Source organism: Winogradskyella echinorum (genome assembly GCF_014297365.1).
GTDB lineage: Bacteria > Bacteroidota > Bacteroidia > Flavobacteriales > Flavobacteriaceae > Winogradskyella > Winogradskyella echinorum.
In genome coordinates this window covers 173015-230685 of sequence record NZ_JACOQD010000004.1, presented here as the reverse complement: position 1 = coordinate 230685, position 57671 = coordinate 173015, and the positions used below count along the sequence as shown (strand labels likewise).

Below are 57671 nucleotides of genomic sequence, written 5' to 3'. Positions count from 1 at the left end.
CAATCTTGATTTGTTCAACTTTACTTGAGCATCAATATTACTTAGCAAAAAAAATAAAATTATAAATACTATATATTTAGAATGCAACATATATAATTACTAAACTTTTTTTAATTGAATTTTGTTTATCTATCAAAAATAGGTGCCTTTATCCTCCATTGAACTAAAGTTAACAAAATATTAAACATAGAATATTTTTAAATAATTAGAGCGAGAATTTAAAAATACATCTCGCTCTAAATAAAAATTTAATCTAATAATGGTTTTACCTAAATCTATTTTATAGTGTAAAACTATTTATTTGTATAATGTTAGTCTACAATAATTTTATGATTAACAACATTAGTCCCTTCTTTAATGGATAGAATATAAGTTCCTTTCGAATAATCACTTACATTTATTAATTCCTTAATCTCTGGACTTTCACCTTTTATAGTTTTTGCATATACAATTCTACCTTGTAAATCACTTAGTGTTAACGATACATCTTGATTACTTATTGTTTTGTAGTCTACATTCAGAATATTGTTCGATGGATTAGGCCAAATTTTCACATTAGACAAATCAAATTCTTTCGAGCTTAAAACCAAATTATTGCCAGTAATAATTAAAGAAAAATCCTGACTTTGTGGATCAAATGGTAAACCCTCATTACCTTCTAACGTTTCTTTGTGGGTAACAGTAAGAGTGTAATTTCCAGTTTCTGGTGTATCAATGTCAATAATTTCAATATTATCAACCATATTATCCCCTTTAGAATTTGAAAATCCAGTTGAAGGTGAATAATCTAATCTCCATGGCATATACGTTGTTCCATCCTTGGTTATTCTTAGATCTAAATCATTAACTAATCGTGGAGTTGGGTCATTTAATGTTCCATCGGATACGTCACCTGGCATATCAGTCCAACAAATAGTTGCTCGTAATTTATCGCCCGCTTGCGCAGAAAATGTATATGTGTAAGTCTGACCATTATCTAAAGTTAATTCACTTATAATAGAATCACTATTAATATCTTCTGCAATGGTTTCTGCTGAAGCTTTAGCATCTAAAAATCCCCAACCAAATATTGGATCTGGTCCTATAGTAGTTATATCATCTAATGAAGTATGACATACTAATCCTTTTAAAGTAGATGCATTCATATATTCCCCATTTAACTGATTGTAATATTGTTGTAATAAAACTAAAGTACCAGCTGTATTAGGCGCAGCCATCGATGTTCCTGTTGATGTCCCATAACCACTACCAGGTACTGTAGAATATAAATTAGTGCCATCGGCAGCTATATCTGGTTTTACTCTTAAATCATCAGTTGGCCCTTGGCTACTACTATTGTTTATAAACATACTAGTAATCTCATAATTACCACTGAAAATTGGCTGTTCCACTACAGATGGATTAGCGTTAGCGACAACCAAACTGTTTTTTGCATTTTTATCTGTAGTTAATTTATCGTAATTAGCGAACATTCCATTTGGATATGATGTATTTCCAGCATTTCCAGCGGAAGCAACAACTAAATATTTTGGATTACTTCTTATAATATTATCAATATCACGAGCATCTTGTGTATATGCGCCCATAATCCATGAAGCTATTGGGCCTGTTCCATCATTTGGATCTACCGGAATACCATAAGAATGATTTGATATAAAAATAGGGTTTGTAGCATCTGCAGCTGCAGCAACCATTTCTGCCTCATCATTACTCCAATTATACGACTTTACAGTAACATTAGGCGCCATACCAATAGCAGACGGATCTACACCTTTTGCCGCTATTGTACCTGTAACATGCGTTCCATGCGAAGCCGGATCTGAATTACCATCTGCATCTGTTGCATCAACCATAATAATCCTACTAGCAGAACCACCATTATCAGTGAACTCCGGATGCGTTGCTTGGGCTATTCCTCTATCCCACACACCAATAGTCATTCCAGAACCGTCTAAATTTAATCCTAAACTTCCACCTGCTTGCAGATGATTTGTTTTTGTTCCTCTACCAGCATTTCGGTTATCTGTTGATCTGTATAGAGGCTTTCCATCAATTATATCGTATAACTGAATCCATTCATTTTTATTATTCCTTTTTGAATGAACTAAACTCGGATTATTTTTTAAAAACACTTCAACACGACTCTTTCTTTCACTTTCTTGTTTCTCAAATTTTATTAATAAATCGTTATTAGCTTCAGAAAGATTCTTTGTTAAGTTCTGAGAATTTAAAAAATTACATAAACCAAAAATTGTTAAAGTCAGTAAACAAAATCTTGTACTTCTTTTCATATAAAATTTTTTTATTGCAATATAATGATATCTGAGAATATCAATATGCTTGGATAAAGTAAATTTAAAAAAAAAGCCATCTTGAATATCAAGATGGCTTAAAATATAACTTATGTAATATTTAGTTAACAGTAAAGGTATCTGAAGCAAAAGATGATTCATTTCCTGGACTTGCTGAAGGACCAACTACAGCAGCAGCAACTTCAACACCGTTAATAGTAACACTAAAACCAATATAAGCTGTTTCTGCTTCATTGATTACACCATCACCATAAGAATCATACATTACTACACCATAATCACCAGCTGATAAACAAAATTCATTAATAATTGATGAAAAATCATCATCTGGATTAATGTAAGGTCCACCAGATGCAATTAAAGTTGAACCACCTGTTAAACTATATAGTTCCCAAGTTGTTTCATCCGGCCAATTATCTGTATTCACAGTCAACCTTGCAACTGTCTCTGTACATAATTCTGCAATGTCTAATACTAAGTTGTCACCAAAATTAATTCCAGATTCATTTTGTAAATCTAAAACTAACGTTTTAGCTGAAAACGAAAGATCATCATTATCAGTTAACGTTAAAGGTATAGTTCCAACATTTGAGTTTGCAGGTATTGTTACAGTAGTTGCTCCTAAAACGTAATTATCTGCAGATAAAGTTGAACTAGGATCTACCATTACAGTAAATGTTCTAGCTGAACCTGTTCTATTACCTGTATAAACAACGATTTCTTCATTTACTGTAGCATTATTTTCTATTCTAATACTACGATCTGCTTCCAGGGTTACATAATTTGTACTTCCACTAGGAAGATCTTCTTCACAATTGTAAGCAAATGTCACCAAAACACCTACAAATATATAATTTAAAATTTTCTTCATGAGATAAGTCTTGTTTTAATTATTATTGATTTTGCTCGTTGATAAAGATATTATCTTGTATCTCTTGCTCTGGGATCTCAAATGTTAAACGCTCATCATCATAAGACATTGGTACACCTTGAAAAGATAAGTGATTTGACCCTCTATTTACTGTACCTTGATTTCTCTTAAGTGCTAAGTAAGATTTACCTTCTGCCCATAATTCAATACGAGTTTGTAAATAGATTTCATCTTGTAGAGCTGTACCAGAAAGACCATCTAAGTAAGATGTATCAGGAACACGCTGAGACATTAAAGTTCTTAACATTTCACGTGCAGGACCATCTTGTCCAGATTTAGCTAATGCTTCAGCATTTAATAAAATCATTTCTGCTTGACGCATATATACATAATCATTTACCATTGGTCCACTACCAGCTGGTTGTCTAGCAGGATCGTAAAATTTATCTAATGGCATTAAGTATAATGAACCAGCAGTTGTATAAAACTGAGCTTTACGCGCATCGTCTGCAGGAATAGCATTATATAAACCTTCATCAATAGATTTAGAATCACCAAAAGCTGGGTAACTGTAAGAGAAATAATCCATCTGTCCCCACCAAGAAACTAGACCTAAACCAATATCAAGAGTAATATCAACACCCCAAAACCATCCTGGTGTTGCTACATTATTAAAACCACCTGTAATTTCCTCAGCACTCATTAAAGTTGCACCATTTGTAGCCATTACTTCAGCTGTAAGTGCAGCTACTTCAGGCCATGCATTTCGCTTAGATGCTAATACATAAGCTAAAATCGCTTGCGCCACTGGCTTATTAACCTGTGTTTTAGTTGGTCTATTATAACCATCTAACAGATCAATTGCAATGTTTAAATCATTCTCAATAAATGCATATACCTCTGCAGTTGTAGACTTTGGTTGTCCAGTTGCAGTTGTCTCATCATAGATTGGTAAGATTTCTGCATCTGGGTAATAGTCTCTAGACATATATTGAGTTAAGTAAAACATAGAATGAGCTCTCATTGCTAATGCTTGACCTAAGATATATCTACTTTCTTCTACCACTGGTTGAGCATTAGTACCACCTAAAGTACCAATTACAATATTAGCATTTTTTACAACTCTGTAATAATGTCTCCATACTTGGTAGTTATCTGTATAAGTAAAATCTTGGGTACATTGTAGTTCAGTAATACTAGCTCTATACCATCCATAAGTACTTAAAGATAGTGCTAAATCACCAGATAACATATCTGCAAAGATATCATATCCTTTATGACCGAAGTCATCGTGACCAGTTGTACCTCCTGTACCTGTTGTAAAAGTAGTTGTATAAACTCCATCCATTGTACCTGCAACAATCTCAGGATTAACTGATGCTGCATCTGCAAGCTGATCTAATGTAATTAGACCACCCTGAGGTTCTGTGTTTATAAAATCTTTCTCACAGCTAAATGTCAGTGACATCACAGCTGATAACATTAAAAATTTAAATACATTTTTTTTCATATCGCTTTTTTTTATTAAAATTTCAATTTAACTCCCATAGTGAAAGTCGTTAATGGAGCGTAAGTTGCTCTACCACTACTACCCGACTCACTAAGTGAGGCATTAAATCCTGTTCTAGCTGTTTTTACAAATAAATTGTCACCAGATATATATAAGTTAACTAGATCTAAACCTGTTTTATCTAAAAACTTAGAAGATAAAGTATAACCTAATAAAATATTATTTAACGCTAAATAGTCCTTTTTAATTAAGAATCTTGTTGATTGAGCTCTAACGTTAGGTATTACTCTATCTGCAATTCTAGGAACACTAGTAATATCTCCAGGCTCTCTCCATCTATCTCTAATATCTACGTGTCTGTTTGTACCTGAAATACCACTGTTATTATCATGAATTAACTCAGCATATTGAGCATCATACGCATATCCACCTAAAGAATAAGTAAATTGAGTTGATAAATTCCAATTTTTGTAACGTGCAGATAAACGGAAGGCACCAGCTAAATCAGGAATACCAGATTTACCATCATTAAACCTTTCTGTAGCATCTGCATAAGTTTTAGTTACCGTCTTTTCTACATTAGCATCAGGGTTAGCATCTAAATAATCAGTCATACTCTGAATAGCTGTATCACCAGAATCAAAAATACCATCACCATTAACATCATCATAATATTGGTTCCACATTGGGTATCCATCAGCAGGATCTACACCAGCATACTCACGAATATAGAAGTCATATATTGACCCTCCTTGCGTATAAGCATAGTTTCCTTGTCTATCTATGATTTTTGGTTCACCTGTTGCAGGTTCGATAGGCATTGTTCTAATTTCATTATCATACATAGAACCATTAATACTAAGGTCTAAAGTAAAATCATCTTTTCTAATAATATGACCTGTTAAATCAAATTCTAAACCAAAGTTTCTTAAAACACCATCGTTAACTGTAATTACAGCTACACCAGTTGAAGGTGGGTTTCTACGTGGAAAAATTAAGTTTTCAGTATCCTTAATAAAATAATCAACAGAACCGTCTAACCAATTTCCTAAACCAAATTCAACACCTACTTGATATTGTACTGCCTCTTCCCAAGTTAATTCTGGGTTTTCAAAAGTATTAGGCGCAATTGCTATACTTCCACCTAAGTTAGATGCTGTAAAAGTATCAATACCAGTATAGAATCCTACACCGTTTTCATCACCTGTAATACCATAAGAACCTTTAAGCTTTAAATAAGTAAATAAGTTACTATCTGATAAAAAGTCTTCATTTGAAATAACCCAAGCAGCACCTATAGAACCAAATGTTCCGTATTTATCGTTAGCAAATCTAGAAGATCCATCACGACGGATTGAACCAGTTAAAAAGTACTTATCGTCAAAATCATAATTAACTTGAGCAAAATAAGACTCTAAAGTTCTTCCTTGACTGAAACCAGTAGATGGATTTGCATCAACAATATAGTTGTTTAATTCATAAATACCTGGTACAACCGCTTTACTTTTACTTCCTGTTACTTGCGACTGATCAAAATCATTACTTTCATGAGCTGCTAAAACCTCTAAAGAATGTCTTCCAAAATCATTTCTATAACGTAATAATTGTAAAAAATTCATTGTCAATGTCTCTGTATTTCTCTGGAAGAAAGTACCACCACTTGGCGCAGCACCACCATAAAATTGGTTAGATGCACTTTTAAAAATATTATTTGAGTACTGAGCACCAAATGTAGTTTCAAAAGTTAAGTTCTTAGCAACATTTACTGTTGCATTAAAACTAGCGTTAACCTCATGTCTATCTGTACCAACAAAATCATATAATGCAGATGCAATTGGGTTAAGACCATCAGAAGCTGCTCTAGCTCTAGGAGCAAAACCATTATTAATAGCAGATATAGAACCATAATCATATTGGAAACCACCAAAAATTGGATCTTCTACTAATTCTTGATTATCATCTCTTAAGAAAACACCATATATAGGTGGCATTTTATCCGCAAATTCAAAAAGGTTTTCTGCACCATTTGTTTGTCCATTTGCTAAAGTCTCAGAATAAGTATAACCTAAGTTAGTACCAAGCTTTAACCAAGGCTTAACCTTAGCATTTAAATTTAATCTTGTTGTATATCTCTTGTAACCAGAGTTGATAATATAACCTGAATCATCTAAGAAACCTAAAGAAACAAAATATTTTACATCTTCGTTACCACCACCCATTCTAAGGTTAGCTTCTGTTCTGTAAGCTGGGTTAAACGATTCTTCTTGATAATTCTTCGGTGTATACTTTCTAGTAACTCCAGGTCTTACTTGTCCAGTTGCTGGATCAATTAATTCAGCTCCATTGGCAACATTCCACATGTTGTACACTGGATTGATGAGAGTTGTAAATAATGTATTATTCACAGTCCCAATAGGATCAGCATTACCAGTTAATATCTCACGATTGACATTAGCTTCCCATACGTATCCAATAAATTCTTCTGGATTAGTAATTACATCATATCTATCTATTAACTGTGTGTTAATACCAGTTCTTACATCTACTTCAATATAAGATTCTGTTGCAGAACCACCTTTAGTTGTTATTAAGATAACACCATTAGCACCTCTAGAACCATAAATAGCGGTTGCAGTTGCATCCTTAAGAATTGTTGTAGATTTAATATCTGAAGGGTTGATAGCATTTAAACTACCAGAGTAAGGAACACCATCTACAACGTATAAAGGAGCTCTGTTACCATTAACAGATCCAAAACCTCTAATTCTAATAGTAGAAGTAGAACCTGGTTGACCAGATGTATTAATTACTGTTACACCAGCAGCCTCACCTGCAAGTGACTGAGAAACGTTTGAGAAGTTTTTCGTTTCAATATTCTCAGATTTTACTACCGTAGCTGTACCAGCATAGGATTTTTTAGTTGTGGTACCGTAACCTACAATTACCACTTCATCAAGAGTACTATCGTCTTTTAAAGCGACGTCGTAAGTATTAGCTGCTCCTACAGTAACTTCTGTCGTTTGCATACCTACATAAGATATCACTAAAACATCTCCTTGATTGACTTGAATAGTATACTTACCATCAAAATCTGTTTGTTGACCTTTATTGGTCCCCTTTACAAGTACGCTAGCACCAGGAAGGGGTAAACCATCTGAAGCTGTTGTAACTGTACCTGTGACAGTTTTCTCTTGTGCAAAAGAAAATTGCATCACGAACGCCATAAAAAGCGTTAATAACCATGTTAACTTTAATTTCATAAAACAATTATTTGAGTTAGTCTAGTTGCAAACATCTTAATTAAATATTAAATAAGCAAGTGTTTTTGCCAAAAAAATGTTAATGGTTTTGCGAATCTGTCAACAATAACATTAAATCATTTTTTCAATGTTTTAAACATATAACTCAATACTTAGATGTAAAAACTGTAAAAGGGTTGCGTTAAAATTTTAACTTTGTTCAAATTTTAACATTTTGACTCTTAAAACTAAGTTTTCTTCTTTTGAATTGGAATGCGGTACAGATGAGGCTGGTAGAGGCTGTTTGGCTGGCCCAGTTACTGCTGCAGCTGTAATACTCCCGTTATCTTTTAATAATGATTTATTGAATGACTCAAAACAACTATCAGAAAAAAATAGAAATATTTTAAAACCTATAATCGAAACTGAATCCCTTACGTTTGCAGTTCATCATATTCTAGAACTAGAAATTGATTCTATCAATATTTTAAATGCTTCAATAAAGGCCATGCACCATTCTATTGAAAAGCTCCATATTTCACCAGAATATATTATTGTTGACGGAAATAAGTTTAAACCATTTCAGGAGATTCCCTATAAAACCATAGTTAAAGGAGATAGTAAATACCTAAGTATTGCTGCCGCCTCAATTTTAGCAAAAACATATAGAGATGAGTATATGGAAAAAATTCATAAAGAATTTCCAATGTACAACTGGAAACAAAATAAAGGGTATCCAACAAAAGAACACAGAGCTGCAATTGAAAAATATGGTATTACGAAGTATCATAGAAAATCATTTAGATTATTACCAGAGCAATACCGATTAGATATATAACTTTATATATTTGTAGTATAAATATATTTTAATGAAGAAATTCGGATTTTTAATAGTGCTACTGTTTTTTCTACTAGCCTGTCAAAAAGATTATAACAAAACCAAATACGCTTATCAATATACACCTAATGATGCATCTGCTATTATTAAGATAAATGAACTTAACGACTTTATCAATAGTATAGACAACCACAATATACTTTCTAACATATATAATAAAGAATTACAAAAAGCTTCAGAGGTCTTAAAACTCCTCAATACAACGAAACAGGTATATGTGAGTTTTACGGATAATAAGTCCGATTATATAATTCTCACCGAAAATGATTCTACTCTATTTGTAATTGATTCTATCCCTAACCGAATATCTGAAACTTTAGTAGATTTTAAAATTGAAAAAACACAAATTGATACGACAACAGTTTACCACAAAATAATTGGAAATGTTTTCGCAGGATCAAATAATTTAGAACTTTTAAAATCCTTAAATTCTAAAAATGAAAATGCTGAATTAAAAAACCTTATAGAAACTACAGACGATAAGTCGGTTGCTTCTGTTGTTTTTAAATCTGATGCAAAAAACTACTCACAACTGTTATTTACTAATATTAATAAGCAAGACAGCACCGCTAATTATACTGTTTTAGATTTTAGATATACTGAAAATAGTCTTCATTATAATGGTATTCTTAAATCGCAAGATTCCATTTCTAATAACCTTGATAACTTTAAGCATACCATTCCTCAAAAAACACATTCGCCTGAGCTGGCACCATATAACACATCTTCACTATTGAGTATATCTTATGATGATTTTTTAACTTTTAATAATAACTTAAATCAAATTAACCAACAAGCCACTGATAGTATTCAAACTTTTCTCAATTTCACGAATGAAATAGCTCTGATTGATGAAGCTGTAATATTACATTCATTAGACACAAATCTTATTTTAGAATCTATTGAAGCTAAGTCTAGCGCAGAAACATTTAGAGAAATTGAAATTTATGAATTCGGCGATGTTGATTTTTTTAAATCTCGTCTTAAACCATTTATATCCTTTAGTGAAACTAAATATTTTTCGATCTATGAGAATTTCATTGTGTTTTCTAATTCTATTGATAGAATTAAAACAATACTAACTAATGCCTTAAATAATAACACCTTAGCTAATTCCGAAGCCTTTACTAGTATTAGTGAAAATCTTAGCGATGAAGCTTCGATGTTTATTTTTAAAAATTCTGAAGGTTTATCAGAAGTTTTAAATAAAGAAATTAAAGGATATAATGCTAATGCGGTTCAGTATATATATGAAGATAGTTACGCTCATGTCAATGGCATTATTCAAAAGTTCAAAAAAAGAGCGGCTTCAAATAGCATAACTGAAGCTTTCAACACAAACGTTGAATCAGAGATTATCTCAGCACCTCAAACCCTTAAAAACCATATAACCAATGCTCATGATATAGCGGTACAAGATGTAAACAATGTACTTTATCTCATTTCTAATTCTGGCTCTGTTTTATGGAAAAAACAGTTGAAAGGAAAAATTCTAGGGAAAATTGAACAAATGGATATGTATAAAAATGGTAGATTACAACTGGTTTTTGCTACTTCAAATCATATTTATGTTTTAGATCGTAATGGTAACGATGTCTCCCCTTTTCCTAAAAATTTTAAAGACGACATAACACAACCACTCTCTGTTTTTGATTACGACAAACGAAAAGACTACAGGCTATTAGTTACGCAAGGTAAGAATCTTATAATGTATAATGCAAAAGGAGAATTAGTAACAGGTTTTAATTATAAAAATAATAGTTCAACTATTGACACACAACCAAAGCATTTTAGAATTGGGAGTAAAGATTATTTAACTTTTGCCACTGGTGAAAATTTACAAATTCTAAACCGACAAGGAAACATTAGAGTCAATGTAAAAGGCAAGATTCAATTCTCTGAAAACGACATCTATTTATACCAAAACAAGTTTACAACAACCAACATACTGGGTCAACTTATACAGGTTGATACAAAAGGGAATTTGAGTACAAAAAACTTAATGCTAACAGACAAACATCGTTTAGAAACAACAAGTAAAACTTTAGTTTCTATGACAGAAAATAAATTAAATATAAAATCTAGAACCATAGATTTAGATTATGGTGAATACACCGCACCAAGTGTATTTTATTTAAACGATAAAATCTATGTTACTACAACAGATCTCCAATCTAAAAAAGTGTATCTTTTTGACAGCCAAGCTAAGAGTATTCCAAATTTCCCAATTTTTGGAACTTCTGCGGCAGAATTACAAAAATTAGATACAGAAAAAGGTTTAGAGCTCATTACACAAAGTGATAGTAAAAATATTGTAGTTTATAAACTACATTAAATCTTAAAACTAATCTAAATTCATTTTTTAATATCGATAGTTATTATTAATTTTAGACCGCTATTAATCAATTATTTAAAATGAGATCATCATCTATTATAAAGCAACTTTTTACAACAACTTTCCTATTTCTGTTCTTAGCTTCTAATTTAAATGCTCAAACTAAAAAAATAAAACGTCCTAAGAGCAGTGTAGGCATATCTAGTGTTGATAGTTTTGTAAAAGAATCTTTTGATTTATATGACAAAGTCTACAAATATGATGGCTATGCTGCAGCTGGTACTCCTTTAGAAGATGAAGATTTAGATGTACTAGAAGAAGCCTTAGCAGAAGTATCAGCGCTAAGTGAAAGTGCGCCAGATATATTAAACGATTTAGATGGTGCAGGTGTTTTTAAACAAAGTAAAGCAACGCTTCAAATTAATCGTGCAAAAAAAGCATTATCTTACAGTATTAAAACGGCTAAAAAATTACTACTAGGATCTAAAGTAGAAGGAGAAGATAAAGACGATGAAGACAACTCCAATTCTGATAGTAATGAAGATTCTAAACCCGTCTCAAATAAAGATGATAATGACAGTTCAGATGACCATAAAGACATTCAAAATGAAACCAGTAAAGACAAACCTTCAAATATTTCTGATGGTTTAGAAGTATATAGCAAATACGATTTTGTACCTGGTGATAAACTGATCTTTTTTGATGATTTTTCTAATGACTTTATTGGTGATTTTCCGGCCAAATGGAATACAAATGGCTCAGGAGAAGTCGTTACTCTAAACAAATTACCAGGACGCTGGTTTGAGCTAAAACAAGGTTACAGCACTTACGTAATTCCAAACTTGCCAAGAGAGCTTCCAGAGAACTACACAATTGAATTTGACCTAGTGGCATTAGGTATTAATGAGAACACATCTAGTTCTGCTTTCTTAGAAGTTAGATTAGACGACAATAATGAGTTTAGTACTGGTCTCGATTTTGCTAAAGTAGAAATTCCCTTTGTTCAGTTTGTAGTTTCTACATTTCGTGTTAGAAATAGAATCGATGGAAATAATACCATTACTAACAATGTAAAAGCAGATGTAAGAAAATCAGTACTTAACAAACCACATATTTCTATAGCTGTTAATAAAGAACGGTTTAGGGTATGGGTCAATGAAAAGAAATGTGTTGATATTCCTAAAATGATTGGTGCAGATTCCCCTTTAAAGGCAATAAAATTTCATCTTAATGGTTTTAAAGAAGAAGGTATAGAACGTTTATTTATGTCTAACTTAAAAGTTTCTGAAGGTGGTGAAGATTTAAGACGAAAACTAATGAACGAAGGCAAGATATCTACCAATGGTATTTTGTTCGATTCTGGTTCAGCAAACATACAACCACAATCATTGGGTGTTATTCGTCAAATCTCGCAAGTTTTAATGCAAGATGAAACGATTAAATTAAACATTATAGGACATACTGATGCCGATGGAACTGATGATGCAAATTTAAAATTATCTAAAGCCAGAGCAGAAGCTGTAAAAGAGGTTTTAATCTCAATTTACAAAGTTTCTAAAGACAGATTAACCACAGACGGAAAAGGTGAAAGTCAACCCGTTGGAGACAATAAAACAACAGACGGAAAAGCACAAAACAGACGTGTAGAATTCGTAAAAATATAACGATAACCAAATCTAAGTCCTCAAGTCAAGAAACGCCAAAGTAAATTTGGCGTTTCTTTAGTTTTAAGCCTATGATTTTGTAGTATTGTAAACTCAAAATTTTGATATTTTTAGAAGTATGATAAAACGACAAAAAGCCTCAATAAAAAGCTGTATAATACATAAAGTTGGTAACAAATTTAACGGCACAAAAAATGCCTTTTCTGATGCTGCCGTTCATTTTGACGAGGCCACTTACAACCTTATGCTACCTTATTTATTAAAACCGTTTGTTAGTGTGGCTGAAAGTTACCGTTTTCATCATCATAGCGATATAGGCCTTAATGAAATTAACACTTATAGCGAACAGATATTTAAAGATGAAGCAGACTTTGTAGAAGTCTCAAAACATATAGTTACACACCTATTTGAACAAAGTAATTCTGCGCAAATAAAAACAGGAGATGTACTAATTTGTCATTTTGAAAATGTACAATACGAAGACTATTTTACTGATGCTTTTGGTATCTACAAGATTGAAAATAAGACAGAATTTTTTCAGACGTATTTAGAGTCTGGAAATTATGATATTTTAGTACAAAAAGGTATTCAAGCCAAAAAAGTAGATAAAGGCTGTTTAATCCTTAATACCTCTGATTTGGAAGGTAAAATTGTATTTAGCGTGGATAATAATACCTACGATACACAATATTGGATTAAGAGCTTCCTAAACATTAGATATCCAGACGATAGTAACCAACATACTAAGAACTGTATTGAGTTATGTAGAGAATTCTCCAAAGAGGTCTTACAACCTAATTTTGGAGGTCAAGCTCAAAGTAATTTCTTAGCAAATACTGTTGACTTTTTTAAAGAAAATGAAATTGTAAATATTGAAACATTTAAAGAAGAAGTCTTCGATGAAGAAGACCATATTCAATTGTTTGAAGATTACAAAAAAAGCTACGAAACTGAAAACAAAGTACTGATCCGCAATCAGTTTGATGTCTCCGAAATTGCTCTAAAAAAGCAGAAGCAAAAAATTAAAACCGAAATAAAACTAGATACCAACATACAGATAAAACTCGATGTGGATGCACCAGATGCTTCCGCAGAATATCTAGAACGCGGTTACGATGAGGAGAAAAAAATGCACTTTTACAAAGTGTTTTTTAACGATGAGAGCTAATCTCAATTTTCGAAATTTTTCAACAAAATTCATCTATTATCTTACAACTATTTTCAATTTAATTTATCAGTAAAAAACACTTCAAACAGGTTCGCTTATTCTTAAAATAACATAAATTATATAGAATATTATAATTTACTTAACTTAGCTATATACCATACATCATATATATTAGCACATATATAATAGTTAGACTACTAATCATTTAACTTTCTTTATACAACAAAGAATGAATCAAACTATATTAGACTTTGTAATGATTGCCAGTGTAATTATAGGGTACTTTGTCAGTATCTCACTAATTACAACGTCTTTTTATAAGAGTCGTGCTAATAACTATCTGGCACTATCATTATTCTCAATGGCTAGTTTAACCTTAATAGAATGGCTTAGCATTAACGTGTCTAGTGTTATTGTAGAAATTTTGCTCCTTTTTAGGTTAGACTTTTTATTTGCTGCAGCTTTATTTACCTATTTTATAATTCAAATTAAGCATCCACTTCTAAAAAATAAGTGGTACAAATGGATATACCTTCCATTTATTGGCTCTGTTATTCTTGAGTTTTCATTGTATTTGCTGGACTTGTATGGTACAATCTATGATGTTTTGGTCTTTTACCTAAAAGATATTGCATCTATTAGCTTCAATATATTTTTGATTTTTTGGAGTAGAAAACTATTACGAAATTCAACTTCAATATCAGAGAACAAAAGACATTGGTTGTTACGATTAAACTTATTTGTTATATGCCTTATCATAATCTTGATACTCAATAGAGTAGAACTTCACTTGTTAGATTCATTATATTCAGCATATGTACTATGGATATTTATGTCTTTATTCTTATGGTGGATATTATATTATGGCGTATTTAGGTTGCAAGTCATAGACCAAAAAGAAGAAATACATAACTATTTAGTTTCAAAAAAGTCAGCTGATACTCCGATAAAAAAGAAAATAAGGAGCTCTACTACGTCTAAAATTATTACTCAACTCTATAAGTTAATGGAAGACGAAGAATTATATAAGGACCCGCTTTTAAGTAGATTAGATTTAGCAACACGATTAGATACAAGTGAAGGCTATTTATCTCAAATTATAAATCAGGAAATAAATAAGAGCATTATTCAATTTGTAAATGAATATCGTATTGAAGAAGCTAAAAATCTATTGCAAGATCCTGTGTTTAATAAATATTCTATTGAAGCTATTGGCATGGAAGCTGGGTTTAAATCTAAGAGTGCTTTTTATAATACTTTTAATATGAGTTTAAATATGTCACCAGGAGCTTATAGAAAACTTCAAAAAACGTCCTGATTCGTCTGATTCCACTGTTTTAGCACATCTACAATAAAAATTGTACTCTTTTATCTTTTTGGTAACTATACTTTTGCCCGGTATAAATCAAAAAACGAAAATCAATGAAAAGAGTATCACAAAAGATGATAAGTATTAATTATTATCGTCCAATTTTAAAACTAGTTTTAATAGTATTTTTCACAATCTCAGCATTCTCATGCTCTGATGATGGAGATCCACCTATAACCTTTAACGAAATTCCGCAAGAAATTAAGGACTTAATTTATTTTAATGGAGATGAAAAAGCTTCTAACGTGGTGATAACTGTACCAGGTGGTCCTAGTACAGAACTCGCCTCGGAATTAGTGGATTACTTTTCCGCAAATTTTAATACTACAGATATCTTAAATATAACTGTACACCAAGCTCAGACATTAGACCCTAACATAATAGAAGGCAATGAAATTACGTTGGACCAAGCTGTTAATTTTAATGCTGAAAGCATAGAAACACTACATCACGTTGTTAAGTATTTTAAAGATGAAGGAAGAACGGTTTACATTGCAGCGTTTTCATTTGGTTCATTTGTAACACAAGAGTTAATTGCAAAAAAAGGAATAGATGTGGCTGATGAATACCTAATTATATCAGGTAGACTAGACATTAACGATGTTATGTGGCAAGGTCTAGCAGATGGCAAAAATGCATATTTTGAAAACGGTGTTACTCCAATAGTAGAAGCAGAACAATTTGAGCAAATTTTTCGGAGAAATGAAGCTAGACTATTTGCTGGGTTAGGAATGAATAGATATACAGAGCAATTTAACACTATAGAAAGCTTATCTAACCTAACATACATTTATGGTGAAACAGATGAGGCAGTCGGTAGTCTTACAAACGAAGAGGTTACATTTTTACAATCTAAAAATGCTAATATACTTTCTGGAGCTGGCGGACATGACGAACCTTTTGAGGGCTTTATGGAACAAGGTTTTAGTGAAGCTTTTGGTATAGAATAATTATAATTAAAACTTAAATAAATGACAAAGATCATATTAGCATTAATGGCAGTATTTATAGTATTTGTAACAAATACTTTTGCGCAAGAAAACATAAAACAAAAAGAAACATTAAAACCAGAATTTGAAGTAAAAGTGATTACAAGCGTAGAATCTATTATATCAGATGGCTTAGGTAGATCGCGTTTAATTTCAGCAAATGATAAAAGAGATTATAAAAAATTTACGTCCACTCAAACTGAAGATGATAACTCAAGAAATAAATCTAAAAGAAAAGATATTAGAGTAAAGGATTTTGAAGAAACAAAATTATTAAACTTTTATAATGTTGCTGGCATACGTTTCCAAAATATAGCAGCAAATGATGCCGTAATTTCCTCAAAATTAACGACGATGATTTGTGAAGGTTGGGATTTAATATTTGTAACAAGTGCTGTAGAAAGTGATTCAGGTGAAAAAGACGGAAATGGTATTTTTATTACACGCTATATATTTAAAAGAAAATTGATTTAAAAACCCTTAATATTAACTTTAGATAATAGGTAGCGGTTTTATTGCTAAAAATAGAGATAATTATTCGTGATAATCTTTATAAATAGTAATAAAGCCGCTACTTTTTTATTCAAAAAGGTGAATGTATTAATCAAAAAAAGGGTACCCACAATTATTTATTAAAATTAGGATCTATGAAGAAAATCGAACCAAAGTATTTCTTGCTTTTAGTTCTGTTATTATTAAAAATAGAACTTATTAATGCACAGGATACATATATAGAAGCAGGTGTAGGAATTGGAAATGTTTTCGGAAATAAAAATGCTCGTGGAAAAGGCGAATTACATTTTAACATTATAAAATTTTATCAATTTGGACAAATAGGGTTAGACATCTCTACGGGCGGAAATTTTATCCCAGGCATAACAAGTATAGAAGATGAAAATATTGAAACTCTATCGTCAAATGACTTTAAATTTACCACTATTACAGCGCTATACAGATTACCTATAAAAAAACACCTGTTTGTTGAATCAAGGCTTGGATATTCGTCATTATTTTCCTTTGTGCATACGGATGATACAACCAAAATAAGTCAACCAAATTTCACCGCTGGAATTGGTATTGGTAGACACATCAATAATTTCACCTTATCCTTAAGATATCAATACCTCGGAGTTACTCCCAATTACGAAGGCTCCAGAAATATGACTATAGTCAAATCAAATTCCGAGTCTTTTGGATTGTTATTGTTCAGAATATCGTATCGATTCGATCTTAAAAATTTATTTTAAATGGAATGCATATAAAAGGAGTTAATAAAAGTCCTGATTCGTGTAATTCTGATGTATCAGTACGTCTTCAATAATGAAATTAACTTTTCGTTTTGTTTTGAAAATTACGTTTGCACTCTTAAATCAAAAAACACAAATTATGAAAAAATTATTTTTAGTAACTGTTATTGCAGTTTTAGGATTATCTAACATCAACGCTCAAGACATTAAATTTGGAGTCAAAGCAGGTTTAAACTTTGCTTCTATTACTGGTGACAATGCCAAAGATCTGGACCCTATAACAAGTTTTAATTTCGGAGTTATGTCAGAAATTAAGCTATCAGACAAATTCTCTTTACAACCCGAATTAATATATTCTGGGCAAGGAGCTGATACAAACGTTGCATCTGAGGGTAGCATTAATCTAAACTATTTAAATCTTCCATTAATTGGAAAGTACTATGTTACAGAAAGATTTAGTCTAGAAGCTGGCCCACAAATCGGTTATTTACTATCCACAAAAGGAGGCACTTTAGATTATAAAGAGTTATTAAAACAAATAGATTATGGTCTGAATTTTGGAGTTGGCTACAAACTCGATAATGGCCTCAATTTTACAGCACGTTATAATCTAGGTCTCTCTGATATTAATGATGTAGATGGTTTTACAGACAAAAATAGTAATGGAGTCTTTCAATTATCTGTTGGCTTCTTTTTCTAAAATTCAAGAATATAAAAACCCGAGCTAATCAGCTTGGGTTTTTATTTTTTACTTAAACATTAATAGCAATCAAAAAACATAAAATCATGAAAAAAACAAATAAAATCTTATTACTTCTAACAATGTCATTATCATTAATAAATCTTAGTTGTTCTACTAGTGATGATGCGGTAAAAATTGATGATTTTTTTGACCTTGATACAGAACTTATAGCAAGAGACTTTTCGGGTGTTGTTTTAGTCGCTCAAAATGACAATATCCTATTTAATAAAGCATATGGAAGAAAAAACAATCAAGAAAATGGATTTAATGATATCAATACTGTTTTTGATATGGGCTCTATTACAAAACAATTTACTGCAGCTGGAATTTTAAAATTAGAGATGCAAAATGAGCTTACAGTTAATGATAGTTTATCAAAATACTTTGACGCTGTTCCTAACGACAAAAAAAATATAACCATTCATCAATTACTCACACATTCTTCTGGTTTAGTAGTTGGAATTGGTGGAGATTATGAAACTATTACTGAGGAAGCGTTTTTAGATCAAGTTTTTGATAGCGAATTAATTAGCCCAGTTGGAGAAAGATTTAATTATTCTAATATAGGCTATAGCTTACTTGGTTTAATCATAGAAAAAGTAAGTGGAATGGATTATGAGAGCTTTTTAAATTTAGAGATTTTCGAACCTTCAAACATGCACCATACTGGTTATATAATTCCAGATTGGGAAACTAATGAAGTTGCCAACGGTTATTTAAATGGAGTTGAAAATAATAAACCAAATGAAGAAAATTGGAGTGACAATGGTCCATATCTCAACCTTAAAGGAAATGGAGGTATTCTAACACGAGCGAACGATTTATTACTCTGGAGCCAATCCATAATGAATAATACGGTACTAGATGAAGCAACTACATCTAAATATCTCTATCCTCATTTTGAACCTACAAATATATATGATAGCTATGGATATGGCTGGGGAATTGAAAATAATGATTCAGAGAATAAATTAGTGTTACATGGAGGCACTACTGATTTTTTTGCATCAGATATGTGGATCTACCCAAACAAGGGAATTACAATAATCGTACTCAGTAATGAATTTAAAGAATCTGTTTACACAATTGCAGGAGCGATATCAAACTTTTTACTCGCAAAGTAAAAGTATTACCAACAACAATATTTACACATAGTAATAAAATTAAAAAATTTTAAAATAAAAATGAAAAAAGCAAACGCAATGGTATTACTGCTAATACTATCATTACTATTAGTAAGCTTTAGTCATACAAATAGTAACGAACACGACTCAATGATAACTCGACACGACAAAGATGAAGCCGAGTTTATCAAACTTGCAGAGCAATTCGAAAAATACATGTGCCATCTAAATTTACCAGATTGTGAGGCGACTATAATAGCCGATCAATGGGTAATAACAGCAGCGCATTGTGCAGTATTAATTAAGGATAAATTTGAAGCTGGACGAAAACATTTCGTCATCATTAATGATACTGAAATAGAAGTTGACAAGGTGATCATGTATAAGCAATGGGAAAATATCGAAGAATACACTTCCATGGAACCATTAAATGATATCGCATTAGTACATCTAAAGACAAAACCTAAAGATGCAATGCAAGCAAAATTGTATATGGAAAACGATGAAGTAGATAAACTTATCTATATGGTTGGTAGAGGAGATAAAGGTGATGGATTAATTGGAGTAAACGGCAACGACGGCAAGCAAAGAGGTGCTACTAATAGGATAGAAACAGCTACCGAAAGATGGTTAACATGGACCTTTAATCATCCAGATACGAAAACAAAATATCTTACAGAGTATGAAGGCATTAGTGGTCCTGGTGATAGCGGAGGACCCGCTTTTATTGTTAAGGATGACATTGTTTATATAGCAGGTATTAGCTCGTGGCAAGACACAAAAGATGGACCAGAAGGCTTATATGGTGTTGTAGAAAATTACACCAGAGTATCACAATTCATTAAATGGATTAATGATGAAATGTCAGGAACTAGTGATACCAGAGAAGACATATTAAGGATTGAAGTAAAACCCGATGCTACCATCTATAAACCAAAAGCCATAGCTATAAATGCAAGTACTTTAAAACAATATGTTGGTGAATATGATATGCAAGGAAGAACCATAAAAATTTATACAAAAGAGAATGATACAAACCTCTTTTTTTTCTTGGATGGATTTCCAGAATTCACATTTATTCCAACTAAAGAGCATCATTTTTCCTCAAAAACAATAGAAGGTTTTTTATTAGATTTTAAGAATCAAGAAAATGGTGTTTTTAAACAATTATTTATTACACAACCTGAACCAGACGGAATCTTAAAAGCGATTCGTAAATAAAAAAATATAACACAATTACATTAATTGAAAATAGAAATGAAAACAACAAACACAATCTTAATACTTCTAATGATATCATTTTCATCTTTGGCCTTTAGTTACACAAATAGCAGTAAAAAAGCAACTATTGATAATAATACTCAAGATTCTTTAAAACAATATACAGGTGAATATGTGCTTGAAGCAGTAGGAATGATCATAGAGGTTTACACAAAAGAAAATGATACTAAATTATTTTTATTTGTAGACGGACAACCAGAATATGAACTTATTCAAACTGGAGAACATAAATTTTCTTTTAAAGTATCTGACGAGTATAAAATTGAATTTAAAAACCCTGAAAATGGTGTTTTTAAAGAATTAGTTGCTACACAACCAGACGGAACATATACAGCAATTCGTAATGGTGAGGTGAAAATTGATGATTTACCTACCATTGATAAAAAACTTACAGAAAGAGGTTTTTCGGGAGTAATTTTAGTTGCTCAAAATGACAGCATTATATTTAATAAAGCCTATGGGAAAAAGAATAATCAAGAAAATGGGCTTAATGACATAAATACTGTTTTTGATATTTGTTCTATTACAAAGCAATTTACCGCTGCTGGTATACTAAAATTATCAATGCAAAATAAAGTATGTGTAGATGATAACATATCAAAATACTTTGAAGATGTTCCTAGCGATAAAAGGAATATAACTATTCATCAGTTGCTTACACATTCTTCTGGTTTAACAGAAGGAATAGGTGATGATTATGATGCCATTACGGAAGAAAAATTCCTAAAGAAAGTATTTAGAAGCAAGCTAATAAGTTCGGTTGGTGAAAAGTTTAATTATTCTAATATGGGATATAGCTTACTTGGATTAATCATCGAGAAAGCTAGCGGAATGGATTATGAAACCTTTTTAAATACAACTTTTTTTAAACCTTCAAAAATGTACCATACTGGCTATGTAATTCCAGATTGGGAAACTAACGAAGTAGCTAATGGTTTTTTAGATGGAAAAGAAGCTAAAAAACCAAATGAGGAGAATTGGAGTGACAATGGTCCTTATCTTAATCTTAAAGGAAATGGAGGTATACTAACTCGAGCAAGCGACTTATTGTTATGGAGTAAAGCGATACAAAACAATACAGTACTAGATAAAGCAACAACCTCTAAATATCTCTATCCTCATTTTGAAATCAATGATATATATACACACTATGGCTATGGTTGGGGAATAGAAAATAATGATTCAAATAATAAGTTAGTAGTCCATGGTGGTGCTAGCAATCTGTTTGCTTCAGACTTCTGGATTTATCCTAAAAAAGGAATTACAATAATTGTACTTAGTAATACACAAGAGGAATATGTCTATTCAATTGCGAGAAAAATATCAAAATTTTTACTAAAAAAATAAATAAGACAATTTATCATTTCGATGTTTCAGAAATTGTTCTAAAAAAACAAAAACAATAGAGTAAAACAGAAATAAAACTAGATATTGATGCACCTGATACTTTTGCAGAATATCTACAAAGTTATGATGACAAGAAAAAAATGCATTTTTATAAGGTGTTTTTTAATGATGAGAGCTAACTTGACTTTGTGAAAATTTTCAACTAACTTCGTCTAACGACTTATTTAAGGCATTAAAACGGCCTCATATCACTATAGTTGTACACAATTTAACTACTATATGAAAAAGACTTTTACAATACTAATTTTGATTACTTTTTTTAGTTGTGAAAAAGATGATGGATTTAAATCAATTGAAATTGATAATAGTCCATTAACTCACGCTGAATTGGGGTTTGAATTAGATGAGCCAGACATTATTTTAAACGAATTAAGTAAAGGGAAGTTGGATAAACAAATTAATTCTATTTTGTTAGTAATGTATGAAAATACATACCGAAAATGGGAATTTGAATATATTGATAATTCAGACATCCTATCAAAAATGATATTTTACTTACCACATTATCAAGGGTGTGAACAAAATATTTACGAATTTTCATATAATGAAAATAACTTAATTGATAAAGTAATTTCAACCCGAGAAAATGTTTGTAATGAATATGAAGTTATTAAAACGTACACTTTTAATTATAACGATAATGGTTTATTAAAAAGTGTTTTTATGGATAATGAGTCTTTCGTGGAAGAAAATTACTTTGGATATTATCCGAACGGAAAAATTAAGGAGATTTATAGTGACCACAGAGGTAGAGGTGTTGAACCAAGTTTTGGTGTACAAAAGTTTACTTATAATGATTCATTTACAAACGTAATTGAAGTAGAATCTATTGGTGCAAGTACACATTATACATATAAATATTTTTATGATAATAATACGAATCCCTATAAAGATTTTTTTATTGCATCGTCAGTTTTTATGCCTTTCATTGGACCAGCATATTTATCAGAAAACAATGTTATAGAGATGATTGAAAAAAATGAAAATAATATTCATAATCAAGAATTTAGCACCGAATTTATATTTAATTACTCAAATAGTAATTCTTTAATTAACTATTCGTATTTAGATAACGAAAGAGTCTTTAATATAAATCAATAAAAACTGTGTACAACAATGGCTATAAGTAATTGCTTGTTCTCGCCTACTTTGGAAATTCCTGCGGAATTTCCAACTTGGTGTGTACTTGTGAAGTTTAGTGCTAAATCACGCAACTACTCATAGCCGATACCGTTAGACGAAACGAGCCTCAAAAAGCTCCCCAAAATGCTTCAAAAGCTTTTGCTTAACCTCATCTTCATCAACCTTTGCAACACCTAATTCATTATTTAATGTCGTTACCGCTTTACCTCTAATTCCGCAAGGAATAATATTATCAAAATAACCCAAATCCGCATTAACATTTAGCGCAAAACCATGCATGGTTACCCAACGGCTGGCTCTCACTCCCATAGCACAGATTTTACGTGCAAATGGCGTACCTACATCTAACCACACACCTGTTTCACCAGGACTTCGCTCTGCTTTTAGATTATATTCTGCCAACGTAAGAATAATCATTTCCTCTAAAAAACGGAGGTATTTATGTATGTCGGTAAAGAAATTATCTAAGTCTAAAATAGGGTAACCTACAATTTGCCCAGGACCATGATACGTAATATCTCCACCTCTATTAATTTTGTAAAACGTGGCACCTTTTTCGGTTAATTGTGCTTCAGAAAGCAACAAATTAGACAAGTCACCACTTTTACCTAAGGTATAGACATGAGGATGCTCTACAAATAGAAAATGGTTGTCGGTTTCTAAACCTGCGTCTTCTCTTCTATTCTTTATTTTGGTATCTAAAATGGCCTTAAAGAGTGTTTCTTGGTAATCCCAAGTGGCCTTAAAATCTTTTAACCCTAGATCTTGGAGCTTAACCGTTTTATTCATCTACAAACTTTACATTAGCATCTAGTACTAACGGATTTTTAAGATATTCTATCCAATTAATTCTATAAGTAACTGTCTTTCTATCTTTAGAAAATTCAGCACCTTCAACATCAATGGATTTTACAGGTTTTGGGAAAGTAAGTTTAACGTTATAAAAAGCATTTTCAAAATAGTCCATAAATTGCTGATTACTTTCATCCTCTTCATTAAACAATTCTTCCATTGCATCTTCAGCTGCACCTTCTGGGATATCAATCTGTGTTACTCTAGCAAAGCTATTTTCTGTTAAAATATAACCTGTTTTACTGTTTTCACTACCAAAAAAATTACCAAGAGGTGAGTTCTCTTTCATAGAACCAACTTGGTCTCCTTGAGAGTTTAAACTTTGCGCTTTTCTTATTTTTTCATTAATATCTTTTAGATCATCTATAGAGTTAAAATTTAGACCAATTCCAAAATTCATCACTCCTTCATCTTCGTTCATCTTCATATTCATAAACATGTCTTTTACAGCCTCCATTGCTAAACGCTTTTCTTCTGGTAACGCAGCAACACTATCTTTGTAAGTTTCCATGATATCTGCAAAAACCATCGTAGTATCCATAGTTTCACCACCTTCTTCCTTTTCTGAATCCGACTTACCTCCACCCATCGACTGTTCAAAGACTTTCATCGCTTCACCCATCTCATAAGTGATTAGAAACTGACCCGAGCCATTTTCGTTAAAAACAATAGATTCTGTAACATTACAGCTCGTTAAAAAACAAACCATAGCAAATAATAAGATAAATTTTTTCATGTGTACTTTATTGATTAAGTAAAGTACAAAGATAAGGATTTATCGCTCAGGATTATTGACAATAACTAATGCTGCAATTACGCCAGGAACCCAACCACAGAGCCATAATAAAAAAGTAATAAGAATAGACCCACAACCTTTATCTAAAACTGCTAAAGGTGGGCAAATAATGGACAGTATAACACGCCAGATACTCATAATTTATTTTTTGATTTGATGTATAGATAGGACGCAGATTTGTTAAAGTTGTTACACTTTTAAAACCTAACTATTTTAAAGTCAATGAAAATTATGTAGTTTCGTTCTATGCGAATAAAAATTCTTTTTGTCTTTTTAGTAGCTTCGTTGGTTTGCCAAGCTCAATATTCCTTTTCTGGTTTTATAAATCCAGATCAATGGGAAAATTCAGTCTACCTTTCTATTGTAGAAGATTACCGCAAAATGTCTGGTGTCTACGCCGAGCAAATCATAGCAAAAACTACAGCAGATGAAACTGGCTATTTTGAATTTAAGGGCAACATGCTCGATAATGAGAATAGAATTTATCGCATACATGTCGATAAATGCTCAGATATACAGCAAGATTTTAATCATTTTAATGGTCATTGTAGCGATAGTGAAGAACTCTTGTTTATTGCTAAAAATACCGATACTTTAAAATTGCCTTTTTCATTCGGCAATCAAGTATTTTGCGCTATAGAATCTAATAACCCAAAGGCCAATGCATTTGTGAAAATTGATTCTCTAAAAAACGATATGCGATTTGCTTATGGCGAATTTAGAAGTGAAGCCAACCGAAAATTGAATAATAAGAAATGGTTTAAAGCACTTCAGTCTTACGGAGAAGCTTTAAACGAACCCATTGCAGAATTATACATTTATTCTTACTTGTCTGATCGAAGTAGTGATTTACACAATTACTATGTCGAAGATTTAAAGAACAACTCCTATTACGACGGTCTTAAAACTCGTTTAAAAACCTCCTACCCTAAAGCTTCTTATACCAAACAATATACTAACGAACTCGAAGCGGATCGTTATATGTTAACCGCTTCTGCAGGAAAAACAGGTTTACACTGGAGTATTTATTTGTATGCCATTTTAGCAATCTCATTTATTTTGAATGCTATTTTGCTTTATCAAATGTGGAAACGAAAACAGTCTAAAACTAGAGATTTAAAAAATAAATTATCAAAGCAAGAGCAAATCGTTTTAGAATATTTACTCGACGACAAAACCAATAAAGACATTGCCGAAGCACTTTTTTTGAGTGTTAGCACTGTGAAAACACATACTAATAACATCTATAAAAAATTAAACGTACAATCTCGAAGCGACGCTAAGTCTCTTTTTATTAAGTAGTTAAAAAATTCAACCTAGGTACTAGTACCGATTTCCAACCCTGTTTTTTCAAAATTCACATCTATAATCTAGATGTTTGTTTCAGTATTAATTTTAAAATCATTTAATCATGAAACGAACATTTAACATCGCCATTCTTTTAGTTTTAGCAATTAGCTTTTTTAGTGCTGCACCAACAGAGTTTGATAAACACGACGCTAAAGTCGCTGTTATTAAATTTAAAACTGAAGTCATAGATTATGGTAAAGTAGAACAAAATTCTAGCGGTTTAAGAACCTTCAATTTTACTAATACAGGTGATGCTCCTTTACTAATCACAAAAGTTAAAACAAGCTGTGGATGCACAGTACCAAGTTACTCTAAAGCGCCAATACTTCCTGGTGAATCTGGAGCGTTAGAAATTAAGTATAATACGAGACGTTTAGGTGCTTTCACTAAAACCGTAACTGTAATTTCTAATGCAGAAGGAGGTAACAAAATCCTTAAAATTAAAGGGAATATTGTTGCTTCTAAATAAATCTACACGATTTTCAAAAGCTAGTTAGTTGTCATTATGAACTAGTTTCAGAATGACAACTATTTACATTTCAATATCAATTCTAAAATCATCACTATGAGAACTATTATTTTATCTATAATAACTGCATTATTTTTCTCTATTCACACAAATGCCCAAACCTTAAATAACGAAATATCTAAAGAAGGTCAAACTCCTTATTTACTTGGTAAAATTGATAAAAGCGGCTTAGAGGGTGAAAACTACGCATCTTGGTTTACAAAAAATCATAAAGACTATCAACCAAATACATCAATTACTAGTACAATTGCTTCAGAATTAAAATCGTATTCCATAACACTGTTTATGGGAACTTGGTGTGGAGACAGCAAAAAAGAAGTGCCAAGATTATACAAAGTTTTAGAAGCCTCTAACTTTCCTATGGATCAATTAACAGTTGTTGCTTTAAGCAGTCAACCAGGCATGTATAAACAAAGCCCTCAGCACGAAGAAGCAGGATTAAACATTCACAGAGTACCAACCGTTATTTTTTATAAAGATGGTAAAGAAGTCAACCGAATTGTAGAACATCCTGTTAAGACATTTGAAGAAGATATTCAGAACATTATTACTGTAAATGATTATAAATCTAATTATCAAATTGTTACAGCTGTTGATAAGCTTTTAAAGAAAAAAGGTGCTAAAGGACTAAAAAAGAAAAGTGATAAACTCTTAAAAACTTTTGAAGGCAAAGTTACTAGTATGTATGAGCTCAACACTTATGGAAGAATCTTATACAGCACAAACCGAACTAACGAAGCTATTGAGGTATTTACTTTAAACACAAAGTTGTTTCCAAATGAGCCAAGAGCCTATATGAGTTTAGCCAATACTCTTGGTGTTAGTAACAAAAAAGAAGAAGCTATTAAAGTACTTGAAGAGGCTATAAAAATTCTTCCAGATAATGAAGACTTAAAGAAAAATCTAGAGACTATAAAATCAAATTAAAAAGGAGTTTTCTAATGTTTTGAAATAATGTAATTTTGCACCTGCCTACTGAATAAGGTAGGGTTCAAAAAATAACAAGAATGCAACTTTCAGAACAAGAATTAGTACGACGCGAAAAGTTAAAAAAATTACGTGCTTTAGGGATTAATCCTTATCCAGCAGATTTATTTCCAGTAAATCATACTTCTAAACAGATAAAATCTGATTATAAAGAAGGTAAAAAGGTGATTATTGCTGGTCGTCTAATGGCAATTAATGTGCAAGGAAAAGCATCTTTTGCGCAATTACAAGATAGCGAAGGCCGTATTCAGGTATATTTTAATAGAGATGAAATTTGTACAGGTGAAGACAAATCGTTGTACAATGATGTGTTTAAAAAATTATTAGATTTAGGTGATTTTGTTGGGATTGAAGGTGAACTTTTTACCACTAAAGTTGGTGAAAAAACCGTAATGGTTAAAGATTTTAAATTGCTAAGTAAAGCATTAAAACCGTTACCTATACCAAAACAAAAAGATGGAGTTACTTACGATGCTTTTACAGATCCTGAGCAACGCTACAGACAACGATATGCAGACTTAGCAGTAAATCCGCATGTAAAAGAGGTTTTTGTAAAGCGCACCAAACTTTTCAATGCTATGCGTCAGTTTTTTAATGATGCTGGTTATTTTGAAGTTGAGACACCAATCTTACAACCAATTCCAGGTGGTGCAGCTGCGAGGCCATTTATAACGCATCACAATAGTTTAGATATACCATTGTATATGCGAATTGCCAACGAGTTATACCTAAAACGTTTAATCGTTGGTGGTTTTGATGGCGTCTATGAGTTTTCTAAAAACTTCCGAAACGAAGGTATGGACAGAACTCACAACCCTGAGTTTACAGCCATGGAAATATACGTCTCTTACAAAGATTACAATTGGATGATGGATTTCTGTGAGCAATTATTAGAGCATTGTGCTATTGCTGTTAACGGAACACCTGAAGCTACTTTTGGCGAGCATAAAATAAACTTTAAAGCTCCATATAAGCGTATTACAATGCGCGACTCTATTTTAGAATTTACAGGTTTTGATATTTACAATAAGTCTGAAGATGAAATAAGAGCTGCTGCAAAAAGTATGTATATCGAAGTCGATGAGACTATGGGTAAAGGAAAGTTAATCGATGAAATATTTGGAGAAAAATGCGAAGGCAATTATATACAACCAACCTTCATTACGGACTATCCTAAAGAAATGAGCCCGTTGTGTAAAGAGCATAGAGAAAACCCAGAATTAACTGAGCGTTTTGAACTTATGGTTTGTGGTAAAGAAATCGCTAATGCCTATTCTGAGCTTAACGACCCAATAGACCAACGTGAGCGTTTTGAGCATCAATTAAAACTAGCTCAAAAAGGTGATGATGAGGCTACAGAGTTTATAGACCACGATTTTTTACGTGCACTAGAATACGGAATGCCTCCTACATCTGGAATGGGAATTGGTATGGATCGTCTAATTATGTTTTTAACTAATAATCAGAGTATCCAAGAGGTTTTATTCTTTCCTCAAATGCGACCAGAAAAGAAAAAAATAGATTTAAGTGATAACGAAAAAACTATTTTTGAAATTCTAAAATCTCAACAACGTATGGATCTAAATGTATTAAAATCTCAGTCTGGTTTAAGCAACAAAGGTTGGGACAAAGGCATTAAAGGTCTTGGCAAACACGGTTTAACTAAAGTCGAAAAGACGGATGATGGTTTGTTTGTAGAAATCGTTTAGAAAGTAATTAACTATAAATTTTAAAAAGGAATTATCGTGAGGTAGTTCCTTTTTTTAATTCCCTCATTTAGTCAATAAAATGTAAAAAATTATACTTTACTTCTTTTTTAGTAATTTGGCTATATCGATACTTAACCAAAAATGTTCCTTATCGCATGAAAAAACTATGTATATTAATCGTTATTGGTTTTCTTTTTAACTCTTGTGAAAAAGATGATTCTACATCGCCTGTCCCTACTCCTCAGGTTGTTGCAGAATTTAAAACTAACCTTTCTGAATTAAATTTATTTACGGGTAATTTAAATGAACTAAACATTACTCCTTTAGCTTTTGAGTATAATCTCAATACAACACTATTTTCAGACTATTCTCATAAGCAACGTATTATTGCATTACCAGAAGGCACAAGTATGGAATTTAATGGAAATGGATTACCTAACTTTCCTGACAATACTGTGATTGCTAAAACATTCTTTTATAATAATGATGAACGCGATTTATCCCTTGGACGTCAAATAATTGAAACTCGAATTCTGATAAAAATTAATGGCGAATGGCAGTCTGGTGATTACAAATGGAATTCTGAACAAACAGAAGCTATTTTAGATTTAAATGGAAGTACTTTGCCAATAACATGGATTGATAGGGATGGAAATTCTAATTCAATTACTTATGAAATTCCATCAAATACCGATTGTTTTACTTGCCATCAAAGTTATGGCGACTTAATGCCAATTGGCCCTAAATTAAGAACTATGAATTTTGAAATCAATGGTACTAATCAATTAGAACAATTCATAAATAATAACCAATTAACAGGTATTGCTAATAGTGCTTCTGTTAGAAGTCTACCAAATTGGGAAGACCCTTCTGCTTCATTAGAAGATAGAGCAAGGGCTTATATGGATATTAATTGTGCACATTGCCATATTCCTGGTGGCCAATGTGAGGATGAATCGACTTTAAATCTAGCTTTTGAAACACCGTTGAGTGAGAGCGATATTGTTGAACGCAGTTTTAGTATTGATTATAGAATTTCAATTAATATTGAAGGATTAGGTATGCCATTTATAGGCACTACAATACTTCATACAGAAGGTGTAACCCTTATACAGGAGTACTTAAATTCACTTTAAAGATTCGTTAAAAAAATACTAAAATGTATTTTTTGATTAAAAGATTCTTAATAGAATACGTATTTTCATCAAAATTTAATAAAAACCGACAATTTTGAAACACCAAACCATTAAGCTACTTTTTGTAGCTTCAGCATTTTTGGCATTCTCATGTTCAACAGCCAAGAAAGCCAGTAAATCTAAAAAAGGAGCAGCCACAGCGATGGCAAAACCACCAGCAAAAAGACCTGGTAAAAATGACATTCAACCTTATAACAAGGTAATTACAAAAGAGGCAAAAACCGATGCTGGTTTATTTGCTGTTCACAAAGTAGATGAAAAATACTTCTACGAAATTCCAGATTCTCTTTTTGAAAGAGAAATGTTAATGGTTACTCGTATCTCTAAAACTGCTGCCGGACTTGGTTTTGGTGGTGGTAAATTAAGTGAACAAGTTTTAAGATGGCAAAAGAAAGACAAAAAAGTATTACTACGAATGGTATCTCACCAAGTTGTAGCTGCTGATTCTTTACCTGTGCACGAAGCTGTTGTAAACTCTAATTTAGAGCCTGTAATTGCAACATTTCCAATTAAAGCATTTAGTAAAGATTCTTTAAATACTGTAATTGATGTTACAGATTTATTCTCTAAAGATGTAAAGCCATTAGGTTTTCCTCAAAGAAGAAGATCTCAGTACAGAATTACTCGTTTAGATGGGCAATTATCTTACATAGAAAGTCTAAAATCTTATCCAACTAATATTGAATCTCGTACAGTAAAAACGTATTCTGCAGGTAATCCTCCTTCAAACTCTAATACTGGAGCAATTACTTTAGAGATTAATAACTCTATGATTTTATTACCTAAAGTACCTATGCAACGTCGTATGTTCGATCAGCGTGTAGGATGGTTTACAAGTGGCCAAACTGATTACGGTTTAACTGCTCAAGAAAGTAAAAGAGTTACTTACTTAGATCGTTGGAGACTAGAAGTTAGAGATGAAGATATTGAAAAATTTAAGAGAGGTGAATTAGTTGTTCCTAAGAAACAAATTGTTTATTACATTGATAGAGCTACACCAGACCAATGGAAAAAGTATATCAAACAAGGTATAGAAGATTGGCAAATAGCGTTTGAAGCAGCAGGTTTTAAAGATGCTATTATTGCCAAAGACCCTCCAACTAAAGAGGAAGATCCAGAATGGTCTCCTGAAGATGCAAGATATTCTGTTGTGCGTTATTTAGCATCACCAATACCAAATGCAAATGGACCTCACGTAAGTGATCCAAGATCTGGTGAAATTTTAGAAAGTGATATTAACTGGTATCACAATGTAATGACGTTATTACGTAACTGGTTCTTTGTACAAACTGCAGCAATTAATCCAGATGCTCGTGGAGTAGCATTTAAAGATGAAGTAATGGGACGTTTAATTCGTTTTGTATCTGCTCACGAAGTGGGTCATACATTAGGTTTACCTCATAACATGGGAAGCAGTGTTGCATATCCTGTAGAAAGTTTAAGAGATCCTGAGTTTACTAAGAAGTATGGTACTGCTCCATCTATAATGGATTATGCTCGTTTTAATTATGTTGCACAACCAGGAGATGAAGGTGTAGCTTTAATGCCAAATATTGGTATTTATGATAAATATGCTATTGAATGGGGTTACAGACCAATTTTAGATGCAAAAACAGCCGAAGATGAAAAGAAAACATTAGATAGCTGGATTTTAAAACATGCTGGAGACCCAATGTACAGATTCGGGAGACAACAATTTGGTGTTATTGACCCAAGCTCTCAAACCGAAGATTTAGGTGATGATGCTGTTTTAGCTTCAGAATATGGTATTGCTAACTTAAAGCGTATTGTACCAAACTTAATTGAATGGACTGCTGAAGATGGTAAAAATTACGATGATCTTAATACTATGTATGGTCAAGTATTAGGACAATTTAACCGTTATATGGGACACGTTGCTTCTAATATTGGTGGTGTCTACGAAATGTATAAAACATACGATCAAGAAGGGGCAGTTTACACACATGTACCAAAAGATCATCAGAAAAAAGCCATGAAGTTTATTCAAGATCAATTGTTCACTACTCCTACTTGGATGTTAGATGAAGATATCTTCAATAAAATTGAAAGTGCTGGTAGTATTGAGCGCGTAAGAGGTATGCAAACAAGAACCTTAAATAACATGTTAGACTTTGGAAGAATGCAACGCATGTTAGAAAATGAAACCTTAAATGGTTCTGATGCTTATGGTCTTTATGACATGATGAGAGATGTGAGAAGCGGATTGTTTAGTGAATTACGTACTGGAAAGAAAATTGACATTTACAGACGTAATTTACAACGTGCTTACATAGAGCGCTTAGAATTTTTAATGACAAATGAGCAACCTTCTATACCTGCACAATTTAGACGTTTCTTTGGCGGAACATCAGTAGATGTAAGTCAGTCTGATATTAGAGCAGTTGTAAGAGCTGAGCTTAAGTCTTTACGTAGTCAATTACGTTCTGCACGTGGTGGTGATTCTATGAGTAGAATTCATATTGCTGATGCATTAGAACGTGTAAATGATATTTTAGATCCTAAGTAATCTAAACTTCATATTTATAAAAAAGGCTTCAAGTTATCTTGAAGCCTTTTTTATTTCAAAACACTTTTTATGATTTTATGGTAAGCTTCAAACTCAATAAGGTTGTTATGATTTCCGCCATCGACCGTTACAAAATTCAAATTTTGAAGATTTAATTCAGACAACTTTTTACTTGACGAATATGGTACAACGCTATCATCGGTTCCATGTATTATAGTAACTGAGCAATCTGTTTTTGGTAAATACTGAAACGTTGGAAAATGATATTTCAATAACTTCTTTACCGGAAACATAGGAAATCGGTGTTCGGCCACATCTAAAATGCTATAATATGGTGTTTCTAAAATAAGCTGATTAGGTTTATTTATGGAAGCTAATTGCGACGCAATTCCTGTTCCTAAAGATCTTCCGTATAGGGTAATTTGTTTTTCAGAATAGTGTTTTAACAAATAGTTATAGCAAAACTGCGCATCACTGTAAAGTACCTTTTCACTTAACTTACCTGTACTTTTTCCGTAAGTTCTGTAATCCATTACCAAAACATCGTAATTCATCTCAACGAAATATTCGGCAATAATTCCCCAACGACTTAAATCACCTGCATTACCATGAAAATAAAGGATGACTCCCTTAGGATTTTCAACTTTAAAATGAAGTGCATTTATTAATGCATCATCATCAGTTTTTAGAAATAACTCTTCAAAATTAAAATTAAATTGATACTGATAATCTTGCTCTAAAGTGGTTGGCAAAAACAATATTTTTTCTTGAAAAAAGTAAAGTGCAGATCCTATCATAATATATAAACCAAAAAGTACAATGATGAACTTTTTAAGCCTTCTCTTTAGTTTTTTTTGAACTGTGATTGACATTGATACTTGTAGTTTCTAAATCGATGGTTTTTGGTTCTCGATTCAATATATCATCTAACATATTGTGATACGATTCAAAATTATTCAAATTTTTATGTCCACCTCCAATAACTGTGTGCAATTTTGTAAGCTTTGGTTTTATCTGAGATAGTTTTACACTTGTTTTATATGGTATCAACTTGTCGTGCGTACCATGAATGATATGGATAGGACATTGAACATACTTTAACCACTTGTAGGTTGGCAAAGGATATTTAATTAATAACGACAACGGCATAAAAGGCGCATAACGTGCCGTTACTTTGGTTAAACTATAATATGGTGCATCTAATATTAATAGTTTTGGATGATTCATCGACGCCAATTTTGTCGCAAAACCTGAGCCTAAGGAACGTCCATAAAGGATAATTCTGTCTTCGGTTGTTTGTTCCTTAATCTTATTATAGACTAATTGCAAATCGCGCTTAATGGCTTTTTGTGAGCGTTTTCCAGTACTTTTGCCAAAACCTCTGTAATCTACCATAAGTACATTATAACCATGCCTCGTAAAATCTACTGCAAACTTTCCCCAACCTTTTATACTTTTAGAATTGCCTTTTAAATATAAAACCACACCCTTACTTTCCCCTTTAGGAAAAAACCGTAGCCCATTAATCGTAGCTCCATCTCTGGTTTCTAAATTATATTCTTGTGTTTTTTGGTTTTCGTAATCGAACTGAAAATCTTTGGGCAACTTCTCTGGCTTAAAAAGCATATAATCTTGCAGATAATATAATGCTACACTAATGGCAATATATATTCCTAAGATTAATAAAATAGTGGAAATCCAGTATGACATAAAACTATGATTACTTTCTACAAGATAGGAAAATTTACTTATGTGGAAATAAGATTAAATTCAAAACAATTAGCGCAAGTACTATTAAATAAAAAGCTTTATTCTTATTAATACGATTCTCTTTTAGATAATAGCCACTATATATTATTATCATTATAATAGCTATTAATAAAATAAATGGCACAGTATAAACAATACCTATAATTACTCCTCCATTACCAACTGGCAGTATTTTTAGTAAAGGAAACGTTAAAAATCCTAAGAGTACTAAAATGATTTTTCTAATGAAATTTGTTTTCACAATAACTTTAACCTAAATATTTTAAAAATACATCTGCAAAAGGATCTTGGTTTACAACTGTATAATAAAACAACGCACCCAACCATCCGTGAAATAATCCAAGTACATATAGATTCTTCTTTTTTAAATAAATATAACCATAGAGTAAAGCCAAGATAAAAGTACCAAACATCAACCAAAATGAAGGATAATGCACTATGGAAAATAAAACAGCAGTAATTAATATTATTAGAGGATTGCTTAACTTAAATCGTTTAATGTGGCTTAAGTTGCCTGCCACTAGAGCAATAGTTAAAAATTGTTGAACAGTCCCCCAAACAGGATAAGTTATAAGTAGTGGTAATATATGCCAAGTTAAATTTAATGTACCTTGAAAGTATCCTATTATAAAAAATGACAAAATTGAAACTACAGCAAATGGTATCATTGGTCTTACAACTGATTTAAAATTATCTTTTCTAAATCCCCAATCCTTTAATACTAATTTATCTTTTTTATAACGGTAAACCACATAAAGTGTCCAAGCAAATATGGTGACAATTACAAATGGCAATCTCCAATTTAAATAATCTACAAAAATGAATTTCCCAATTGCTGTGAGAGCAACCGCAATAATTTCTAGAATTCTAATCTTATCAGAAACTGGTCGTGTGAGTTTTAAACTCGAAAATTCTATTAAATACGATGTGAGTCTATTTTTCATGATTAAATTAATTTAAAACCTCGCAGCTCTAAAACCAATCTGCGAGGTTTTGGGTTACTAACTAACCTATCATCAAAACTAATCTTCGTTTTCTTTAGATGCTATTTCTTTATCTATATAAGCTACATCTCTAGTATTTTTTTGTACTGCAATTGCAGCAAAAAGACTTAAGGTAAATGACATACCATAAAATCCTTTTTCACTGAGCTCTAAATTGGCATTCCAGAGTCCAATAACTAACAATACAATAGCAGCAATTGATGTAAACCAACTAATACCAAAATATATTTCCGTAACCTGAATATCTTCTAGTTTATCCCTTACTGCTTTTTGTACTGAGATTACCGAGAATAAACCAAAGAGTAATACCGTAAAGTAATAGCCTTTTTCATTGAGCATCATATCTGCATTCCATAAACCAACACAATAAGACACCATACCAATTAATAAAGCTGTCCAAGATGCACCAATAAATGCTGGTGTTGGCTTATTATTATAAACTTTTTTCTCTTTCTTCTTTGTTTTTACTTTTTCTTCATCTTTTAATGAAACTGTTGTTTGATAATTCATAATGTTTTGTTTTAATGATTATGACGCAAATTTGTAGATAAGCTCAGTAATACAGAAATCAGTTTATAAACAATACTGACGATATTTTTTGTTAGTATTTATAATAAAACATTATATTTATTGATATAATAATATATTTAATGACGATTAAATGATAGCATTAAACTCTATAATTAGCACATTAAGCCTAGAGGAACAGCAAAAATTCACTACATATTTAGAACAAAAGAATAAACGAAAAGACACCAAAAACATAAAATTATTTAAGCTTTTGGCTAAGGACGAAAATGATTCTAAAACGATATGTACTCAACTTTACAATACAAACCAAAGTAACGCATACCATGCATTAAGAAAGCGATTGTTTCAATCTTTAATAGATTTTACTGCTAACAAAAATCTTGAAGACGAAAACTCAATAGATATGCAGATTATTAAATATATACTTGCATCTCGCACCTACCTTCTAAAAAAAAACTATGATATTGCTTATAAAATATTAGATAAAGCTGAGCGATTAGCAGACGAGCATTTACTATTTCCTATTCTTAATGAAATCTACCATACTAAAATTCAATATGCCTCAAATTATCCAATTATAGATTTAAAAGAGCTTATTACAAAACAAAAGGAAAACCAAAAGAGGCATCAATTAGAAGACCAATTAAATATTGTTTATGCTCAACTAAAATCAGCTTTAAATGCTATAAGCTACGAGGGTAAAATCATAAATTTTGAAGATATACTACAAAACACCTTAAAGGATTACGATATAAAGCTGAATGAATCTCTTTCCTTTAAATCATTGTATCAGATTTTAGCAATAGCTAATATCTCAGCATTGGTGACGACGCAATACTTTCAGATTGAAAATTTTGTTTTAAGAAGTTATAAAATCTTAAAAAGCAAAAAGAATACAAACAAGCAACTCTATTATCAAATCCATATTGTATATATAATTGCCAATACACTATTTAGAAATAAAAAATTTGAGAGTTCATTAAAATACATTAATGAAATGGAGCAATTAATGCTTTTAAAGAGAAGCGCTTATTATAAAGATTTTATTCTGAAGAAAACTTTAGTGGAAGCTTTAAACTATAACTACAATAATCAACAAGAAAAAGCTATAGAACTTATTGAACTTATTATTGAAACTAAACATAAAGACATTGAATCTATGCTAGATCTTCATCTATCACTATTTATGTTTTATTTTCAAAAAGAAGACTTCTTAAAGGCAAAATCTAGTTCTTCACAATTTTATCACACAGATCAATGGTATATTCAAAAAACAGGAATTGATTGGGTAATAAAAAAAAATATTGCCGAAATACTACTTTACATAGAGTTACAGGAAGATGATTTATTTTATTCGAGATTAAAAAGTTTTAGAAGGCGTTACTCAAGTTATTTAAAGAAAATAAAACAATTTCGAATATTAACTTTTCTAAACTTTGCAGAACAGTATTACACTAAACCAAAGCGCATTTTAACTAAAGAGTTTAAAAATAAATTAGAAACATCCTTTCAATGGACAACTGTAATAGAGGAAGATATTTTTGTAATAAGTTTTTATGCTTGGTTAAAAAACAAAATGGAAAATGGAAATCTATATGAGACCACTTTAAAGCTATTAAAAACATAGCAAATGTTAAAATTGGTGTTAAATACCATAATGTATTTAAACTTAAAAACACACTTAAGGTCTAAACAGTATAACATAAAAATTAAAAAAATGAAAAAATTATTAGTAATCGCTATAGCCCTTTTTACGTTAAATGGAATAGCACAAGAAAGAAAACAAGATAGAAAAGGCAAACAAAACCGTTCTGAATTAAGAAAGCAAATGACACCAAGCGAAATTGCTGACTTAAGGGCAAAAAAAATGACTTTACATTTAGATCTTACTGATGCACAACAAAAGAAAGTACATCAAGTTTATTTAAATCAAGCGAAAGCGAACGAAGGTTTAAGAAAAAACCATAATGCAAAAGATGGCGAAAAAAGAGAAAAGCCTTCTAAAGATGAAATGGTAAAAATGCAAAACCTCAGATTAGATCAACAGATTGAAATGAAACGCGAAATGAAATCTATTTTAACTGCTGAGCAATATGCTAAATTTGAAAAAATGAAGCCTAGAAAGCATAAAAAAAGAGGCAAGCGTGGTGAAAAAAATGACAAAAAACGTGGTGGAAGAAGATAAATAAAAATCTTTTTTAAAGTAAAAAGTATCGCTTAAGCGATACTTTTTCTTTTAATTGAATAAAATTATTACTTTAGTAGCAAATAATTAAACAATCCAAAATGAAAAAAGTAATCACACTTTGCTTATTCGCTTTTGTTATGATTCTAGGTACTGAATCTATAATGGCGCAAAACAGTAAATTAGAGAATAGAGTTGAAGTAAATACTGAAGCCTCAGAAAAAACTGAAGCTCTAAGAAAGCATATTAAATTTACTAACGACCAACGCGATCAAATATATAATGCTCTTAAAGTTTACGGACAAGCTAAAGCTAGTATAAAAGGTAAACCTTCTACTGAAGAAGAAAAAGCTAAAATTGAAAAGCAGTTAGACGATAAAGTAAAATTAATTTTATCCGACGAGCAATACGAACGTTATAAAGCGTATATTCTAGAAAACTAAATAAAAACCTCGCAACTTGCGAGGTTTTTTATTATAATGATTTTGCAATTGTTTCTACAGCTGTAATAGTTTCATTTAAATCTTGATAGGTTAATGCATCTGTTATAAACCAAGTCTCAAAAGCACTTGGAGCTATATAAATACCTTCATTAAGCATACCATGAAAGAATTTTTTAAAAGTATCATTATTCCCATTTGCAGCAGAATTAAAATCTACAACAGCATCCTCTGCAAAATGAACTGAAATCATTGAGCCAATTCTATTAATAGTATGTGTAACATTGTTTTTGTTTAAGGCATCTGCAATTCCGTTATGTAGATATTTTGTTTTCTCTTCTAACCTATTCATTAACCCTTTATCAGCGTTAATTGCTTTTAGCATTGCTAATCCAGCTGCCATAGCTAAAGGATTACCACTTAGCGTTCCTGCTTGATACACTGGACCTAAAGGTGCTAAATGATTCATTATTTCATCTTTAGCCGCAAAAGCACCTACTGGTAAACCTCCACCAACTACCTTTCCGAAGCATACAATATCTGCATTAATACCTTTAAGTTCTTGTACACCACCTTTGGCTAATCTAAAACCAGTCATTACCTCATCAAAAATCAATAAAATACCATTAGTATCACAAATTGCTCTTAATCCTTCAAGAAAACCAGCAACAGGAGGAATACACCCCATATTACCAGCAACAGGTTCAATAATAATTGCAGCTACTTCATCTTTATTAGCCTCAACAAGTTCCTTTACATTTTCTATATCATTATAATTTGCCAATAAAGTATCTTTTGCAGTACCTTGAGTGACTCCAGGACTATTAGGAGTGCCAAACGTTACAGCACCACTACCTGCCGCTATTAAAAACGAATCACTATGTCCATGATAGCAACCCGCAAATTTTATAATTTTATCTCGCTTTGTATAACCTCTAGCCAATCTAATTGCACTCATACAAGCTTCTGTACCAGAATTAACAAATCTAATCTTGTCAATATTAGGTACCATAGATATAGCTAGTTCTGCAATCTCAGTTTCTAAGGCAGTTGGCATTCCAAATGATGTTCCTGCTTTTGCTCGCTCTACTACAGCTTCAACTACAGGAGGAAACGCATGACCGAGTAACATGGGACCCCAAGAATTTATGTAATCAATAAATCGGTTACCATCTTCATCATACACATAAGCGCCTTTAGCTGATTTTGCAAAAATTGGTGTGCCACCAACGGCATTAAAAGCTCTAACTGGTGAGTTTACACCACCTGGAATTACCAGTTTAGCATCTTTAAACAAAGCACTACTTCTCTGATATAACATATTAATTGCTAATTATAAGTTCTTGACCTATAGAAAGGTCGTTTGAAGTTAAGTTGTTTTTATCTTTTATAGCCTCAACCGTTGTTTTATACAATCTTGAAATTGAATACAATGTATCACCTTTTGCAACGACGTGCTTTACTTTAGTACCTTTCTCTATAACAGAAGTTTTTCTTGGCTTGGCACCTAATACTTCTTCATCGTATTTGTACAGTTGATAACGCTCTATTAAGCTAATTAATTTTTGAGGGTATTTTCTATCTGTTGCATAACCAGCAGCTCTCAAACCTTTTGCCCAACCTTTGTAATCATTAGGTTTTAACCGAAATAAACTTGCATATCGTTTTCGACCTGTTAAAAACTCAGAATGATCTTTATAAGATGTTTCTGCTTTTCTATATTTTCTAAAACATTCTTGAGAACGATCGTCATCATGATATATTTTGGAACCTTTCCAACCATGACACTTAATACCAAAATGATTATTAGCTTTAGTTGCCAAACGTCCACGACCAGAGCCAGATTCTAAAATACCTTGAGCAAGCGTGATACTAGCAGGTATTTTATGATTTCGCATATTATCTTGAGCAATATCAGAATATTGGTCTATATATATTTCTACTGCGCTTAAGGCTTTACTTGGTTTCGTTTTTGCAACTTCGGATGATTTATTAGTATCCTTCCCTTCCCTTTCTTTAACTACTACTTCTTTTTTTGTGCTATTTTTTTTCTTAGTTACAATCCCTTTTTTAGGGCCACAACTTAATGCAGAAAGCACAATTAAAACGAATAGGTATTTAAATTTTATTTTCATATTTCAATTTGAGGCAAATTTTTACGTCTTAATATTTCATTCATACCGTTTATTCCTTGCAAACCACCTGTATGAATCGCTAATATCTTAGAACCTTTTGGAAAAAATCCTTTATCCATTAAATCAAAGATTCCAAACAACATTTTACCCGTATATATTGGATCTAATGGAATATTGTATTCTTTTTTAAATGTATTGATAAACGTTATTAACTCTGGCTTTATTTTACCATAGCCACCAAAATGGTAATCTGTAACCAATTGCCAGTTATCTCGATTTGCAAATTTACGAATATCCTGTTGTATAAAATCATTTTTTAATGCTGGAAAACCCAATATTTTTTGATGCTCTCTTGAAGCATTTATAATACCCGATATTGTACCTCCAGTTCCTACAGCACAGCAGATGTAATCAAATTTTAAATCCTCTGTTTGCAGTATTTCTTCACAACCTTTAACCGCTAAATCATTTGTACCTCCCTCAGGAATTAGATAAAAGTCGTCGAATTCATTTTTTAATTTATCAATAAAGTCAGTATTGGTTTTGTTCCTGTAATCCTCTCTAGATACAAACTTAAGGTGCATTCCACAAGCCTTTGCAAACTGTAATGTAGAATTCATTTCTTTAAACTCTAATTCTTCCCCTCTGATAACACCAATAGTAGAGAAACCATATTCTTTTCCAGCAGATGCAACTGCAGCTATATGATTTGAAAACGCTCCACCAAAAGTCAATAACGATTTTGAATTTAAGTCTTTAGCCTTAACTAAATTATACTTAAGCTTACGGTATTTGTTACCAGAAATTACAGGATGAATAAAATCTTCTCGCTTAATTTCTAGACAAAACGTTGTATTACTAACGGATATACTTTGATTGTTTATTGATGTATTAAACAAATATTATCTTTTTTCACAAAAATAAGAAAGCAATATTAAATCCTCATCAATACTTTTTGTAGAAAAAAGAACACAAAGTTACATTTAAACGATGTTTTTTATCGTTTTATCGGTGAAAAATTATTTTTTTTAGTTTTTTTTTCTTAGGTTTGGCAAAAATATTAAGACTAATATAAAACCGATATAGAACAATTTTCGTTTATATATAAGATACCCCTCAATCTTAAAACCTACTAATTATGAAGAATACACTACATTCTCAATTGTTTTACTTTTCTAATTGTTATTTCAATTTTAAAAAAAAGCTATCCGTTTTATTACTTTTTAGCGCATTATTTTTAGTAAGTAATCTGGCCCATGCGCAGCTCCCTCAGTTTTATGATTTTGAATCTGGGTTTCAAGGTTGGACTAATAATGGTAATGATAGTGGAAGATACCAAACCAGTGGTTGGAGATGCAATGGTAGCTTCTCTATTTTTTCTAAAGATGACCAAACCAATAATAATATAGTTACATCACCAAGTTTAAATTTATCAAGTTATAATACAGTTAGTATATCTCTTTGTCACAAATCTTCAGGATTGGATAATGGGGAAGGATTTAGGTTACAGTTTTTTGACGGTTCTAATTGGCAAACAGTAAGAACATTCGTTATTGGCACTGATTTTTTTAACAACGGCACTGGTAATCCTCATTATTTAGCATCTATAATTTCGAGCAGTGATTACACTTTTGCAACAAACTCAAGATTTAGGTTTTCTGGAACAGCAAATAGTAATAGTGAATGGAACTTTTTTGATGATATTGAAATAGAATTCGTCCCACCACCTGCAAATGATGATTGCGCTAATGCTATATCTCTAACTTCTGGAGAATTTTGTTCTCCAACATTAGGTACAACTGCTGCTGCATCACAATCTCTTTCAGGTTGTTCTGGTACAGCAAATGATGATGTATGGTACTCATTCACTGCAACTGGTATTAATCATAATGTAATAGTAGAACCTACATCATTAAGTAATGCTGTAATAGAAGTTTTTGATAATTGTGGGGGCACTTCCCTTGGTTGTGAAAACAGTACTAGTGGTAATTCTTCTGAGATACTATCTTTAACAGGTTTAACTATTGGTAATGTATACTATGTAAGAGTTTATAGCCATTCTAATGGATCAGGTGAATTCAATATATGTATAGTAGAACCATGCTCACCATCAAATGACGTAGGTACATCTACATTAGGATGTCCATTTGTTGATCTGGGAGGTGTAGGACTTGGTTCAACAGCACCACCACCAGTTGATTGTTCAGTTGGAGAAGTTACTTTAGAAGCAACTTATTTAGAATTAGGAGATACAAATGACTACACCGTAGAGTCCATTCCATATAATCCTCCGTTTCAATTTGGTTGTTTGGCTAATCCTGTAAGTGTAAACTTAGATGATATCTGGTCTCCAGTTGTTAATTTACCTTTTGATTTTTGTTTTTATGGAAACACTTATAATTCTTGTGTAATCGGCTCTAATGGAGTGATATCATTCGACACAAGCTTAGCTAATAGTTCTTCAGGATGGTATACAAGTAGAAATATACCAAATACAATTAATGCTGAAGATGGTAATGGCACGTATTTTTTTGGACCATCTATATTTGGAGTACATCATGATGTTGACCCAAGTGTTGGAGGAGAAATAGGGTACCAACTTATTACTTTAGACACAGGTTGTAGAGCGTTAGTTGCAGCATGGGCAGATGTACCAATGTATTTCGATAATTCAATATTATACACTGGTATGATAGTTTTTTATGAAGATACCAATGTTATTGAAGTATATGTTAAAGAAAAAAATATCGACGGTGGTAATCCATGGAACGGTGGAAATGCAAGTATTGGACTTCAAGAAAGAAGTAATTCAGGAATTTCTGCACCTGGTCGAAACACTAATGATACAAATTGGACGGCAACTGAAGAGGCCTGGAGATTCGTCCCAGATGGAGCATCCATCACAACTTTAAAATGGTATGAAGGTTCAATATCTGCCGCCAATGAAATCACCGACCCAAATAATGATAACCAAATTACGGTTTCACCTAATTCAAGCACAACATATTTTGCTGAAGTTACATACACATTATGTAATGGCTCAACAATTGTTCAAACTAGTAGTACGGATGTTACAATTACAGGTAACAAAACATGGAACGGTTCACAAAGTACAGATTGGGATGACGCTGATAACTGGACACCCAATGGTGTACCTACAATAGATGATTGTATCACCATACCACCAACATCAAATAATCCAAGATTAAATAGTCCAACAAATGGTTTAGGTTATAACATGCAAATACTTGATGGTGCAGATTTATTACACCGACCAAATGCCACTCTAACTATTGACGACAGAATTGTAATTGAGCCTAATGGTAATTACAGACTTAGAACCAATGCTAGTTTAATACAAATTAATGATGTTGCTGCTAATGAAAATATTGGTGATGCAGAAGTAAGAAGAAGAGTGAATGGTGTAGGTTACTTTGACTACGTGTATTGGTCATCACCTGTAAGCAACTTCAATGTATTAGATATATCGCCAGGATCCCCTAGTCATTCTATATTTGATTGGAATCCCTCTGTAGCAAATGGTACAGCTGGAAGACATGGTACATGGACAAACACTACAGAAGATATGATTTCTGGTAAAGGTTATATAGTGAGAGGCTTATTAGGTACTCCAGCATCTGATCAGGCACAATTTGAAGGTACATTAAACAATGGTCAAATTTCATACCCAATTTCTAGAGGCACATATACTGGTGCAGATTACGCAGGTATTGGTAATACGGCAACTGCAGAAGACGACAACTGGAATTTATTAGGAAATCCTTATCCATCTGCTATTTCACTTTCAGATTTCATAGCCGCTAATCCAGCTATAGATGGTACATTATATTTTTGGAGACATATTGATCCGGCTGCCACAGCAATTGACGACCCATTTTATGAAGGCTACCAATACAATTACAACCCAAATGATTACTTGTCTGCTAATAGCTTAGGTTCAACACCTTCTGGCTTCAATGGTTATATCGCTTCTGGCCAAGGGTTCTTTGCTTTAATGTTAGATTCAGCACCAACACCTAACGTTGTTAATTTTAATAATACTATGCGTGGACTGTATGCTAATAACGTGTTTTACAGAAACTCATCACCTACGGGACTTGAGAATAAACACCGCATTTGGTTAGATTTAGTTAACGAAGACAATACTGCTTTGCCAATTTTAATTGGGTTCGCTGATGGAGCTACAAATGGAATAGATAGATTATACGATGGAATATCGATAAATCAGTCCGAAAATCAATTCTATTCTTTAGCATCAGATAAAAAACTTTCTATTCAAGGAAAGCCATTACCATTTGATAATTCTGAAACTATTCCTCTTGGCTATAAAACAGCAATTTCTGGAAGTTTTAAAATTACTATAAATAAACTAGATGGTTTATTTGAAGGTGCAAGTCAAGATATTTTTATTGAGGATACAAAGCTTAATATAATTCATAACTTAAAAGACAGTCCTTATTCTTTTACAACTGATGAAGGGACTTACAATAATAGATTTATAGTAAGATTCACACCTCAAGCTTTAAGTATTAATGATCAAGATATTATTGCAGATTTAAACATTAAATCTATTAATAAAACAATTAATGTTAGATCTACATTAAGTCTCATTAAAACTTTTGAATTATTTGACCTCACAGGAAGAACTATTCATAAAAATGTAAATATAGATAACAATACATATAACTATCAAGATAATAATTTAAGCGCTGGTGCATATATCGTACAAGTCACTCTTTTCAATGGATCTGTAGTGTCCAAAAAAATAGTTATATAACTAATCTAATAAAAATTAATAAATGCCATGAAAGGCCTTAACTTTATATAGTTAAGGTCTTTTTCATATTTATAAGCCTCACGTTCAAAAGAAATATTTCTATAAGCTATATTCCAATTCTTGTATTGAATTAATCTTACAAAAAATTCTATGCCGTAGATTACAAAAAAAGGAATAATTAACAATTCCAGTTGTTGTCTAAGATGAATTTTTTCATGATTTACCAAAACAGTATTTGCTTTTAAAGCCTTATACTTTAAAAACATAAAAGGAAAAATGGTAATTCCAATAAAACCTCGCGGAACTATATATTTAGAAATTAATATCACGATATAACTTATTCAAAAATCAATCCAATTTACATTATCTTTGTTAAACATGAAGAAATATGTCCCAATTGAAGATGGTGATTACTACTTAACGCCAGAAGGCTATCGCTGTTTCACTGAGCAATATCATTTAAAACGCGGTTATTGTTGCGAAAGTGGATGTAGACATTGCCCTTATGGATTTGATAAAAATGCTTTAAAAAAAAAGTAATGCAAAAAACAACATTATCTTTCAAAGATCAAATATTAGAAGGCATCCCAGATATACTACCTAAACTTAAATCTTATGATTCCTCAATTAATCATGCTCCAAAAAGAAAAGCAATTCTTTCTAAAGAAGAAGAGAAACTAGCGCTAAAAAATGCATTACGCTACTTTGACAAAAAGTATCATGAAGAATTACTACCAGAATTTAAAAATGAATTAAAAACTTATGGTCGTATATACATGTATCGCCTAAGACCAGACTACAAAATGTATGCTCGACCAATTGAAGAATATCCTGCTAAATCTAAGCAGGCTGCAGCTATTATGCTAATGATTCAGAACAATTTAGATTATGCTGTAGCGCAACATCCTCACGAATTGATTACTTATGGTGGAAATGGTGCAGTATTTTCAAATTGGGCACAATACAGATTAACCATGAAGTATTTGGCCGAAATGAATGACGAACAAACTTTAGTGATGTACTCTGGTCATCCTATGGGACTATTTCCATCGCATAAGGAGGCACCTAGAGTTGTTGTCACCAACGGTATGATGATTCCTAATTATTCTAAGCCTGATGACTGGGAAAAATTTAATGCATTAGGAGTTACACAATACGGACAAATGACCGCAGGAAGTTACATGTACATTGGTCCTCAAGGCATTGTACATGGCACAACTATTACCGTTTTAAATGGTTTTAGAAAAATTAAAAAAGACCCAAAAGGAAATTTATTTGTTACTTCTGGCTTAGGTGGTATGTCTGGCGCTCAACCAAAAGCGGGTAACATTGCAGGTTGTATTACCGTTTGCGCAGAGGTTAATCCAAAAATTACTCAGGTTAGACTAGATCAAGGTTGGATAGATGAAAAAATTACTAATCTAGATAAGTTAGTGACAAGAGTTAAGAAAGCAAAATCTGAAAAAGAAACTATCTCAATTGCCTATTTAGGAAACATTGTTGATGTTTGGGAAAAATTTGATGAAGCTAATATTCAAATCGATTTAGGAAGTGATCAAACTTCGCTTCACAATCCTTGGGCTGGTGGTTATTACCCTGTAGATATATCTTTTGAAGATGCAAATGAGATGATGGCAAACAACCCAGAATTGTTTAAAGAAAAAGTTCAAGAAACCTTACGTCGCCATGCTAAAGCAATAAATAAGCACACAGAAAAAGGTACTTACTTTTTCGATTATGGAAATGCCTTTTTACTTGAAGCGTCTCGTGCAGGAGCAGATGTAATGTCTAATAATCCATCTATTGGTCGCGAGTTTAAATATCCAAGTTATGTACAAGACATTATGGGACCAATGTGTTTTGATTATGGTTTTGGACCATTCCGTTGGGTTTGTGCATCTGGAAAACCAGAAGACCTCTTAAAAACAGACAAAATAGCTTGTGATGTTTTAGAAGAAATAATGAAAGATTCCCCAGAGGAAATTCAGCAACAAATGGCTGATAACATTCAATGGATTAAAGGTGCACAAGAAAATAAATTGGTCGTTGGTTCACAAGCCAGAATTCTATACGCTGATGCCGAAGGTAGAATGAAAATTGCCGAAGCATTTAATAAAGCTATTGAAAAAGAAGAAATAGGTTATGTAGTATTAGGAAGAGACCATCACGATGTTTCAGGTACAGATTCTCCATACAGAGAAACTAGCAATATTTATGACGGCTCGCGTTTTACAGCAGACATGGCAATTCATAATGTTATTGGTGATAGTTTTAGAGGAGCCACATGGATAAGCATTCATAATGGTGGAGGCGTTGGCTGGGGAGAAGTTATTAACGGAGGATTTGGTATGGTTCTTGATGGTACTAAAGAAGCATCAAAACGATTAAAACAAATGTTATTTTGGGATGTAAACAATGGAATCTCAAGACGAAGTTGGGCCAGAAATGAAGGAGCAATCTTTGCCATAAAACGAGCCATGGAAAACGAACCTAATTTAAAAGTAACGTTACCTAACCTCGTTGATGACGATTTATTAGAAACAAATTAAAATAAAGCAATATGAAGAAGTTACTCAAATTTACACCAATTTTAGTATTTGCCATCCTTCTATCATCTTGTAGCTCTGTTAGAGTTGCGGCTGATTATGATAGAGAAGCAAATTTTGATCAATACAAAACCTTCGCGTTTTTCAAACCAGGAATTGATAAAGCCGAAATAAGTGATATTGACAAACGTAGAATCCTAAGAGCTATTGAAGCAGAGTTAATGGCAAAAGGAATGACTAAATCCGAAAATCCAGATATGCTCGTTAGCATATTTACCAAATCTAACCAACGTGTTAACATCTATAACAATGCTTGGGGAGCTGGTGCTTGGGGCTGGGGAGGTTTCAACCGTTGGGGTTGGGGCTGGGGACCAGGCTTTGGAGGAAGCCAAGTTTCAACTAAAACAGAAGGCATGCTTTTTATTGATTTAATAGATACCGATAAAAAGGAATTAATTTGGCAAGGTTCTGGAACTGGCTATTTAGTTACTAGAAATGTTGATAAGAAAGAAGCTCGTATCAAAGAATTTGTAAGTAAAACGATGGAGCAATTTCCACCTGCTAAATAATTAAAAACCTTAAATCATATATAAAAAGTACTGTTTTGCAGTACTTTTTTTGTTTGTACTATTCATTAGGCTTTAAATCTAAATACTATATCTTTGCCGACTTTTAAGACTATGTATTATGATATTAGGCCAAACTACAAGAAAAAACTTTACTCAAAATCCTAAGAATGATATCCTTTCAGGTTTAACTGTTGCTTTAGCATTAGTGCCAGAAGCAGTAGCTTTCGCTTTTGTTGCAGGTGTCGATCCTTTAGTAGGACTATATGGTGCATTTATGATGGGAATAGTCACTGCCTTATTTGGAGGCAGACCAGGAATGATATCTGGTGCTACAGGAGCTATGGCTGTTGTAATGGTACATTTAATTCAAAAAGGAAATGAAGTAGGTATAGCTTTAGACACTCCAATTGAAAACCTCGGATTACAATGGCTATTTATTACACTACTCTTTGTTGGTGGTATTCAAATTTTAGCTGGTATTTTTAAACTTGGAAAATTCGTGAGATTGATTCCGCATCCAGTGATGATGGGATTTGTTAATGGTTTAGCTATCGTTATCTTCTTATCGCAATTAGGATTATTTCCTAATGCAGTGCCAAAAGATATTTCAATTTTAAGTAATACATCTGAGTGGTTTTCAGCATTATTTTCTAATGCAGCATTTTGGAAAATGATGGGCTTTATTGGTTTAACTATGGGAATAATGTATGGTTTACCTAAGCTTACTAAAAAAATTCCAGCTGCGTTAATAGCTATTGTTGTTGTAGCTTGTATTACCATTTTTGGTGGAATCGAAATGAGCACTGTGGGCTCATTTATTGCCGATGGTGGTGGAAAAGGTTTAGAAGGTGGATTACCAACTTTTCAAGATCAAATTTTTGGGTTATTTGGAACACTTGCTGGCCATTGGGATTTAATACTTTCAACTGCATTTATCTTAGCTGCCGTAGGTTTAATTGAGTCATTAATGACATTAAATCTTATTGATGAAATGACAGAGACAAGAGGAAGCGGTAACCGAGAATGTATTGCACAAGGTGGTGCAAATATGCTGAATGGATTATTTGGAGGCATGGGTGGATGTGCCATGATTGGTCAGTCTATTATAAATGTAGATTCTGGAGGTCGTGGTCGTTTATCTGGAGCTGTAGCAGCAATTGCTTTGCTATGCTTTGTTTTATTTGGAGCACCATTAATAGAACAAATTCCTATTGCGGCTTTAGTCGGCGTAATGTTTATGGTGGTTATCGGAACCTTTGCTTGGAGTAGCTTCAGAATTCTTAGAAAAATACCATTGTCTGATGCCATTGTTTTAATTGCTGTTTCTGCGATAACAGTATGGAAAGATTTAGCCATTGCAGTCATTGCTGGTGTTATAATTTCGGCTTTAGTTTTTGCTTGGAAAAATGCTACTATGATTAGAGCTAGAAAACGTATGCAACCAAACGGAACTAAAACTTATGAAATTTGGGGACCACTTTTCTTTGGTTCTATTCAAAGTTTTAATTCGAAATTCGATGTTAAGAATGATCCTGAGCAAGTTGAAATTGATTTTGTGGAATCTCGTGTAAGCGACCATTCTGCTCTTGAGGCGATTTTCAACTTAGTGAATAAATATGAAGCTGCAGGAAAAAGTCTAAAATTGAAACATTTAAGTGAAGACTGCAAGCAACTCATGTACAAAGCTAGTCCTAAGTTTAAGGAAGTTATTATAGAAGATATTGATGATCCTAGATACCATTTAGCGGCAGATCCAGAGAAATTTACTAAGTCTTTGTCTGAATATAATATATAATTACATAAAATAATATTATTAAGTACTCAACCTTAGATAGTTAGACAAAACAATTTTATTTTATCTAAATAAAAAATTAAAATTAATTGATTATCAATTAATTAGACTACTTTCGCAACTTAATTTAATATATTTTAATATGAGTACTGGTACAGTAAAATTTTTTAATGACTCTAAAGGTTTTGGATTCATAACAGAAGAAGGAAACGGTAAAGAGCATTTTGTACACATTTCTGGTTTAGTTGATGAAGTAAGAGAAGGTGACAATGTAGAATTCGATTTAACCGAAGGAAAAAAGGGATTAAATGCAGTAAATGTAAAAGTTATATAAGTATATACCTTACAATCTTTTTAAGAATAAAGCCTATCTTTTGGATAGGCTTTTTTTATGACTAATAATTAATTAACTGTTCTATTTTAGCTTTCACCTTTTCTGTGGAAGGAATCATGGTTTCTTCTAAGATTGAATTTAATGGAATCGCTGGCATATTTTCACTACCAATCGTCATAACTGGTGCATCCAAATATTTAAAACAATCTTCTTGAATTTTTCCGGCTAATGCTCTCGCAAAACTGTTATTACTTGGCTCTTCAGTAACCACTAAACACTTACCTGTTTTCTTGACAGATTTCATTATCGAATCTTCATCTAAAGGAAATAAGGTACGCAAATCAATCACTTCAATTTGGTCTTGCATTCCTAATTCTTGGGATGCATTGATTGCCCAATGCACACCCATTCCATAAGTGACAATGGTTATAGTTTCAACATCATCTTGTTTCCAGATTTCTTGTAAAACCCATGCTTTACCAAAAGGTAATATATAGTCTTCACTTGGCTCAACAGACGTTGCTCCTTGCGTTCCTTTTACTTTAGACCAATACAAGCCTTTGTGTTCTAAAATGATAACCGGATTGGGGTCGTAATAAGCAGCTTTCATTAAACCTTTTAAATCGGCTCCATTGCTTGGATAGGCTATTTTGACACCTCTAATGTTGGTAATCACAGATTCGACTGAAGAGGAATGATATGGCCCTCCACTTCCATAAGCTCCAATTGGAACTCGAAGAATCATACTTACTGGCCATTTTCCATTACTTAGATAGCAACTTCTACTGACTTCTGTAAATAATTGATTTAAACCTGGCCAAATATAATCTGCAAACTGAACCTCAACAATGGGTTTTAATCCAACGGCACTCATACCAACTGTAGAACCTACAATAAACGCTTCTTGAATTGGTGTATTGAATACACGATCGTCTCCAAATTTTTGAGCCAAAGTCGCTGCTTCTCTAAAAACGCCACCTAATCGTCCACCAACATCTTGTCCATAAAGCAGACATTCTTTGTGCTTTTTCATCAGCTCCTCTACTGCGAAAAGTGCACAATCTACCATTACCACTTTTTCGGCACCTTCTGGTGCACGTGTTCCCTTTTCTTCGGTAATTGGTGTTGGCACAAAATCGTTTGTAAACAAATCTTCAGGTTTTGGATCTTCGGCTTTTAAAGCCTTTTCAAAATCTGATTGCACTTTCGCTTTCGCGGAATTTTCTATGTTTTTAACTTCTTGTTCTAAAAATCCTGCGTCTACTAATTGTTGTTTTAAAACAGGGTAAGGATCGCGCGAACGTGCTTCGTTTAAATCGTCTCGATACCACTCCATTCTTACACCAGATGTGTGATGATTTAATAACGGAACTTTGGCATGAACCAAAAACGGTCTTCGCTCTTCACGTATCGTCTTTATTACTTTTCCTAATGCTTCATAGCTTTCTGTGAAGTTGGCTCCATCAATAGAAATAGCTTCTAAACCATGAAAACCTGCCGCATATTCTGCTGCATTTTGGGCTCTAGTTTCAGCTTCATTAGCAGAAATATCCCAACCGTTATCTTGTACTAAATACAAAATAGGCATTTGCTTTAAAGCTGCCATTTGGAAAGCCTCTGCTATTTCTCCTTCGGTTACTGAGGCGTCACCTAGAGAACAGACTACAAGCCCATCCTCAGTCCTTCCCAAAGGGAAGGAAATCGCATCCTGATTACTCGTAACTGGATTTTTCAAACTTTGCTTTTCTAAATATTGCATTCCCATAGCAACACCTGTTGCCGGAATGGCTTGCATACCTGTTGCTGAGGATTGATGTGGTATTTTTGGCTTATCATTATCCTTTAAACTTGGATGCGAATAATAGGTTCTTCCACCAGAAAACGGATCGTCTTTTTTAGCTAAGAGTTGTAACATTAAATCGTAAGGTTCTAATCCGAACGAAAGCAACATAGCGTCATCTCTGTAATATGGAAAGGCATAATCTTGAGGTAATAATTGCATTCCTAAAGCGATTTGAATCGCTTCGTGTCCTCGAGATGTTGCGTGAACATATTTTGAAACTTGCTTAAAGTTTGCTTCATATAATTCTGCCATAGCTTTCGCTGTGCAGAGTTTTGAAAATCCTTTTTTTAGTGTTTCTTTTTTCATTTATGTTGATCGCCAATGCGGTTTTTTTTAATTCCTGCGTCGGCAGGAATCTATTTTATCGTATTTATTTCAATGTAGATTCCTGCTTTCGCAGGAATGACAACTTCTCGTCAGTTCGAGTGAAATTGCTTTTTCTGCAATTTTGTATCGAGAACTTTTTGATTAACTTCTCGATACATAAAATTTTAAACTAATTCGTTCTCTACTTTAACCATCCAATTAAATTTATCTTCAATCTTACCTGTTTTTATAGCGTTAAGAGTGTTATTCACCTCTAATCCAACAGGATGTTCGTCTGATACATGAATGGTTTTTTCTCCCATGGCTATTTCTTTAATGTAAGCAATGCCAACTGCCGTTCCTGTCCCAAAGGCTTCTTCTAAACTTCCATCAATTGAAGCATCTCGTATTTCTTGAATGGTAATTGCTCTTTCTGTCACCTCGAATCCTTTATCTCTTAAAATATCGATAACACTCATTCTGGTAATGCCATCTAAAATGGAACCATCGCGTTTTGGCGTGATGAATTTTCCGTTGACTTTAAAGAAAATATTCATGGTACCAACTTCTTGAATATAATTATGCTCAACGGCATCTAGCCACAGTACTTGGTCGTACCCTTTGGCTTTTGCTAATTCTGTTGGACGAATGGCTGCAGCATAATTTCCTGCGGCTTTAGCTTCTCCCGTTCCACCTGAAGCTGCACGAATATATTTGTTTTCTGCCCATAATTTTATTGGTTTACTAAAAAATGGACCTGCTGGTGACGCCATAATTATAAACTTAAAATGAGTTGCTGCGCGCATACCAATAAAGGCTTCGTCTGCATACATGAACGGTCTTAAATACAAAGCGCTTCCATCTGTTGGTGGAATCCAATTTCGTTCTAAATCGACTAATTGTTTTAAACCTTCTACAAATAGATCTTCTGGAAAAGATGGCATTCCCATTCTATCAGCACTAAAATTTAATCGTGATGCATTTTTTGATGGTCTAAAAAGCATTGGATTTCCATTGGTATCTACAGTGGCTTTCATCCCTTCGAAAATGGCTTGTCCATAATGCAAGGCCATGGCCGCAGGATGTGTAGGTATCATTCCCATAGGTTCTATTCTTGGATTTTCCCAAACTCCATTATTATAATCGCAAATAAACATGTGGTCTGTGAAGGTTGTGCCTAATGGTATGTTGTTGAAGTCAATATTTTCAACTTTTGATTTTTCTACTTTAGTGATTAATATATTGTGTTTCATAATTTTATGCCCACGAAAGTGGGTATCTCATTAATTAAACTTAATTTTTTATTGTGGATTCCTGCCTGCGCAGGAATGACAAAACGGGTTATATTATTCTATTGACATCAAATTGTTCAAAATAATCGGCTACTCGACGGACAAAACTTCCTCCTAAAAAGCCATCAACTACACGATGGTCAAAAGACAGAGATAAATACATCATGCTTCTTATAGCTATTTCATCTCCATTTTCGGTTTCGATAACTTCTGGTCGTTTTTTAATGATACCTAATGCTAAAATGGCTACTTCTGGTTGGTTGATAATTGGTGTTCCCATAACACTACCAAAGGTGCCTACGTTTGAAATTGTGAAGGTGCTTCCCTTAATATCGTCACCCGCTAATTTGTTTTCTCTTGCTTTATTGGCTAGTTCATTGACATTAGCAACAATGGTTTTTAAATCCTTAGTATCTGCATTTTTCACCACAGGCACTATTAAATTTCCACTTGGTAAAGCAGTTGCCATACCAATATTGATATCTTCTTTTACGATGATGTTGTTGCCATCTACTGAAGCATTAATATTTGGAAAGTCTTTTACGGCTTTCGCGACTGCTTCTACAAATAATGGTGTAAAGGTTAAGCGTTCGCCATGCTTTTCTTGAAAAGCGACTTTGTTTGCATTTCTCCAGTTGACCATATTTGTCATATCTGCTTCAACATAAGCCGTAACGTGTGGCGACGTGTGCTTAGAATACACCATATGGTCTGCAATCATTTGGCGCATGCGATCCATTTCAATCACTTTTCCATTGCCTTTATCGAATTGCAATTGTGGAATACGATAAGCAGTTGGATCTTTTTCGGCTACTGGTTGCGCGAACTTAAATGGTCGTCCTTCTTCTATATATTGAAACACATCACTTTTACGTAATCTGCCTTCGTGACCTGTTGCTGGAATACGAGCCAATTCTTCAAAACTAATATGGTGTTCTTTTGCTATTTTGATGATTAATGGTGAAAAGAAAAGAGCCTCTTCTGACTTCCCCAAAGGGGAAGAAATACTGTTGACTTCTTCTTTTTGAGAAAGGTTTAATCTTGAATTAGGTTTTTGAGCTTTTTTCTTCGGAATTGATTTTTCATTTAAAATGACAGGCTTCTTAACTGAAGATTTTACTTCTTCTGAAATTTCAAGAATTGCGATAACTTCTCCAACGGGAACAACATCTTTAGCTTGAAACAATGTTTTTATCAATGTACCAGATGCTGGTGCAGGCACTTCATTATCTACTTTGTCTGTAGCTACTTCGAGGATAATATCGCCATCGTCAAATACATCTCCTTCAGCTACTAACCAATTAATAATAGTACCTTCAGTTATGCTCTCACCCATTTTGGGCATCTTAAGTTCAAAAGTCATCAAGCTATTATTGTTTACAATTTAAGAATTAAAGATAATACATATCAAATTATTCAATTGTTAAAAACTTTTAATTTAATATTAAAAAGAATAATATTCTTTTTATAAACAATTATGAAGTTTTTTTAACTTTTAATTATTAAATTTATAGCTTCAAAAAAACTAATTTTCTATGCCACATACACTCGATAAAATAGACACACAGCTGTTAACAATACTTCAGAAAAATAGTAACAGAACCACAAAGAGTATTGCTAAAGAACTCGGAATGACAACGTCACCAATTTTTGAGCGCATTAAAAAATTAGAAAAGGAAGGTTATATTGAAAAATATGTTGCAATTCTAAACAACAAGAAAATTGGCTTGAAGTTAACCGTTTTTATAGGCATAACCTTGCAAGGTCATACCAGAAGTTATTTGGAAAAATTTGTAAAGGAGATTAACAATTTTCCTGAAGTTATAGAATGCCACAGAGTCAGCGGAAATTTTGATTATTTATTGAAATTGGTGGTTGAAGATATTGAAGCATATGAAACTTTTATAATTTCTAAATTGACATTGTTGCCCTATTTGGGTAATGTTCAGAGTTTAATTGCTTTATCGACGAGTAAAGAGACTAATGAAATTGATTTGAGTCGAGTGCTATAAGTTCAAATCACAACAATATCATAGTTAAAGTTATATTCTTCATCTAAATCATAGCCCTAAAGTTCCCTCTTAAGAATAACTGATATTATTTATTTTTTAAATGTTTCACCAAGTGTTTTATAAACATCATCTTGCATTTTCATGTTTTCTGGCACTTCACGTAATGGTTCAACAGCTTCTAAACTGTCGTGGCAATCCTTGGGCAGCTTTTGATACAATTCCGTACCCTTAGTTTTCCAAGCAATCATTTCAGCCGTTACACCACGAATAATTTTTGCTGGATTACCAACTACTAAACTTCGATATGGAATCTTTGTTTCGGCTTTTACAAATGACATAGCTCCAACGATACATTCATCACCAATTTCAGCATCATCCATAATTACAGTATTCATTCCTATGAGACAGTTTTTGCCAAGATTAGCACCATGAATAATAGCTCCATGACCAACATGTGCACTTTCTTTAAGTGTGATGGACTTACCAGGAAACATATGAACAGTACAGTTTTCTTGAACATTGACACCATCTTCTAAAATGATTTGTCCCCAATCTCCACGAATAGCAGCTCCTGGACCAATGTAGCAGTTTTTACCAATAATGACATTTCCTGTTACTGCAGCCAAAGGATGCACGAAACTTGATTTGTGAACAACTGGTGTGTAACCTTTAAATGAATAAATCATATTTATTTAAAACTCTTTAATTTTTCTTTTGTAAAATCAGACAACACCAATCTTCCACTAGTTGCAGCACGTTCTGCTAACAAATCATCCCAATGGTCTGTACCTTGCCAGAATACTTTTTTCATTTCTCGCATAGCATCAGTATTGTAGGTGCATAAATGTTCCGCGGTTGTTTTAACAGCT

Annotated in this window: 50 protein-coding genes (2 of these 50 running past the window's edge); 29 read left to right on the top strand and 21 right to left on the bottom strand. The window is 32.5% G+C overall.

What is annotated here, in order from left to right; all coding sequences use genetic code 11:
- From H8K90_RS14245 to H8K90_RS14225, 5 genes are all read right to left on the bottom strand, one after another.
- Positions 1 to 3: the start of a putative porin gene (locus H8K90_RS14245; protein ID WP_246457788.1), read on the bottom strand. Its footprint begins 1881 nt before the window's first position; only the first 3 of its 1884 coding nucleotides appear in the window; the start codon lies at positions 1 to 3; its stop codon lies beyond the left edge, outside the window.
- 308 nt (positions 4 to 311) lie between these two features.
- Positions 312 to 2291 (bottom strand): S8 family serine peptidase, encoded by a 1980-nt coding sequence (locus H8K90_RS14240; RefSeq protein WP_186846662.1) that lies wholly within the window; start codon positions 2289 to 2291, stop codon positions 312 to 314.
- A 121-nt stretch (positions 2292 to 2412) separates the two neighbouring features.
- Positions 2413 to 3183 carry a hypothetical protein gene (locus tag H8K90_RS14235; RefSeq protein WP_186846661.1) on the bottom strand — a complete coding sequence of 257 codons (771 nt, stop codon included), beginning with the start codon at positions 3181 to 3183 and terminating at the stop codon, positions 2413 to 2415.
- A gap of 22 nt (positions 3184 to 3205) precedes the next feature.
- Positions 3206 to 4693 carry a RagB/SusD family nutrient uptake outer membrane protein gene (locus H8K90_RS14230; RefSeq protein ID WP_186846660.1) on the bottom strand — a complete coding sequence of 496 codons (1488 nt, stop codon included), beginning with the start codon at positions 4691 to 4693 and terminating at the stop codon, positions 3206 to 3208.
- A 14-nt stretch (positions 4694 to 4707) separates the two neighbouring features.
- Positions 4708 to 7953, bottom strand: a complete 3246-nt coding sequence (locus H8K90_RS14225; protein WP_186846659.1) for a SusC/RagA family TonB-linked outer membrane protein — start codon at positions 7951 to 7953, stop codon at positions 4708 to 4710.
- Positions 7954 to 8167: 214 nt separating this feature from the next.
- Between H8K90_RS14225 and H8K90_RS14220 the strand changes: the two genes are divergently transcribed.
- The 13 genes from H8K90_RS14220 (at position 8168) to H8K90_RS14160 (ending at position 23257) form a co-directional block, all read left to right on the top strand.
- On the top strand, positions 8168 to 8770 hold the full coding sequence (locus H8K90_RS14220) for a ribonuclease HII (RefSeq protein ID WP_186846658.1): 603 nt from the start codon (positions 8168 to 8170) through the stop codon (positions 8768 to 8770).
- A 31-nt stretch (positions 8771 to 8801) separates the two neighbouring features.
- On the top strand, positions 8802 to 11165 hold the full coding sequence (locus tag H8K90_RS14215) for a ribonuclease HII (protein WP_186846657.1): 2364 nt from the start codon (positions 8802 to 8804) through the stop codon (positions 11163 to 11165).
- An 80-nt stretch (positions 11166 to 11245) separates the two neighbouring features.
- Positions 11246 to 12829 (top strand): OmpA family protein, encoded by a 1584-nt coding sequence (locus tag H8K90_RS14210; RefSeq protein ID WP_186846656.1) that lies wholly within the window; start codon positions 11246 to 11248, stop codon positions 12827 to 12829.
- A gap of 118 nt (positions 12830 to 12947) precedes the next feature.
- Positions 12948 to 13997: a nucleoid-associated protein gene (locus H8K90_RS14205; protein WP_186846655.1), complete on the top strand. Its 1050-nt coding sequence runs from the start codon at positions 12948 to 12950 to the stop codon at positions 13995 to 13997.
- 229 nt (positions 13998 to 14226) lie between these two features.
- The gene (locus H8K90_RS14200) at positions 14227 to 15315 is read left to right on the top strand and encodes a helix-turn-helix domain-containing protein (protein ID WP_186846654.1); all 1089 of its coding nucleotides are present in this window, start codon (positions 14227 to 14229) and stop codon (positions 15313 to 15315) included.
- Between the two features lie 104 nt (positions 15316 to 15419).
- Complete coding sequence (locus H8K90_RS14195) at positions 15420 to 16316, top strand: hypothetical protein (protein ID WP_186846653.1); 897 nt, start codon at positions 15420 to 15422, stop codon at positions 16314 to 16316.
- 21 nt (positions 16317 to 16337) lie between these two features.
- Positions 16338 to 16829 carry a hypothetical protein gene (locus H8K90_RS14190; RefSeq protein WP_246457785.1) on the top strand — a complete coding sequence of 164 codons (492 nt, stop codon included), beginning with the start codon at positions 16338 to 16340 and terminating at the stop codon, positions 16827 to 16829.
- 173 nt (positions 16830 to 17002) lie between these two features.
- Complete coding sequence (locus H8K90_RS14185; protein ID WP_186846652.1) at positions 17003 to 17602, top strand: hypothetical protein; 600 nt, start codon at positions 17003 to 17005, stop codon at positions 17600 to 17602.
- Positions 17603 to 17741: 139 nt separating this feature from the next.
- Positions 17742 to 18302: a porin family protein gene (locus H8K90_RS14180; RefSeq protein WP_186846651.1), complete on the top strand. Its 561-nt coding sequence runs from the start codon at positions 17742 to 17744 to the stop codon at positions 18300 to 18302.
- Positions 18303 to 18388: 86 nt separating this feature from the next.
- A complete protein-coding gene (locus H8K90_RS14175) occupies positions 18389 to 19468 on the top strand; it encodes a serine hydrolase domain-containing protein (RefSeq protein ID WP_186846650.1) in 1080 nt (359 codons plus the stop codon).
- Positions 19469 to 19528: 60 nt separating this feature from the next.
- Positions 19529 to 20689: a trypsin-like serine protease gene (locus H8K90_RS14170; protein ID WP_186846649.1), complete on the top strand. Its 1161-nt coding sequence runs from the start codon at positions 19529 to 19531 to the stop codon at positions 20687 to 20689.
- A gap of 36 nt (positions 20690 to 20725) precedes the next feature.
- Entirely contained in the window at positions 20726 to 22096 is a 1371-nt protein-coding gene (locus H8K90_RS14165; RefSeq protein WP_186846648.1) for a serine hydrolase domain-containing protein, read from the top strand.
- 279 nt (positions 22097 to 22375) lie between these two features.
- Entirely contained in the window at positions 22376 to 23257 is an 882-nt protein-coding gene (locus H8K90_RS14160; protein ID WP_186846647.1) for a hypothetical protein, read from the top strand.
- 132 nt (positions 23258 to 23389) lie between these two features.
- Here H8K90_RS14160 and lipB read toward each other — a convergent pair whose 3' ends face one another.
- Genes lipB through H8K90_RS14145 form a run of 3 tightly spaced genes read right to left on the bottom strand, consistent with a single transcriptional unit; the run spans position 23390 to position 25085 of the window.
- Complete coding sequence (gene lipB, locus H8K90_RS14155) at positions 23390 to 24088, bottom strand: lipoyl(octanoyl) transferase LipB (protein WP_186846646.1); 699 nt, start codon at positions 24086 to 24088, stop codon at positions 23390 to 23392.
- Positions 24081 to 24887 carry a hypothetical protein gene (locus tag H8K90_RS14150; RefSeq protein WP_186846645.1) on the bottom strand — a complete coding sequence of 269 codons (807 nt, stop codon included), beginning with the start codon at positions 24885 to 24887 and terminating at the stop codon, positions 24081 to 24083. The genes lipB and H8K90_RS14150 overlap by 8 nt, the downstream gene beginning before the upstream one ends.
- A 39-nt stretch (positions 24888 to 24926) precedes the next feature.
- Positions 24927 to 25085 carry a YqaE/Pmp3 family membrane protein gene (locus tag H8K90_RS14145; protein ID WP_186846644.1) on the bottom strand — a complete coding sequence of 53 codons (159 nt, stop codon included), beginning with the start codon at positions 25083 to 25085 and terminating at the stop codon, positions 24927 to 24929.
- Between the two features lie 108 nt (positions 25086 to 25193).
- Between H8K90_RS14145 and H8K90_RS14140 the strand changes: the two genes are divergently transcribed.
- From H8K90_RS14140 to H8K90_RS14115, 6 genes are all read left to right on the top strand, one after another.
- Positions 25194 to 26249: a response regulator transcription factor gene (locus H8K90_RS14140; protein WP_186846643.1), complete on the top strand. Its 1056-nt coding sequence runs from the start codon at positions 25194 to 25196 to the stop codon at positions 26247 to 26249.
- A gap of 109 nt (positions 26250 to 26358) precedes the next feature.
- On the top strand, positions 26359 to 26766 hold the full coding sequence (locus H8K90_RS14135; protein ID WP_186846642.1) for a DUF1573 domain-containing protein: 408 nt from the start codon (positions 26359 to 26361) through the stop codon (positions 26764 to 26766).
- Positions 26767 to 26862: 96 nt separating this feature from the next.
- Positions 26863 to 27753, top strand: coding sequence for a thioredoxin family protein (locus H8K90_RS14130; protein WP_186846641.1), 891 nt, complete (start codon positions 26863 to 26865; stop codon positions 27751 to 27753).
- 80 nt (positions 27754 to 27833) lie between these two features.
- Positions 27834 to 29522 (top strand): lysine--tRNA ligase, encoded by a 1689-nt coding sequence (gene lysS, locus H8K90_RS14125; protein WP_186846640.1) that lies wholly within the window; start codon positions 27834 to 27836, stop codon positions 29520 to 29522.
- A gap of 155 nt (positions 29523 to 29677) precedes the next feature.
- Positions 29678 to 30658, top strand: a complete 981-nt coding sequence (locus H8K90_RS14120; protein ID WP_222611366.1) for a hypothetical protein — start codon at positions 29678 to 29680, stop codon at positions 30656 to 30658.
- Between the two features lie 91 nt (positions 30659 to 30749).
- Positions 30750 to 33245: a zinc-dependent metalloprotease gene (locus H8K90_RS14115; RefSeq protein WP_315970284.1), complete on the top strand. Its 2496-nt coding sequence runs from the start codon at positions 30750 to 30752 to the stop codon at positions 33243 to 33245.
- A 50-nt stretch (positions 33246 to 33295) separates the two neighbouring features.
- On the opposite strand, the gene H8K90_RS14110 is transcribed toward H8K90_RS14115, so the two are convergent.
- The 5 genes from H8K90_RS14110 to yiaA form a co-directional block, all read right to left on the bottom strand.
- Entirely contained in the window at positions 33296 to 34042 is a 747-nt protein-coding gene (locus H8K90_RS14110; RefSeq protein WP_246457780.1) for an alpha/beta hydrolase, read from the bottom strand.
- 34 nt (positions 34043 to 34076) lie between these two features.
- Positions 34077 to 34955: an alpha/beta hydrolase gene (locus H8K90_RS14105; protein ID WP_186846638.1), complete on the bottom strand. Its 879-nt coding sequence runs from the start codon at positions 34953 to 34955 to the stop codon at positions 34077 to 34079.
- Positions 34956 to 34989: 34 nt separating this feature from the next.
- On the bottom strand, positions 34990 to 35256 hold the full coding sequence (locus tag H8K90_RS14100; RefSeq protein ID WP_186846637.1) for a hypothetical protein: 267 nt from the start codon (positions 35254 to 35256) through the stop codon (positions 34990 to 34992).
- Between the two features lie 7 nt (positions 35257 to 35263).
- Positions 35264 to 35959, bottom strand: a complete 696-nt coding sequence (locus H8K90_RS14095; RefSeq protein WP_186846636.1) for a CPBP family intramembrane glutamic endopeptidase — start codon at positions 35957 to 35959, stop codon at positions 35264 to 35266.
- Between the two features lie 78 nt (positions 35960 to 36037).
- Entirely contained in the window at positions 36038 to 36529 is a 492-nt protein-coding gene (gene yiaA / locus H8K90_RS14090) for an inner membrane protein YiaA (protein WP_186846635.1), read from the bottom strand.
- Between the two features lie 151 nt (positions 36530 to 36680).
- On the opposite strand from yiaA, the gene H8K90_RS14085 reads away from it, so the two are divergent.
- The 3 genes from H8K90_RS14085 (at position 36681) to H8K90_RS14075 (ending at position 39178) form a co-directional block, all read left to right on the top strand.
- Positions 36681 to 38177: a hypothetical protein gene (locus H8K90_RS14085; protein WP_186846634.1), complete on the top strand. Its 1497-nt coding sequence runs from the start codon at positions 36681 to 36683 to the stop codon at positions 38175 to 38177.
- Positions 38178 to 38267: 90 nt separating this feature from the next.
- Positions 38268 to 38735, top strand: coding sequence for a Spy/CpxP family protein refolding chaperone (locus tag H8K90_RS14080; RefSeq protein ID WP_186846633.1), 468 nt, complete (start codon positions 38268 to 38270; stop codon positions 38733 to 38735).
- A gap of 101 nt (positions 38736 to 38836) precedes the next feature.
- Positions 38837 to 39178 carry a hypothetical protein gene (locus H8K90_RS14075; RefSeq protein WP_186846632.1) on the top strand — a complete coding sequence of 114 codons (342 nt, stop codon included), beginning with the start codon at positions 38837 to 38839 and terminating at the stop codon, positions 39176 to 39178.
- A gap of 31 nt (positions 39179 to 39209) precedes the next feature.
- On the opposite strand, the gene hemL is transcribed toward H8K90_RS14075, so the two are convergent.
- Genes hemL through H8K90_RS14060 form a run of 3 tightly spaced genes read right to left on the bottom strand, consistent with a single transcriptional unit; the run spans position 39210 to position 42209 of the window.
- Positions 39210 to 40496, bottom strand: coding sequence for a glutamate-1-semialdehyde 2,1-aminomutase (gene hemL, locus H8K90_RS14070; protein WP_186846631.1), 1287 nt, complete (start codon positions 40494 to 40496; stop codon positions 39210 to 39212).
- 1 nt (position 40497) lies between these two features.
- Positions 40498 to 41310 (bottom strand): glucosaminidase domain-containing protein, encoded by an 813-nt coding sequence (locus H8K90_RS14065; protein ID WP_186846630.1) that lies wholly within the window; start codon positions 41308 to 41310, stop codon positions 40498 to 40500.
- Positions 41307 to 42209: a 1-aminocyclopropane-1-carboxylate deaminase/D-cysteine desulfhydrase gene (locus H8K90_RS14060; protein ID WP_186846629.1), complete on the bottom strand. Its 903-nt coding sequence runs from the start codon at positions 42207 to 42209 to the stop codon at positions 41307 to 41309. The genes H8K90_RS14065 and H8K90_RS14060 overlap by 4 nt, the downstream gene beginning before the upstream one ends.
- A gap of 239 nt (positions 42210 to 42448) precedes the next feature.
- On the opposite strand from H8K90_RS14060, the gene H8K90_RS14055 reads away from it, so the two are divergent.
- The 6 genes from H8K90_RS14055 (at position 42449) to H8K90_RS14030 (ending at position 51349) form a co-directional block, all read left to right on the top strand.
- Positions 42449 to 46108, top strand: a complete 3660-nt coding sequence (locus H8K90_RS14055) for a T9SS type A sorting domain-containing protein (protein WP_186846628.1) — start codon at positions 42449 to 42451, stop codon at positions 46106 to 46108.
- 378 nt (positions 46109 to 46486) lie between these two features.
- The gene (locus H8K90_RS14050; protein ID WP_186846627.1) at positions 46487 to 46648 is read left to right on the top strand and encodes a DUF5522 domain-containing protein; all 162 of its coding nucleotides are present in this window, start codon (positions 46487 to 46489) and stop codon (positions 46646 to 46648) included.
- A complete protein-coding gene (locus tag H8K90_RS14045) occupies positions 46648 to 48657 on the top strand; it encodes a urocanate hydratase (RefSeq protein WP_186846626.1) in 2010 nt (669 codons plus the stop codon). The genes H8K90_RS14050 and H8K90_RS14045 overlap by 1 nt, the downstream gene beginning before the upstream one ends.
- A gap of 11 nt (positions 48658 to 48668) precedes the next feature.
- Positions 48669 to 49223, top strand: a complete 555-nt coding sequence (locus H8K90_RS14040; RefSeq protein WP_186846625.1) for a DUF4136 domain-containing protein — start codon at positions 48669 to 48671, stop codon at positions 49221 to 49223.
- 118 nt (positions 49224 to 49341) lie between these two features.
- A complete protein-coding gene (locus tag H8K90_RS14035) occupies positions 49342 to 51018 on the top strand; it encodes a SulP family inorganic anion transporter (RefSeq protein ID WP_186846624.1) in 1677 nt (558 codons plus the stop codon).
- A 139-nt stretch (positions 51019 to 51157) separates the two neighbouring features.
- Entirely contained in the window at positions 51158 to 51349 is a 192-nt protein-coding gene (locus tag H8K90_RS14030; protein WP_173280095.1) for a cold-shock protein, read from the top strand.
- 61 nt (positions 51350 to 51410) lie between these two features.
- Here the strand turns inward: H8K90_RS14030 and H8K90_RS14025 are convergent, their stop codons facing one another.
- The 3 genes from H8K90_RS14025 to H8K90_RS14015 all read right to left on the bottom strand — a co-directional run bounded on the left by H8K90_RS14025 (position 51411) and on the right by H8K90_RS14015 (position 56126).
- Positions 51411 to 53498: an alpha-ketoacid dehydrogenase subunit alpha/beta gene (locus H8K90_RS14025; RefSeq protein WP_186846623.1), complete on the bottom strand. Its 2088-nt coding sequence runs from the start codon at positions 53496 to 53498 to the stop codon at positions 51411 to 51413.
- Positions 53499 to 53683: 185 nt separating this feature from the next.
- Complete coding sequence (locus tag H8K90_RS14020; RefSeq protein WP_186846622.1) at positions 53684 to 54751, bottom strand: branched-chain amino acid aminotransferase; 1068 nt, start codon at positions 54749 to 54751, stop codon at positions 53684 to 53686.
- Between the two features lie 88 nt (positions 54752 to 54839).
- The gene (locus tag H8K90_RS14015) at positions 54840 to 56126 is read right to left on the bottom strand and encodes a dihydrolipoamide acetyltransferase family protein (RefSeq protein WP_246457776.1); all 1287 of its coding nucleotides are present in this window, start codon (positions 56124 to 56126) and stop codon (positions 54840 to 54842) included.
- A gap of 199 nt (positions 56127 to 56325) precedes the next feature.
- Here H8K90_RS14015 and H8K90_RS14010 point away from each other — a divergent pair, with 199 nt between their 5' ends.
- The gene (locus H8K90_RS14010; RefSeq protein WP_186846621.1) at positions 56326 to 56802 is read left to right on the top strand and encodes an Lrp/AsnC family transcriptional regulator; all 477 of its coding nucleotides are present in this window, start codon (positions 56326 to 56328) and stop codon (positions 56800 to 56802) included.
- Positions 56803 to 56891: 89 nt separating this feature from the next.
- Here H8K90_RS14010 and H8K90_RS14005 read toward each other — a convergent pair whose 3' ends face one another.
- Complete coding sequence (locus H8K90_RS14005) at positions 56892 to 57488, bottom strand: acyltransferase (RefSeq protein WP_186846620.1); 597 nt, start codon at positions 57486 to 57488, stop codon at positions 56892 to 56894.
- A 2-nt stretch (positions 57489 to 57490) separates the two neighbouring features.
- Positions 57491 to 57671, bottom strand: partial view of an enoyl-CoA hydratase/isomerase family protein gene (locus tag H8K90_RS14000; RefSeq protein WP_186846619.1) — the 3' end only. 578 nt of this gene lie beyond the right edge of the window; the window shows 181 of its 759 coding nt (coding positions 579–759); its start codon lies beyond the right edge, outside the window — the gene reads right to left on this strand; the stop codon is at positions 57491 to 57493.

Coding starts and splice junctions, on each gene's coding strand:
- H8K90_RS14240 (WP_186846662.1), bottom strand. CDS start 2,291: ATGAAAAGAAGTACAAGATTTTGTTTACTGACTTTAACAATTTTTGGT.
- H8K90_RS14235 (WP_186846661.1), bottom strand. CDS start 3,183: ATGAAGAAAATTTTAAATTATATATTTGTAGGTGTTTTGGTGACATTT.
- H8K90_RS14230 (WP_186846660.1), bottom strand. CDS start 4,693: ATGAAAAAAAATGTATTTAAATTTTTAATGTTATCAGCTGTGATGTCA.
- H8K90_RS14225 (WP_186846659.1), bottom strand. CDS start 7,953: ATGAAATTAAAGTTAACATGGTTATTAACGCTTTTTATGGCGTTCGTG.
- H8K90_RS14215 (WP_186846657.1), top strand. CDS start 8,802: ATGAAGAAATTCGGATTTTTAATAGTGCTACTGTTTTTTCTACTAGCC.
- H8K90_RS14210 (WP_186846656.1), top strand. CDS start 11,246: ATGAGATCATCATCTATTATAAAGCAACTTTTTACAACAACTTTCCTA.
- H8K90_RS14205 (WP_186846655.1), top strand. CDS start 12,948: ATGATAAAACGACAAAAAGCCTCAATAAAAAGCTGTATAATACATAAA.
- H8K90_RS14200 (WP_186846654.1), top strand. CDS start 14,227: ATGAATCAAACTATATTAGACTTTGTAATGATTGCCAGTGTAATTATA.
- H8K90_RS14195 (WP_186846653.1), top strand. CDS start 15,420: ATGAAAAGAGTATCACAAAAGATGATAAGTATTAATTATTATCGTCCA.
- H8K90_RS14190 (WP_246457785.1), top strand. CDS start 16,338: ATGACAAAGATCATATTAGCATTAATGGCAGTATTTATAGTATTTGTA.
- H8K90_RS14185 (WP_186846652.1), top strand. CDS start 17,003: ATGAAGAAAATCGAACCAAAGTATTTCTTGCTTTTAGTTCTGTTATTA.
- H8K90_RS14180 (WP_186846651.1), top strand. CDS start 17,742: ATGAAAAAATTATTTTTAGTAACTGTTATTGCAGTTTTAGGATTATCT.
- H8K90_RS14175 (WP_186846650.1), top strand. CDS start 18,389: ATGAAAAAAACAAATAAAATCTTATTACTTCTAACAATGTCATTATCA.
- H8K90_RS14170 (WP_186846649.1), top strand. CDS start 19,529: ATGAAAAAAGCAAACGCAATGGTATTACTGCTAATACTATCATTACTA.
- H8K90_RS14165 (WP_186846648.1), top strand. CDS start 20,726: ATGAAAACAACAAACACAATCTTAATACTTCTAATGATATCATTTTCA.
- H8K90_RS14160 (WP_186846647.1), top strand. CDS start 22,376: ATGAAAAAGACTTTTACAATACTAATTTTGATTACTTTTTTTAGTTGT.
- lipB (WP_186846646.1), bottom strand. CDS start 24,088: ATGAATAAAACGGTTAAGCTCCAAGATCTAGGGTTAAAAGATTTTAAG.
- H8K90_RS14150 (WP_186846645.1), bottom strand. CDS start 24,887: ATGAAAAAATTTATCTTATTATTTGCTATGGTTTGTTTTTTAACGAGC.
- H8K90_RS14145 (WP_186846644.1), bottom strand. CDS start 25,085: ATGAGTATCTGGCGTGTTATACTGTCCATTATTTGCCCACCTTTAGCA.
- H8K90_RS14140 (WP_186846643.1), top strand. CDS start 25,194: ATGCGAATAAAAATTCTTTTTGTCTTTTTAGTAGCTTCGTTGGTTTGC.
- H8K90_RS14135 (WP_186846642.1), top strand. CDS start 26,359: ATGAAACGAACATTTAACATCGCCATTCTTTTAGTTTTAGCAATTAGC.
- H8K90_RS14130 (WP_186846641.1), top strand. CDS start 26,863: ATGAGAACTATTATTTTATCTATAATAACTGCATTATTTTTCTCTATT.
- lysS (WP_186846640.1), top strand. CDS start 27,834: ATGCAACTTTCAGAACAAGAATTAGTACGACGCGAAAAGTTAAAAAAA.
- H8K90_RS14120 (WP_222611366.1), top strand. CDS start 29,678: ATGAAAAAACTATGTATATTAATCGTTATTGGTTTTCTTTTTAACTCT.
- H8K90_RS14110 (WP_246457780.1), bottom strand. CDS start 34,042: ATGATAGGATCTGCACTTTACTTTTTTCAAGAAAAAATATTGTTTTTG.
- H8K90_RS14105 (WP_186846638.1), bottom strand. CDS start 34,955: ATGTCATACTGGATTTCCACTATTTTATTAATCTTAGGAATATATATT.
- H8K90_RS14095 (WP_186846636.1), bottom strand. CDS start 35,959: ATGAAAAATAGACTCACATCGTATTTAATAGAATTTTCGAGTTTAAAA.
- yiaA (WP_186846635.1), bottom strand. CDS start 36,529: ATGAATTATCAAACAACAGTTTCATTAAAAGATGAAGAAAAAGTAAAA.
- H8K90_RS14085 (WP_186846634.1), top strand. CDS start 36,681: ATGATAGCATTAAACTCTATAATTAGCACATTAAGCCTAGAGGAACAG.
- H8K90_RS14080 (WP_186846633.1), top strand. CDS start 38,268: ATGAAAAAATTATTAGTAATCGCTATAGCCCTTTTTACGTTAAATGGA.
- H8K90_RS14075 (WP_186846632.1), top strand. CDS start 38,837: ATGAAAAAAGTAATCACACTTTGCTTATTCGCTTTTGTTATGATTCTA.
- hemL (WP_186846631.1), bottom strand. CDS start 40,496: ATGTTATATCAGAGAAGTAGTGCTTTGTTTAAAGATGCTAAACTGGTA.
- H8K90_RS14065 (WP_186846630.1), bottom strand. CDS start 41,310: ATGAAAATAAAATTTAAATACCTATTCGTTTTAATTGTGCTTTCTGCA.
- H8K90_RS14055 (WP_186846628.1), top strand. CDS start 42,449: ATGAAGAATACACTACATTCTCAATTGTTTTACTTTTCTAATTGTTAT.
- H8K90_RS14050 (WP_186846627.1), top strand. CDS start 46,487: ATGAAGAAATATGTCCCAATTGAAGATGGTGATTACTACTTAACGCCA.
- H8K90_RS14045 (WP_186846626.1), top strand. CDS start 46,648: ATGCAAAAAACAACATTATCTTTCAAAGATCAAATATTAGAAGGCATC.
- H8K90_RS14040 (WP_186846625.1), top strand. CDS start 48,669: ATGAAGAAGTTACTCAAATTTACACCAATTTTAGTATTTGCCATCCTT.
- H8K90_RS14035 (WP_186846624.1), top strand. CDS start 49,342: ATGATATTAGGCCAAACTACAAGAAAAAACTTTACTCAAAATCCTAAG.
- H8K90_RS14030 (WP_173280095.1), top strand. CDS start 51,158: ATGAGTACTGGTACAGTAAAATTTTTTAATGACTCTAAAGGTTTTGGA.
- H8K90_RS14025 (WP_186846623.1), bottom strand. CDS start 53,498: ATGAAAAAAGAAACACTAAAAAAAGGATTTTCAAAACTCTGCACAGCG.
- H8K90_RS14020 (WP_186846622.1), bottom strand. CDS start 54,751: ATGAAACACAATATATTAATCACTAAAGTAGAAAAATCAAAAGTTGAA.
- H8K90_RS14015 (WP_246457776.1), bottom strand. CDS start 56,126: ATGGGTGAGAGCATAACTGAAGGTACTATTATTAATTGGTTAGTAGCT.
- H8K90_RS14010 (WP_186846621.1), top strand. CDS start 56,326: ATGCCACATACACTCGATAAAATAGACACACAGCTGTTAACAATACTT.
- H8K90_RS14005 (WP_186846620.1), bottom strand. CDS start 57,488: ATGATTTATTCATTTAAAGGTTACACACCAGTTGTTCACAAATCAAGT.